Below are 49,158 nucleotides of genomic sequence, written 5' to 3'. Positions count from 1 at the left end.
TTTCTTCGGGATTGAGTCATAACGGAAATTTTTTGGGTATTACAGGAAATTACAAATTATGACTGCAAAAAACGAAGGAAAAATGGAGGAACGGGGCCAGGGCAAAAAAAAGATGTACCGGAAGACACGGTACAACCTTCATATTTCAATTACGACGATATTACTTCTGGTAAGTAAAACCAGCACCGATAAACTCCCTGTTCAGACGGGCAATGTTAGTCAGTGAGATTTCTTTTGGACATTCAGCTTCACATGCACCTGTGTTTGTACAGCTACCGAAACCTTCTTTATCCATCTGTGCAAGCATGTTCAGTACACGGCTCTTCTTCTCTGGCTGACCCTGTGGCAGCAATGCCAGCTGAGACACCTTAGCTGCTACGAACAGCATCGCAGAAGAGTTTTTACAAGCCGCTACACAAGCCCCACAACCGATACATGCAGCCGCAGCAAATGCAGCATCTGCATCATCCTTAGGAACAGGAATGTTGTTCGCATCCTGTGCGTTACCAGTATTTACAGACACGAAACCACCTGCTTCAATGATACGGTCAAAAGCAGCACGGTGTACGGTCAGATCTTTTATCACAGGGAAAGCACCTGCTCTCCATGGCTCTACAGTGATGGTATCACCATCTTTGAAAGCGCGCATGTGCAGCTGACAGGTGGTAGTACCCTGCCATGGACCGTGTGCACGGCCATTGATATGCATGGAACACATACCGCAGATACCTTCACGACAATCGTGATCGAAAGCGATAGGCTCTTTTCCTTCGTTGATGAGACGTTCGTTCAGCACATCGAACATTTCCAGGAATGACATTTCAGAAGAAATATCACTTACCTGGTAAGTTTCAAAATTACCCTTCGCGTCTGTATTTTTCTGCCTCCACACTTTAAGTGTGAGATTCATGTTATAATGTTCCATATCTGGTTGGACTATTATTGTTGTAAATAATCTGGCCGTAGCCAGACAAGACCTTATTTATAGTTACGCTGAGTAGGTTTACAAACCTCGAATACCAGCTCCTCTTTGTGCAGCTCGTATTGGTTAGGACCTTTGTATTCCCATGCAGATACGTAAGAGAAATTGGCGTCATCACGTTTTGCTTCACCGCCATCTTCCTGAGATTCTTCGCGGAAGTGACCGCCACAGGATTCTCTGCGATTCAGTGCATCGCGGCACATCAGTTCACCCAGCTCCAGGAAGTCAGCCACACGGCCAGCTTTTTCCAGTTCAGGGTTGAACTCATTTTGCTCACCAGGGATCCGAACGTCGCTCCAGAACTCTTTCTGCAAAGCAATGATTTCTTCGATTGCTTCAGTCAGGCCCTTTTCGTTGCGCGCCATACCACATTTATCCCACATGATCTTACCCAGTTTCTTGTGGAAGTAGTCAACGGATTTTGTACCCTTGATACCCATCAGTTTGTTGAGGGTATCCTGCACATGCTTCTCAGCTTCTTCAAAAGCAGGATGCGTAGTAGGGATCGCTTTGGTGCGGATATCATCAGCCAGGTAGTTACCCAGTGTATAAGGAATTACAAAGTAACCATCAGCCAGCCCCTGCATCAGTGCAGAAGCACCCAGGCGGTTTGCACCGTGGTCAGAGAAGTTAGCTTCACCCAGTGCATATAGACCAGTTACAGTCGTCATCAGTTCATAGTCAACCCACAGACCACCCATGGTATAGTGTACTGCAGGGTAGATACGCATTGGCACCTCATAAGGATTCTCACCGGTGATCTTGGCGTACATATCGAACAGGTTACCATACTTCTCAGCTACTACTTCTTTACCCAGTTTGGTAATCAGGTCAGGTGCTGCATTGTGCATCTGCCTTTTGTTGGCTTCAATCTTACCATAACGCTCAATAGCAGAAGCATAATCGAGGTATACGGCCTGTTTGGAGCTACCTACACCATAACCGGCATCACATCTTTCTTTGGCAGCGCGGGAAGCCACGTCACGAGGCACCAGGTTACCAAATGCAGGATATCTTCTTTCCAGGTAATAATCCCTTTCGTCTTCAGGAATATCACCAGGTTTACGGTTGTCGTTTTGTTTTTTAGGCACCCAGATACGACCATCGTTACGCAGTGATTCAGACATCAGCGTCAGTTTGGACTGATGATCACCGGAAACAGGGATACAGGTCGGGTGAATCTGTGTGTAGCAAGGGTTACCGAAGAAAGCACCTTTCTTTGTTGCCTTCCATGCAGCGGTTACGTTAGAACCCATTGCGTTGGTAGACAGGTAGAACACGTTACCATAACCACCGGTACACAGCAGTACAGCGTGGCCAAAGTGACGCTCCAGCTTACCGGTAACAAGGTCACGGGCAATGATACCGCGTGCTTTGCCATCGATCGTAACGATCTCCAGCATTTCGTGGCGGGCATACATGGTTACGTTGCCCAAAGCCACCTGGCGCTGCAGTGCAGAATAAGCACCTAACAGCAGCTGCTGGCCGGTTTGACCTGCTGCGTAGAAAGTACGCTGTACCTGGGTACCACCGAATGAACGGTTGCTCAGCATACCACCATACTCACGTGCAAAGGGAACACCCTGTGCCACGCACTGGTCTATAATATTGCCACTCACCTCTGCCAGACGATGCACATTCGCTTCGCGGGCACGGTAGTCGCCACCTTTTACAGTATCGTAAAACAAACGGTAAACAGAGTCACCGTCGTTCTGGTAATTTTTTGCAGCGTTGATACCACCCTGTGCAGCAATACTATGTGCACGGCGGGCGCTATCCTGGAAACAAAAAGCTTTTACTTTATATCCTAACTCGCCCAATGACGCAGCAGCTGATGCCCCTGCGAGACCGGTACCCACAATGATCACTTCCATGTTGCGCTTGTTAGCCGGGTTTACCAGCTTACAATGCCCCTTATACTCTTCCCATTTTTGTTCTAATGGTCCGGCAGGAATTTTTGAGTTCAACATATATCCTTACTTTACTTAATGTTTTAAATAGATAATCACGGGAATAAGAGCAAAACCAATAGGAATCAGGATTCCCCATACCCATACACCTAAAAAGTTGATCAGGCCATTGTACTTTACATGGTTCAGACCAAAAGTCTGGAAAGCACTCTTAAAGCCATGGATCAGGTGGAAAGACAAACCTATCATACCCACTACATACAGCACTACCAGCCAGAGCTGAGTGGTAAACGCTGAGTACACAGTGCTGTACAGGTCAGTTACTTCCTTACCACCAAAGTTTCCTTTAGGCAAATCACCATAGTGCATTGCCCACCAGAAATCTTTCAGGTGAATCAGCAGGAATACAAGCAGAATACTTCCCATGATCGCCATCTGACGGCTGAACCAGGAAGAAGTCTGATTACCAGGGTTTACTGCATACTTAACCGGACGGGCTTTTTTGTTGCTGAAAGTAAGTTGTAATGCAACCCAGAAGTGGATAATGACCGCGACTTTTAAACCCCATGCCACAAGCTGGATCAGTTCGTTGTGGGCCATGAAATCCGCATAAGTGTTAAAGGCTTCCCCGTTATCATTGAGCAGCAGCTGGAGATTACCTACAAGGTGCACAATAACAAAACTGCAAAGGAACAGGCCGGTAGCACCCACTAATAATTTTTTACCGATAGAGGTATTAAAAAACTGTGACCACTTCATAAGTAAAATTAGCTTCCTTAAAAGATGATATGATAAATATTCGAATATATCGCGCAAAGTTAAACCGGGAAAAATAAAAACCAAATGATATTTCTCATATTTCGCGTGGACGAAAACCTCATTGGTGCTCATATCCAATGAGGTAGGTACATACATTCCTTCACCCGGCAGAAGGCCACGTGGAATTTTTGAATTACCCGATACGACTGCTATTCCAACCTGCGCATCATCAGGTTATCGATTTCGTTGTAAATGTGCTGGGGCTGATAAGGCCGCCATTTCTCGACATCCAGCAGGTGAACATAGTTGTCCAGGTGCGCCTTCTCGAACTCCTGACGGGTTTGTTCCGGCATGTTCAGGGCTACAATCCACCCACCGTCATCCTTAATATCATCCCACCACTCCTCATAATAACAATCGTCTGAGGAGTGAAAGTTCATTACGTTTTCAGTTATCAGCAGAAATTTTCTGATCCCTGTAGCGATCATTACATCAATAATATCCCTCTTCAGGGTCATAATATCGTTTTCAATAGCATCATTCCACTCACCCAATAGCTCTATGATGACGTAATTGAATTGATAATCAGCATACAGGACTTTCATATACAGGTTCCTGGAACCAAATTCATCCCACTGGGGGTGAACATAATAATTATATACTGTGTTCGAAAAGGTGAATTCACTGTATTCCCTTCCGTAGAAAGGCGAGCTTTCATCCTCCTCAGCAGCATATAAATGGCGCCAGTTGTAAAATGGTTCTATATCGTGCATGGTTATTTTCTGAAATGAGTGTTTTCACAAATTTCGCGAAAAAACTGCAATTTATCGATTGTACTCCTCCATCGCTTTTTTCACACTCCCCGCCTTCAGTAACAATTCTTTCGCCTGTTCATAATCGGTGAGGTTCAACTGCCCCATCAGCATTCTCACGCCCCTGTCTACCAGCTTATCGTTCGTGAGCTGCATATTCACCATTTTATTATCCTCCACGCGTCCCAGCTGTATCATCACCGCTGTCGAAATCATATTCAACACCAGCTTCTGCGCTGTTCCACTCTTCATGCGTGTACTACCCGTCACAAATTCCGGACCTACCACCACCTCAATGGGGTAATCTGCCGCCGCTGATAAGGGTGCACCGGCATTACAACAAATACTCCCTGTCACAATCCCTTCTGCCCGGCATTGATTCAATGCCCCTATTACATAAGGCGTGGTTCCACTCGCCGCTATCCCCACTACCACATCCTTTGCTGTAATATCATATGCTTTGAGGTCCTTCCATCCCTGCTCCCTGTCGTCCTCTGCAAACTCCACTGCCTTGCGTATTGCCGCATCTCCCCCCGCAATCAACCCGATCACCAATCCAAATGGCACTCCAAAAGTAGGTGGACACTCACTTGCATCCACAATCCCCAATCTTCCGCTGGTACCGGCACCTAAATAAAATAACCGGCCTCCTGCCAGCATTTTATCGGCAATTACCGCCACCAGTTTCTCTATCTGGGGAAGTGCTTTTTCTACAGCCTGGGGTACAGTTTTATCCTCTTGGTTTATATTACTCAGGATCTCCTGCACACTCATCTTCTCCAGATGTCTATAGTGTGAAGGTTGTTCAGTGGTTCTCTGAAAAGACATTTTTCGATTGATAAATTTTAAATTTGATGATACTCCAGCAACCCTTCCATCGGGCTCCGTAATATCCTTCCCAGCTGCAGCTCATACAGCTCGCACAATTCCTGCAGAATATCCCTGAAGTTCCAGGCTATGCTACCAGTGAAGTGCAGCGGATGTGTCCAGCTCTCGCTGTATTTATAGATGTGATTGAAAAAAAACTCGTTTAGCCCATCCTCAAGGATGTTCTCAATAATATAATGCCCCCTGTTCTCTCCCAGAAAACGTGCAAAACCAGCCAGATAACGGTTAGGCAACGGCTTACGATACACATTTTCCAGTATCTCGTCGTTCGTGGTATTGTACATGTAGTCAAAGCGGCTCTTCAGGTCCTCATCAAATGAATTGTAGAGGCACATCTGCAGCAACTTTTTACCCAGCACGGCGCCACTGCCTTCATCGCCCAGTACATAGCCCAGTCCCGGATTATTCTTTACAATGCTTGTGCCATCGTAAAAACAGGAATTGGATCCTGTACCCAAAATACTGGCAATACCCGGGTTCCGGCCACACAATGCCCTCGCAGCACCCATCAGATCATGATTCACGGTAATAGCTGCAGCCGGCCATACTGATTGCAGGGCACTCCGTACTATCTGTACACTCTTTGGCTGTAAACAACCGGTTCCATAATAAAAGATTTCTGCAATCTCAACATCAGCCGGCAGCTGTGGCAACAGCTCCCTTTCCAGGATTTCCTTGATTTGCTGGGCGTTTAAGAAATAAGGGCTGATGCCCTGTGTAGCAAAATGTCCGGTTTCATTGCCCCCTGTTAAACACCAATCCGCCTTGGTGGACCCGCTATCTGCGATTAGCTTTATTTTCATGACACGCCCGTTAAGGTTTGAGGTTTAGGTGATGATTATTTGTTATTATACTATTTTTGCCCCACAAGTTAAACAAAACAGGATTATACTGCTGTAAAAATTACCTAAAAATGGCCACAGCGCAGCGGACATTGCCGCAATCTTAATAACGAAGTTATGTCGAACAGGAAATTGAATGTTTTTTTACCGCTACTTTTAGCCGTTGTACTGGCGTTGGGAATGTATCTGGGCCATAAAATGCCGGGGTCTAACACCGGGGCGCAAACGCTCCTCTTTAGCCAGGTAGACAGGGGACCTTTACAGGAAGTCATGGACCTTCTCAAAGTAAAATATGTAGATACCCTTCAACTGGGCGATCTGCAGCAGGAAGCTATCGAGGGCCTCCTCACCCACCTCGACCCCCACTCCATCTACATTCCCCCTTCCAGCCTGGAAGAAGTGAATGAAGATCTGGACGGTAACTTCCAGGGTATTGGTGTGGAGTTCAACATTACTGCTGATACCGTCAATGTTATCTCCGTCATCGCCGGCGGCCCTTCAGAAACTGCTGGCGTACAGACCGGCGATAAGATCATAAAAGTGAACGACAGCCTGGTAGCCGGTAATAATATTACCAGCGACAAAATCCGCCAGCTGCTGCGTGGTCCCAAAGGTTCCAAAGTAATGGTCACCATGCTGCGTAACCACGAACTGCATCCTATCCAGATTACCCGGGGCCTCATTCCATTGTACAGCGTGGATGCCAGCTATATGGTCACTCCTGAGATCGGGTATATTAAGATCAGTAAGTTCAGCGGCAATACCTTCGATGAGTTCATGGCCGCTATGCGCAAACTGGAAAAGCAACACCTCAAGAAGCTGGTAATCGACCTCCGTCAGAACCCGGGTGGTTACCTGGATGCGGCTACCCGCATTGCAGACGAACTGCTGGATGATAATAAACTGATCCTCTATACCAAAGGTAAGAGCTATCCCCGTACAGACTATAAATGTGAGAAACCAGGTTTGTTTGAGCACGGTGCCCTGGCCATCCTCACAGACGAAGGTTCTGCCAGTGCCAGCGAAATACTGGCAGGTGCCGTGCAGGACTGGGATCGCGGTACCATCATTGGCCGTCGTACCTTTGGGAAAGGACTGGTGCAGGAACAATTCGACCTGAGCAACGGTGGCGCACTGCGCCTCACGGTAGCACGCTACTACACACCTTCAGGCAGAAGTATCCAGAAGTCTTACGCCAATGGCCGCGAAGCATACGATGAAGATATCCTGAACCGCTTCAATCATGGTGAGTTTGTAAACCAGGATAGTATCAAAGTACTGGATACTGTGAAATATAAGACAGCAAATGGAAGAGTGGTATATGGCGGTGGCGGTATCACACCTGATATCTTCATACCATTTGATACCAGCCGTTTCTCACCGGTGATATCCAGTATGTATTCCCGTAGTGCCTTCAGTAATTTTGTATACCATTATTACATCGATCACAAAGATGAGTTCAAACAATATAAAGATGCATCACAGTTTGTGAACCAATACCAGGTACCGGCCAGCCTTATGAGTGCTTTCAGGAGCTATGCAGAACGGGATAGTATAAAAGGGGTGAGTGGATTGAAACCGCATGATGAAATTGAAATACAAAACAGGTTGAAAGCAATATTGGCGAGACAGATATGGAGTTATGAAGGATACTGGGAAGCGCTGAATGAGCATGACGAGATGATGAAGAAAGCAATAGATGTGCTGAATAAAGAGAAAAACGACTAATCATAGAAAACGCTGGTGCCAACAACACCAGCGTTTTTTTATATAAGAATATCCTGAAAACAAAAAAGCCTTCCTGCATGCAGGAAGGCAAAATTCTTGTAAAACGTTAGTCTTACTTAGCAGCAGCAGTATCAGCAACTGGAGCAGCAGCTGAATCAGCAACTGGAGCAGCAGCTGAATCTGCAGCTGGAGCTGGAGTAGCAGCAACTGAATCAACAGCTGGAGCAGTAGCGGTAGAATCAGTAGCAGTAGAAGAACCACCGTTACAAGCTACGAAGAACAGACCAGCAGCAGCTGCTAAAAAGAATAATTTTTTCATGCTTTGATAATTTTAAAGATGGGCAAAGGTATATAGTTATTTTTAATTATAAAACACTTTCTCCCTTAATTTATTAAAAAATGCTTGTTTATTTCTTGCGGAAGAACAATTTTATCGGTACCCCCTGGAAATCAAAGTGTGTACGGAGCTGATTTTCAAGGTAGTTACGGTACGGTTGCTTCACATCGTCCGGCAGGTTGCAGAAAAATGCAAAAGCAGGTGTATAGGTAGGTAACTGGGTCACATATTTAATTTTAATAGGTATACCCCTTACTACCGGTGGATGGAATGACTCTATCGCCTTCAGCATCACCTCATTCAGCTTGGATGTCTGTACTTTACGCTGACGGTTTTCATATACACGCAACGCTTCTTCGATGGCTTTGAAAATACGCTGCTTCTCTGCTACCGAAGTAAAGATGATAGGCACATCGTTGAATGGCGCCAGTCTTTCTTTCAGCTGCTTTTCGTAATCACGTGCAGTATTGGTCTTTTTATCTTCAATCAGGTCCCATTTATTCACCAGGATCACCAGCGCTTTCCCCTTACGGGCAGCCAGGCTAAAGATGCTCAGGTCCTGGGCGGTGATACCTTTGGTCGCATCCAGCAGCAACAGGCACACATCTGCTTCATCCATCGCCTTGATGGCCCGGATCACGGAATAGAATTCCAGGTCTTCCTGTACTTTCGTCTTACGACGCAAACCCGCTGTATCGATCAGTATGAAGTCTTTCTGGAACATCTTGTAGTGCGTGTGAATGGTATCCCTGGTAGTACCCGGGATATCAGAAACGATATTACGCTCCTCACCAATCAGTGCATTCAGCAGGGAAGATTTACCCACATTCGGCTGACCGATAATGGCAATCTTAGGCAGTTCTGCCGCTTCGGCACCTGCAGGTGTTTCTTCTTCGGCAGGCATCAGTTCTACTACTGCATCGAGTAGCTCACCGCTACCACTACCGCTCATAGAAGAGATGAAGAATACCCTTTCAAAACCCAGGCTGTAAAACTCGGTCGCTTCCAGCATGCGGTTGTTGTTATCAACTTTGTTGACAACAAGAAAAACCGGTTTGGAAGAGCGGCGCAACAGTTCCGCCATATTATCATCGAGATCGGTAATGCCGGTGGCAGCGTCGCACATGAAGAGGAGCACGTTTGCTTCTTCCATGGCAATGATCACCTGCTTACGGATTTCACGCTCAAATACATCATCACTACCGTGTACAAAACCACCGGTATCAATTACGTTAAAAGATTTGCCATTCCAGTCGGCCACACCATACTGCCTGTCCCTGGTTACGCCACTCACGTCATCCACAATGGCTTTGCGCTGTTCCAGCAAACGGTTGAACAGGGTAGACTTACCCACGTTAGGACGACCGACAATTGCTACTGTAAATCCAGCCATAATATTTAAAAATTACTATACTTAATGCCAGAGAATATTCCCTGATCAAACACTTAATAACCGTATTCCTTCAGGTAAAGATCATTATCCCTCCACTTCCCTCTCACTTTTACAAACAACTCGAGAAACACTTTCTGCCCGATAAACTTTTCTATCTCTTCACGAGCCATGGTACCCAGTTTGCGGATGCCACTGCCCTTATCGCCCAGGATAATTCCCTTTTGCGTATCTCTTGTCACAATGATCTCTGCCGATATTTTCACCAGCGTTGTTTTTTCCTGGTACTGCGTCACTACTACTGCTGTGTGATAAGGAATTTCTTCCTCATAGAGATGGAAGATTTTCTCCCTGATTATTTCAGCTACAAAGAAGCGGGTTGATTTATCCGTTAAAGTATCTTCAGGATAAAAAGGATCACTTTCAGGAAGCAGGCTCACAATCTGTTTTAGCAGGGTATCCACACCCTTGTTCTGCAAGGCAGAGATGGTGATCACCGGTGCTTTGCCCCATGCTTCACATTCCTTCACCACTGCTTCCAGTTTTTCCTTTTCCATCACGTCTATCTTGTTGATCACAAGCAGACATTTTGCTTTCAGTTTCAGGGAATCGAAGAGCGCGAGGTTTTCACTCACATTATCCCGGGCATCCATCATCAGCATAGCGACGTCTGCATCTTCCAGGGCAGACTTCACTGCACCCATCATTTTTTCGTGTAACCGGTAGCGGGGGTCTATAATACCCGGGGTATCGGAGAATACGATCTGGTACTCATCGGTAGTGACGATACCGGTAATGCGGTGTCTGGTCGTTTGTACCTTCGGCGATACAATGGCAAGTTTTTCGCCAATGAGTGCATTCATCAGGGTGCTTTTCCCTGCATTTGCCTTACCAAAGATATTTACAAACCCTGCTTTATGCATGTATGAAAGATTCTATTCTAATTTCCTAAACTTCCTGAAATAAAAAAAGCCGAATGGCTCGGCTCTTTCTGAATGCTATAAAAAAATCCCGACCTGGTCGGGACTTCGTTCGTAGCGAGGAGGGGATTCGAACCTCTGACCTTCGGGTTATGAGCCCGACGAGCTACCTCTGCTCTACCTCGCAATGAGAGTGCAAAGATAGACAAAGATTCATCGCTGCCAAATCTTTTTTAAAAGAAATGGCGCGCCCTCTCAAACACAACAATAGAACGAAACAATAAAATACAATACCAGCATGGATTTCAAAGCAGCACTTTTGACCGAAAAAATTTAAATATTTTTTCACAATCACTTTTATGAATCAAAAAACTCACTCCTGCCTGCGGCAAAAGTGAGTCTTTAAGATTCATGAAAATGAAAATATCAATGAACTGCCGACATCACTCCAGGGATAAAGAACAGACCTTATAGACGAAAAATATCCCTTTTTAAAAAGGAAATTCATTAAAATGGCAAATCATTTCTTACCTCATCATCTAACTCCTCATCGTCCGCTACTTCAGGTTTCTCCTCCTCTACGCCTGCACTTCCCGTTCCCAATACCCCCCTGGCCCCCGGCAACAACGCCAGTTCCGCCACTCTCATATTCACCCCCGCCAGCGCCTCGCCCTGCTTACCCGCATACCCTTTGAACACAGGCCGGCCTTCCACGTACACCAGCGTCCCCTTTTTTAAATAAGGCGCCAGGTTATCCCGCTCCCAGACAGAACAATTAATCCATGTAGTACGCTCCTGTACCACGCCCATTAAGTTTTTATACTGTTCGTTTTGTGCTACACTAAATGACAGCACAGATTTCCCGTTGATGACTTTTTTCAAAGCATCATGCCCCAGATGGCCAATGACCGAAAGTCTGATCATGCAATTACAAATTGATGGTTAACATTAAAAAATAAAACGTGTGAAATCTTTCCAGGGGGGATAATATATATGCAATTCTAATTTAACAATTTTCTTCCATTTAAAAAATTTTTCTCGTTTTTATCCCGTCACGCTATACCTTTGTGTCGGAATCCGGTATGTACCACCGTACATTTTTTAACAACCACCAACCGGCTTCACCTCGGGGTGCCTTACTATCAGGCTGAGATCAGACCCGTTGAACCTGATCAGGTAATGCTGATTAGGAAAGGTAAGTGAACCAGTTTTTCCTTACCCACATACGGAAAACTGCACGCACATGCGTAGCAGATAACTTAATGCTACCCTCATACCGTAGCTTTTTAAAATGTTTGAGTCCATGAGACAATTTTTGCTGCTATGCCTGTTTTTCAGCGCAGTTTCAGTACATGCACAAACCGTGCTCACCGGTGTTGTCACTGACAGGAAAACCGGCCGGCCCCTCGAAGGCGTGTCTGTCACCATTCTTTCTGCCGACAATACCGGCGCCCATTCCAATGCAAACGGGGTATACCGTATTTTACTCCCCTCGCAGGGCACCTTCACTATCAAAGCCACTTACCTGGGCTTCCAGCCCCTCACCACTTCTGTGCATACAAACGGCGCCCGCACCAACGCCGACCTGCAACTGGAAGAAACCGGTCTTTTCGTACAGCCTGTTGAAATCACCAGCCTCCGCGTTGGCCAGCATGCTCCCTTTACACAGTCTACCATTACTGCCGAAGAGATCAAAAAGCAGAACCTGGGACAAGATCTCCCGATTCTGCTCAACCAGCTGCCAGGTGTAGTAACCAACTCCGACGCCGGCACTGGCATCGGCTATACCAGCATGCGTGTAAGAGGTACAGACATTACCCGTATCAACGTTACTACCAACGGTATTCCTGTCAATGATGCGGAATCACAGGGCACTTACTTTGTAGATATTCCGGACCTCGCCTCCAGTGTAAGCAGCATCCAGCTGCAACGCGGTGTAGGTACCTCCACCAATGGCGCCGGCGCTTTCGGAGCCTCTCTCAACATCAGCACCAACGATTACAGGGAAAAGGCTTACGGCGAAATATACAACAGCTTCGGCTCCTTCAATTCCTGGAAGAATACCGTCAAAGCCGGTACCGGCCTCATTAACGATCACTTCACCGTAGATGCCCGCCTGTCAAGAGTAACCTCCGATGGCTACATTGACCGCGCCAGCTCTAACCTTAAGTCTTTCTATACTTCTGCCGCATATATCTCTAAAAATACCGCTATCCGCCTCAATGTTTTCTCCGGCACCGAAAAGACGTACCAGGCATGGAACGGCGTACCACAAGACTCCCTGGCTACTCACCGTACCTACAACTCTGCCGGTCAGCGCTCCGATGGCTCTTATTACAAAAACGAAACGGACAACTACCAGATGGACAACTACCAGTTGTTCCTCAATCAGGCCCTCAGCGATAAACTGAACTTCACCGTGGCCGCTCACTATACCAAAGGTAAAGGCTATTACGAGCAGTACAGAGAAGCCCAGGCTTACAGCTCCTACGGCCTCGCCAACCCTGTTATCAATGGTGCAGAAGTGACCAGCACAGACCTCATTCGTCAACTCTGGCTGGACAATGATTTCTATGGCAGCATCTTCTCTGTCAACTACCAGGGCAGTAAATTCAGCTGGAGTGTAGGCGGTGGCTGGAACCGTTACGAAGGCAATCATAACGGGCAAATCATCTGGGCACAATACGCCATCGGCAACGATTATAAATACTATGACCTGGATGCCATGAAGCGGGATGCCAACATCTACTGGAAAGGCGAATACAAAGTGACCAGTGCCCTCCGCGTATTTGCAGATCTGCAATACCGCGATGTGAAATACAATATCGATGGCTTTGAAGATAATCCTGCACTCATTCAGCATAACAAATACCACTTCTTCAATCCAAAAGCAGGTATCACTTATTCACTCAATGAACAGCAGGATGTATACGCTTCCTTCGCTATTGGTAATAAAGAACCTAACCGCGACGACTTTGAAGCAGCCAAACTGCAAACCCCCAAAGCTGAAACCCTGCGGGATATAGAAGCAGGTTATACCCTGCGTAAACATGACCTGGTATTGCAGGCGAACGTTTATTATATGAACTACAAAAACCAGCTGGTACAAACCGGCAAACTGAATGACGTAGGCGCTTATACCCGCACTAACATACCTAAAAGCTACCGTACCGGTATTGAATTACAGGCTACACAGCGACTGGGCAGATATTTCAGTGTTGGTTTAAATGCTGCCCTCAGTCAGAATAAAGTGAAAGACTTTGTAAGCTATATCGACAACTACGATACAGGCGGTCAGGATACCCTTGTATCCGGCAGCAGCAACATTGCGTTCTCCCCCGCATTTGTAGGTGGGTATACCCTGACTGCAAAACCTGTCAAAAACCTTGAAATCGCTTTGATAGGTAAGTATGTAAGCCGTCAGTACCTGGATAATACAGGGGCGAAAGAACGGAGCCTGGATGGCTATTATACCAACGATCTGCGTATCAATTATATCGTACCGCAGCACCTCTTCAAGGAACTGGGCTTACAGTTCATGCTGAATAATATCTGGAACGCTATGTATAGCCCTAATGGTTATACTTATATGTACAGGCAGGGCGGACAGTTATACTCTTCTAACGGGTACTACCCAATGGCCGGCACGAACTTCTTTGCCGGGGTTAATATCGGGTTCTGACAATAAAACCCCGGATAAAAAGGGCTTGTATCAAACATAAGATACAGGCCCTTTTTTTATATCTTCGCCCCGAGCCCAAAATTTCAATTTTATATGTCAATTAAAAAACTGATCAAAACAAGATGGTCTATCGAAAGTGACAGGATCACCATTTACCCCTATGGATGGTACTTTGTCTTAAGCGTAATCCTGGCCCTTATCTTTATTGGATTTTTTATCGCTATTGCTGTATTGGAACCCCACAGCTTTGGTACAGCCACCCCTTTCCTGATCCCATTGCTCCTTTTCTCATTGGTGTTGTTTTTCGCAAGTGGGTATACCCACGTTGTTTTTGACAATAACAATTTTAAGATGACGAAACGCTGGCTGGGATTTGTGCCTGTGGTGACCAAATCATTCGATCAGCTACATGGTGTGAATGTGATGCGGCAGGCCACCGGAGGTTTTAACTTCAGAATTTATCCAAGGGATGATAAATTTGGTAAAGGAGTGGCGATTTCCAGTTATTATAGCAAGGAAACGCATCCGAATTGCGTGGCATTTACCAATGAGGTGATTCCCCTGATCCACAGGTACCTGGATATGAATAGTCCACTGCCAGAGCAGAAGGAGATCATTACAGCATACCAGTACTTTACTGAGAGCAATGGTATCTACACTTATAAACAACGCAATATCACTTTTGTTATCTTCTTCATCGCCTGCCTGGCACTCGGTATTCATGAATGTACACCGTATGCTTTTAGCCTGTATAAAGGGGATGCTGTTCGTATTGCGATGATAGCCGGACCGTTCCTTTTTGCAGCGATCTTTTTGAATGGGATGTTCATGAAGATCATATTTGACACAAAGAACAGGATGGTTGAAAAATCCAGCCCGGCCAGATTTGGAAATCTGAAAATGCCATTCGAGTATTTCCAGAACTTTCATATGATCCGAAAAACCACGAATGGCGCGTATTCAGGTACAGAGGTACATATGATATTCCATGAGCCCGGGGCGAAGAATACGAAGAGTATCATGATCCGTCAGGTGCAGAATACAAAGAAGATTGACAGACTGGTAGAGGAGATAAAAAGTATTATGAGATAAATAAAAAGGGGGTGGAAATTTCCACCCCCTGATATAAAATCGGTTAGTAAGTCTACTTAGTCAATGCCGCAATCGCTGCATCCACTTTTACAAAGTTAAAACCTTTCAACACATCTTCCATCATTTTATTTATTTCTGCCGTACCCGGGTTCCCTATACTTCCCTCATGGGTATGCTGCACTGCTTTTTCAGGTGCAAAATTTCCCTTCTCTATATCCAACCCTACCTGCTTGTAAGCCTCCCTGAAAGGCACACCTTCCAGCACCAGCTTATTCACTACCTCCACACTAAACAGGTACTGGTACTTCGCATCATCCAGGATATTCTCCTTTATGCGAATGTTAGACAGCATCAAACCCGTCATCCGGATACAATCTTTCAATACCCCAAATGCAGGGAATAAATTCTCTTTCAGCAACTGTAAATCACGGTGATAGCCAACCGGTAAATTGGTGATCATCATCGCAATCTCATTTGGCAACGCCTGTAATTTATTGCAATGAGAACGGATCAGTTCCCACACATCCGGGTTCTTTTTGTGCGGCATGATACTACTACCAGTAGTCAGCTCATCAGGGAAACTGATAAAGCCAAAGTTCTGGTTCATAAACAGCGTCGCATCCATCGCCATCTTAGCCAGCGAAGCTGCAATACCTGCCAGTGCAAAGGATACGATCTTTTCCGTCTTACCACGTCCCATTTGTGCATACACCACATTGTAGTTCAGATCGTCAAAACCTAACAACTGTGTAGTGAGTGTACGGTTCAGCGGAAAGGAAGAACCATATCCCGCAGCAGAACCCAATGGGTTTTTGTTCACCACTTTGTAAGCCCCCTGCAGCATGGTCAGGTCATCTACCAGGCTTTCTGCATACGCCCCAAACCAGAGGCCAAATGAAGAAGGCATCGCTATCTGCAGGTGTGTATACCCCGGCATCAGGCGATCCTTGTATTCCTCACTCTTTTGCTGCAACAGGTCGAACAGGCCTTTTACTTCCTGTACCAATGCCTGCAACTCAGCCCGCAGAAACAATTTCAGGTCTACTAAAACCTGGTCATTCCTGGACCGTCCGCTATGGATCTTTTTACCTACCTCACCCAATCTGCGGGTTAGCAGCAATTCTACCTGGGAGTGGATATCTTCTACCCCATCTTCCAGTACAAAGTTGCCTTCCTGTATCTCTTTATAGATCTGTTTTAATTCTTTTTGCAGCACAGCCAATTCTTCTGCCGTAAGCAGGCCAATCGTCTGCAGCATTGTCGTATGCGCCAGTGACCCGAGCACATCGAAAGGCGCGAGAAAAGCATCCATTTCACGATCTTTACCTACCGTGAATTTATCTACTTCAGCAAGGGCTGCTTTGTCTTTTTGCCAGATTTTCATTTCAAATTAGTTTTTAATAATCTCTTCCAACAATGATATATAACTGTCTATCCCCTGCCGCACTTCATCCACATAAATGAATTCATCCGCGGTATGCGACCTGGCAGAATCACCAGGCCCCATCTTGATCGATGTAGCCGGAATTAATGCCTGATCAGAAGTGGTAGGTGAACCATAACAGGTCTTTCCCAACCGCACACCAGCCTGTACAAACGGATGATCCAGCGGAATACCTGAAGGCCGCATCCGGATAGAACGTGGTTTGACTTCACATTTTACACTGGACTGTATAATTTCCAATACTTCTTCCAGCGTATACTGTTCTGTGACCCTTACATCTACTACAAACGATACATCTGCCGGCACCACATTATGTGCTTTGTTCGATGTATTGATCACCGTCACACTCATCTTCACAGGACCCAGTGTTTCAGACACTTTTGGATACTGGTAGGTACGGAACCATTCAATATCCGGGAGTGCCTTGTAAAGGGCATTTTCACCCTCATTTCTCGCCGCATGCCCCGCTTTGCCATACACCGTGCAATCCAGTACCATCAGGCCCTTTTCGGCAATGGCAAGCTGTGTTTGTGTAGGTTCACCAACAATGGCAAATTCAATGGCCGGCAACTGGTCGAGAATACTCTCAATACCATTGTGACCGCTGATTTCCTCCTCGGCTGTAGCGGTGAGAATGATGTTGTATTTTAAATCCCTGCGCTCGTAGAAATGCAGGAACGTAGCAATCAGGCTCACCAGGCAACCGCCTGCATCATTACTACCCAATCCATACAGTTTGCCATCCTCAATATCAGGTGAGAATGGGTTGCGTGTATATTGCGGGTTCGGCTTTACAGTATCGTGATGAGAATTGAATACGATCACCGGTTTAGCAGGATCGAAGTATTTATTTTGCGCCCAGATGTTGTTCAGATGCTGGTTGAAAGGAATATTCCTCGCTGTCAGAAATTCGCCAATCAGCTTAGCAGTATCCTGCTCTTCCCTGCTTAGGGAAGGCGTTGCAATCAATGATTTTAACAGTTCAACAGCGTCTTCATACAGTTGTTGGTTCCACATAGGTTAGCGTATTAAGGTGCCGGCTACTGTGTCAGAGGTATTGCTCAGCACATCGTCTGCATGGCCTATCAGCACTTCATTTACCCCGCTCTCAATCGCAGCAAATGCGTTGTTCAGTTTAGGCAGGATGCCGTCTGTCAGCACGCCGTCTGCCAGTAGCTCGTTATAGATCTGACGGTCGATCAGGTTAATGACTGCATTATCGTCCTGCGCGTCGTGAAGTACTCCTTTCTTTTCGAAACAATAAATCAGTCTTACGTTATATACTTTCGATAGGGCAATGGCCAGCGCACTGGCGATGGTATCTGCATTGGTATTGAGAATCTGACCCTTGCCGTCGTGGGTCAGGGAGGCGAATACCGGTGTCAGGCCAGCTTCCAGCAATGCTTTCAGCGGTGCAGCCTGTACCTGGTCGTTATTGATGTCTCCTACAAATCCGTAGTCGATCTCTTTCACAGGTCTTTTTACAGCAGGGATAATATTAGCGTCTGCACCTGTCATACCGATGGCATTGCAACCGTTGGCCTGCAATTTTGCTACCAGTTGTTTGTTGACCAAACCACCATATACCATGGTCACTACGTCAATAGTATCCGCATCTGTAATACGGCGGCCATCTACATATTTCGACTCGATACCCAGCTTGTCACCTATTCTTGTGGCTATCTTTCCACCACCGTGTATCAGAATTTTCTTGCCCTGAATTTTAGAGAACTTTTGCAGAAAAGTATCCAGCAAAGCAGGGTTGTCGATAACGTTACCGCCGACTTTAATGACAAAGAGATCGATCATATTTTATGTAAAAATTGGGAGGCATCCCTTGCGGGGATGCCTTCGTATTATTTATTCTTCAAAATCTCGCTTAACACAGCCTGCGCAGCCCATACCCGGTTGCCGGCTTCTGGTATGACGATCGAATTCGGACCATCCAGTACCTCATCTGCAATCACCACATTTCGTCTTACCGGCAAACAGTGCATGATCTTCGCATTGTTGGTACCAATCAGCTTTTTGTTGTCTACCATCCAGCTGGGATCTGAACAGGTGATCTTACCATAGTCTTTGTAAGAAGACCAGTTCTTCACATATACAAAGTCAGCACCTTCCAGCGCCTTATCCTGGTTGTATTCGATCTGCGCACTGCCACTGAATTTAGGATCCAGTTCATACCCTTCAGGATGTGTGATTACAAAATCAACTTCACCCCATGCATTCATCCATTGTGCAAATGAATTGGGTACTGCCTGTGGCAACGCTTTCACATGTGGTGCCCACGTCATCACTACCTTTGGCTTACGTGGCTGCTGCCAGCGCTCTGCAATGGTAATTACATCGGTAAGACTCTGCAGCGGGTGCAGGGTAGCACTCTCCAGGCTCACGACAGGTACACCTGCGTATTTGATAAACTGGTTAATATACTTCTCTGTATAATCCGCTTCCTTGTCTTTCAGACCAGGGAAAGTACGGATCGCCATAATGTCAAAGTATTGGCCCATCACTGCTGCCGCCTCTTTCACGTGTTCTGAGGTGCTGCCATTCATAATCGCACCATCATTCATTTCCAGTTGCCAGCCTTCCTTATCGATGTTGAACACAACCGCTTCCATCCCAAGGTTCTTAGCCGCTACCTGCGTACTTAATCGTGTTCGCAGACTTGGGTTTAAGAAGATCATACCCAGGGTCTTGTTCTCCCCCAGTTGCTTATCTTTAAAAGGCTGTTTTTTGTAGTCCAAAGCTGTCTCCACTAAACGTGGGACACTTGGCACATCATCTACTGAAATAAATTGTTTCATTTTTTCTGTATGGCGCTGTAATGATGATAGTATAAAAGTTAGTTCAGTTCTTTGCTGAAAGCAGTCAGGAACTCGCTGGCTTGTTCCATGGTCAGTGCCAGTGAAGGCAGCAACCTGATCACATTCGGCTTCGCTTCGCCTGTAAAGATCTTATGCTTAAATAACAGATCTTTTTTCACATGGTTCAGTGACTCAGGCAGCTCAATACCAATCATAAGCCCTCTGCCTCTTACCTCGGTGATCTGAGGGAACTTTTTCAGCTCGCTGATCAGATAGTTACCTACTTTCTCTGCATTGGCAATCAGTTGCTCATTCTCCATTGTTTCCAGTACGGCCAGTGCTGCTGCACAAGCCAGGTGGTTACCACCAAAGGTAGTACCCAGCATACCGTAAGCTGGTTTGATATGAGGAGCGATGATGATACCACCGATGGGGAAACCATTCCCCATTCCTTTTGCCATGGTGTAAATGTCTGCATTTACACCTGCATGATCGTGGGAGAAGAATTTACCGCTTCTGCCGTAACCACACTGTACACTGTCTGCAATAAATACAGCATTATACTGATCGCACAGGCTTCTGATCTTTTGCAGGAAAGAAGCGCTGGCTACTTTAATACCACCTACGCCCTGGATACCTTCGATAATCACAGAAGAGATTTCGTTGGCTTTGAAAGCTGCTTCCAGCGCGGCTTCATCTTCCCATGGCATGAAGATCACATTGTCTGTCTGGTTTACAGGGGCTACAATCTTAGGATTGTCAGTCACTGCTACAGCCAGGCTGGTTCTGCCGTGGAAACTGTTTTTGAAAGCTATTACTTTCTTTTTACCATTGTAGAAAGACGCCAGTTTCAGTGCATTCTCATTTGCTTCGGCACCAGAGTTCACGAGGAACAGCTGGTAGTCTGGCTTACCGCTCAGTTTACCCAGCTTCTCCGCCAGTTGCTGCTGAATAGGGATCTTTACAGAGTTGGAATAGAAACCTACTTTATTCAGTTGTTCAGTAACCCGCTTTACATAATGCGGATGCGTATGACCGATAGAGATCACGGCGTGACCACCATACATGTCAAGGTACTTGTTGCCCTGATCGTCCCAAACGTTGGAACCTAAGGCGCGTTCAATGGTAATATTATTGATGGGATATACGTCGAATAAATTCATTTTTCAGAAGGATCTTAAGATTTAAAATACGATTGATTTCAGCTTCAGTCCTGCAGTTTCATCCAGTCCATACATGATGTTCATATTCTGAATGGCCTGTCCGGAGGCGCCTTTCACCAGGTTGTCTTCGATAGAGTGGATCACGAGTTTATTGCCCACTTTCTCCAGCTGGATCAGGACCTTATTGGTGTTTACCACCTGTTTCAGGTCAATCTGTTTATCACTCACGTGTGTGAACGGTGCATCTGCATAATAGTCTTTGTACAGCTGCTGTGCTTCTTCGAGTGTCAGATCGCTGTTCAGGTACGAAGTGATCCAGATTCCTCTTGGGAAGTCACCTCTTACAGGCACAAAATTGATCTCACCTCCAAAAGAAGGTTGCAACAGCTGTAAGCTTCGTCGTATTTCCTTCAGGTGCTGATGGGTCAGCACTTTGTACGTACTTACGTTGTTGGCTCTCCATGTAAAATGGGAAGTTGCCTGCAGGCTTTGTCCGGCACCGGTAGAACCAGTGATACCGGTGGTATGTACTTCCTGCAGTTTACCCGCCTTTGCCAGTGGCAGCAGGCCGAGTTGTATAGCAGTGGCAAAGCAGCCCGGGTTGGCAATGTTCTTTGCGCCGGCAATTTTTTCTTTGTTCAGCTCCACGAGGCCGTATACGAATTCACGGCCCTTCACAGTTTCACCGAGTCTGAAATCCTGGCTCAGGTCAATGATATTGATGTGTGCAGGGGTGTCATTTTCTTCTAAAAACTTCTTTGCTTCGCCATGTCCCAGGCAGAGGAAAATAACATCTACATCATGGCTGAGTGCCCCGGTAAAGGTGAGCTCAGTTTCACCCAGCAGGTCAGCATGCACGGCATATAAAGGATTGCCGGCATTACTGCGACTGTGTACGAATGATATATTTACGTTAGGATGATTCAGTAAAAGACGGATCATTTCACCGCCACCATAGCCTGCGCCGCCTACGATCCCTGCATTTATTTTTTTCTCAGTTGCCATTGTTAATTATTTGCCGCCTTTGGCGCTCTCAGTTACCTGATGCCAGATCATAGTCTGGTTACCGAAGATCTTGCTGAAGCCTCTTACATCTTCGCCGCTCCAGCCATTATTCATCTCGCCGTACTTACCGAACTTGCTGCTCATCAGATCGTAAACAGATTCGATACCGGTTACCTGGTAGCGGTAAGGCTGTAATGTTACAAATACATCGCCGGTCACGTTTTCCTGGCTATGCTGTAAGAACGCTTCTATGTCGCGCATTACAGGGTCCATGATCTGACCTTCATGCAACCAGTTGCCGTAGAATGAAGCCAGCTGGTCTTTCCAGCTCAGCTGCCATTTTGTGAGCACGTGCTTTTCCAGTGCATGGTGTGCTTTGAGAATGATCACAGGCGCAGCAGCTTCGAAGCCTACGCGGCCTTTGATACCGATGATGGTATCACCTACATGTATATCGCGGCCAATGGCAAATGGGCCTGCTATGGTTTGCAAGTATTGGATAGCTTCGGAAGGGTGTGCAAAAGTCTTGTCGTTTACACCGGTCAGTTCACCTTTCACGAATTTCAGTTTCACCTGCTCAGTACCTTGTTTGGTGAGCTGTGTAGGCCATGCTTCTTCAGGCAGGAAGCCGTTGGAAGTCAGGGTCTCTTTACCACCTACAGATGTACCCCACATCCCTTTGTTGATGGAGTATGCAGCCTTTTCAAAGTTCATTTCCACACCTTTGGATTTCAGGTAAGAAATTTCTTCTTCACGGCTCAGTTTCATATCACGGATCGGGGTGATGATTTCAACACCTGGGATCATGATATGGAAGATCATATCAAAACGCACCTGGTCGTTACCGGCACCGGTACTACCATGTGCTACAGCATCGGCACCTACTTCTTTTACATATTCGCCGATAGCGAGTGCCTGGCTCATACGCTCAGCACTTACGCTCAGGGGGTAAGTGTTGTTCTTCAGTACATTCCCGAAGATGAGGTATTTGATCACACTATCATAATAAGAGCGTACTGCATTTACCGTCTTATGGCTCTTCACACCTAAATTGTAAGCGCGCTTTTCAATTTCCACCAGTTCTTCGTCAGAAAAACCGCCGGTATTCACGATTACAGAATGCACTTCATATCCTTTTTCTTCTGTCAGATATTTAACGCAATAGGAAGTATCGAGTCCTCCGCTAAATCCCAGTACTACTTTTTTCATTTACTTATAGTGATAATGATTGTTGATAATAATATTGTCTATCTATAAAAAGTTAAACAGGAAGAATCTTTTTTTGCTCGCTGCTGCAGCGCCGCCACCGCTTCCGCCTTCTTTTTCTTTACCGCTCTTGAGCAGTACGTATCTTTTGAAACGCAGCCAGCGTTCGAACAGTTTGAAGTTGTTAGAGAACTTCCGCTTCCGCTGTGGCTGCTGTATAGTACCGTTTGCAGCGACCATCACCTGTGGCTGTGTCACTACATTATAATGTTGCGTTGCAGCTGCACGCTTTGCGGCTTCCTCTTTTTCTGCGGCTTCTTTTGCTTTCTCTACCGGATCGTAGAGCATAGCAGTACACAGGCAGTTCTTACGGTTCTTACTGGTCAGCACATCAAAGTTAACACAACTCCGGCATCCTTTCCAGAACTCTTCATCATCAGTCAGTTCTGAATAGGTCACAGGCTCATAGCCCAGCTCGGAATTGATCTTCATCACAGCGAGTCCGGTTGTGAGACCAAAGATCTTGGCATCAGGATACTTTTCGCGGGAGAGTTCGAATACTCTATGTTTAATGGCTTTTGCCACACCATGGCCACGGAATGCAGGGTTTACTATCAAACCGGAGTTGGCAACAAACTTCTCATGTCCCCAGGCTTCTATATAGCAAAAGCCTACCCATTCACCCTTGTCAGTCACTGCAATCACAGCTTTGCCTTCTTCCATTTTATGCTGTACATATTCTGGAGAACGCTTTGCTATTCCTGTCCCTCTGGCCTTGGCGGAAGCTTCCATCTCGTCGGTAATGGTCTTACCATAATGCTGATCGTCAACGGTGGCTACCCGTACGATGATATTCGGATTTTCCAATCTTGTCAATTGAAAACGTTACAATAAATAAATTGAATCTACTACCCATTCTGTATGGGGGAAAATACCTTAATGAATTTGTGAGGAGGCATTAAGGCTGCGATAGCGGGCTGGCTAGGCGGCGCTATCAAATACGAGGTCGTCGGGAAAGGTATCTAAAGACATTGAACCCAATGGAGTATTCACCTTCCATCAGGGAAGGGTGATAAGCAGAAAGGTTATGGGCCGCAAAGTTTTCCAACTTCAGTTCAGCATTAAATTGTTAAAAACTGTCTTTAATTAATCAACCGCAAAGTTATAATATTATTTATTCAATGTGGTCAAAAAATTTTCCGACTTACTGTTAAATTTCCAGCGGAATATTAACAAAAGCCGCGCCAAACAGAGATTTATAGGCAATATTTTTTCTCCATCTATATTTTAACTGATATACAATATGTTATAAAAAGGGAACCCTGAATAGGGCTCCCCGTTTCTTTGGTTGTGTTAAACTTGTAGGTATAGGTATAAATCAGCTTTTGGGGGCTTTGAATAGTTGTACCTCACTCAGTACAGGACAGGCTTTGGCATCGGTAATGGTGATGCGCAGGCCCTTTGTCTTCGTGTCTGGCAACAATAGAATGCGTTTATGACCAATTGTCGTTTCGTTTGCGATCTCTTTATACCGGCCATGGTCCAGCACTTCTACCCTGAAAGCCTTTACACGCTGGCCAAGGGCGATGTATTCCTGCAATAGTAACCTGTTGAAAGTCACTGCTTTTTCGAAGTTCAGGGTGATCACCGGTGTCTTTACAGAATCCGGGCTCGCCCAGTAAGTACTCGCGTTGCCATCCGCCAGACTGGCGGGTTTTAGCTGCGATCTGGAATGGGAGGCAGTTACTTTGGCATTTAGTGCCAGGTTCTTTTTAAATACCTGCTCACGCATACGACGGAACTCCATCAGGCGAAGGCTGTCTTTTGCAGGGATCAGCCCTCTTCTGTCAGACGGAACATTCAGGAGCAGGTTACTGTTGCGACCCACACTGCTGTAGTAGATCTCCATCAGTTTGTCTACGCTTTTCACACTATTGTCGGTAGATGGACTGTAGAACCATCCCGGGCGAATAGATACATCGCTCTCTGCGGGCACCCAGGCGGCACCATCTTCCTCTCCTTTATTTAAAATAGCGGGGGCGGGTGCTTTGGCGCCGGGTTCAAAACCTTTTGTATTGATGGTGCTCCAGTTGGTAGTGCCGGCACTGCCATTTTCATTGCCTACCCAGCGGCAGCCGGGGCCAATGTCACTGAAGATCACCGTGCCGGGTTGGTTATGATATACAGTCTGGTAGAAGAATTCCCAGTCATATTCCTGCTTTTTGCCATTCGGACCTTCGCCGTTTGCACCATCGAACCATTGTTCGAATATAGGGCCATAGCCGGCGTAAATTTCATTCAGCATATTGGCAAAGAGCTGGTTGTAATAAGGTGTGCCATAGTCAGGACTGTTCCTATCCCAGGGGGAAAGGTAGACGCCGAATTTGAGGCCATATTCTTTGCAGGCATCAGCAATTTCTCTGAGTACATCGCCTTTGCCATTTTTCCAGGCGCTCTCCCGTACCGTATGGTTACTGTATTTGCTGGGGAAGAGGCAGAAACCGTCATGGTGTTTTGCGACAATGATGATCGCTTTCATACCGGCTTCTTTTGCAGTGCGTGCCCATTGGCGGGCATCGAGCTGCGTGGGATTGAAGACCTTCGGATCTTCGGTGCCATCGCCCCATTCTTTATCTGTGAAGGTGTTTGGGCCGAAGACGATAAACATATAGTTTTCGAGGTCCTGCCACTCCAACTGTGCCTTCGTTGGCAAGGCGCCGTAAGGAGCAATATCCTGCGCATTCGTTGCAGCCAGACAGGTTAACAGCCCGGCTGTAATCAATAATCTTTTCATCGGTTTATATCATGGTCTCCGCATGTAATACCATTGGGAGGAGGATTACTGCTATTAGTAGAGAAAATAAAGGGAGTTTAAGTTAAAATAGTAGAACTAGCCCTCTTGAAAAAAATTGCAATTGCAATTCATTTACACTACATTTAACGACCAGCTACACAATACAATACACCATTCAATCATGTTATCGGCAAGAGCAAAACCAAAATGAAACATGAAAAAGCAGCATTTACACCGGAGAACATTTCTCAAAAACACCATGGCCGTCGGAGTCGGCCTCACTTTGCTGGATACTCCTTCCAGATTATTTGCTAACGTAAAAAAAGAAAAAGTAAGAATGGGCCTCATTGGCGTTGGTGCCAGGGGACAAGGCCACCTCGAGTTATGTTTAAACCGTGCTGACGTAGAAGTAGTCGCTATTTGTGATCCTGACACTAACTGGGCAATACCCGGCGCCAGAAAACTCATTGACAAAATCTATGGCAGCAAAAAGAAAGTAGCAGAGTACACAAACGGACCTGAAGATTTCCACAATCTGCTCAAGCGAGACGACATCGATGCTGTGATCATTGCCACTCCCTGGGAATGGCATACACCACAGGCGGTAGCCGCTATGAAGGCAGGGAAAACACCTGCGGTGGAAGTATGTGGCGCGACGGATGTTGGAGAATGCTGGCAACTTGTAAATGTCAGTGAAGAAACAGGGGTGCCTGTATTTGCCATGGAAAATGTAAGCTATCGCCGGGATATTATGGCGGTGCTCAACATGGTGAGACAGGGGCTTTTTGGAGAACTGATTCACTTACAAGGGGGATATCAGCATGACCTGCGCAAGGTAAAGTTCAACGATGGCAAACAGATTTATGGCGGTGGTGTAGAATTCGGCGAGAAAGGTCTTTCTGAAGCGCACTGGCGTACCAATCACAGTGTACATCGTAATGGCGACCTCTATCCTACCCATGGCCTCTGGCCGGTGGCGAACATGATCAATGTCAATCGTGGTAATCGCCTCGTCTCTTTAACATCTGTGGCAACCAAGTCACGCGGCTTACATAAATATATTGTTGACAATAGTAGTGAAAGCCATCCAAATGCTAAGGTAAAATTCAACCTTGGGGATATCGTTACTACGCTGATTCGTACCAGTAATGGGGAGACGATTATGCTTTCGCATGATACCAATTCACCACGGCCTTATTCGCTGAACTTCCGGGTGCAGGGCACGAATGGTTTGTGGATGGATGATAAGGCGAGTGTGTATGTGGAGGGAAAGAGTCCTTATGATGAGTGGGAGAAAGCCGGAGATCCGGCAGATGCAGGCAGCTATATGGGTAAGTATGATCACCCGTTGTGGAAGCGATATACTAAAAGTTCAGCAGGTGCAGGGCATGGTGGAATGGATTGGTATGTGATCAATAGTTTTGTAGAGAGTATAAAGAGAGAGGCGCCTTATGCACAGGATGTGTATGATCTGGCTACGATGTATGCGATTACGCCATTGAGCGAAGCGTCGGTAGCAGAGGGCGGGAGTGTACAGTATATACCTGATTTCACGAGAGGGCAATGGATCAATAGGAAACCGATCTTTGCACTGGATGATCAATATTAAAAAGAGAGGGTGTGACACCCTCTCTTTTTATGGTTTTGCTACTCTTGTATATTCCAGCTTATTTATTCCCCTGGCAGGATTCAATCCATTCCTCGCTACCTGTGTCTTTATCAGCCAACGTACTGTACCATCTTCATTCATCACAGCATTAATGCCATAGCCATTTCCGGAAAAACTGTAATTATTAGTATAATCATAGCTATAGGTACCACTTTTTATCACGGCTACATCCGGGTTCAAAAACTGATGCCAGTAAACATTTATATACTGATCCAGAATATAAGACTCATACTGCCATGCCAGTTTAAACATATAAGCAGGATCTATTGCAGCAGCGGCTACTACAGCATTGCCTGATGGAATGGCTAAAGTCTTAATATCAAAAACCTGCTCCCGCGAAGTGGCAGAATAAAGTCCAGTATAGACCGAATCCAACGTGCTTCCATTGCTATTCCAGTAATAAGTTTCTTCTGCATTAATATCTCCATCCTGGTAGTCAGCATAAAAGGCCTTAATTAAATAGGAATACGAATGCTTTACATGATTATTCCCATCATAGCTGAATTTATAGGAAATAATTTCATCCGGATTATACCTTATCATGCTATCTAGCCTGTTTTTACTATCATAGTAAAAATAAACATCAAAGTTAGTCCATCTATTCCCATAGTTATTTGATACACTTACTTTCGACATCCTGCCATTACTATTATAAGTGTACAAACTAACTACTGAATCAACGTCTGTCTCCTTGCTGACAATCTTTTCGATTCTCAGATCACTGTTATAATAAAAAGTGTCACGATAGTCATAATTCTGATTAGTATCAGCGGTAGTGGAAGAAGAATAATACGCACTCGTAATCAGATTAACCGAATCGGGGATCTGCACCGTGTCTGCTGCTGGAATCGTATCAGTTTTATTTACTGTAACAACGGTATCCTTTTTAGAGCAGCTCACAGTTGCCATTAGTAAGAACAATGCAATTAATACTTTACGCATAGGTTATGGGTTTGTGGGTACACAAAAAGCCGTTTCTTGAAAGACGGCCCGCAAATATATAGCATTTATCTTATCCCCTACGCTAGTACTCCAATCATTCCTACAGCGAGTCTAGTTGGCACCCTATCTGATGCAGTAAAATGACCTGTCAAATCCAATATCCCTTTGGCACTACCTCCACCTAACGCAATTGTCAGGGTGGTTCGTCAACCCAAAGACCTTTTCAACACTGATATAGGTAATATTTCTCCCTTAACCCAATCCTATTATACCCGTAGCCGATAAGTGGTATTGTATCCTACACATTGGTGGTCAATGTTATCATACCTAAGCGACTGGAACCATACAGATTGGTTTGTCCATCTTTGTTTGACAAATAGCAAACATATTCCTCTATTTAAATTTTATTACCAAAGTATCCGGCCTGCTATTATAATAACCTGTATCACTTAGAACCAGTTTTAATAAACTGTCATTTATTAGAGTTGCATCAATGAAGTTATTATATTCAGTAAAATTTTTGACAACATCGATTTCTCCATTACCATACATCTTTCTTACTTGAATCACATCCTCTGCAGTAGCTCCGGGAGCTATATAATTAACTCCAATAACAAATCGCTTTCCTTTTACGGAAATTCTTGCCAAACTAATATTCTCTACATCAAACATTTCAAAGCTATATATCTTCCATATACCCCACAATGCTATAATGACTAAAAATATGACTATAATTTTCTTCATTTTATAAAACTTTTACGGGTTGTGGACCTTATAATTCCTGACTTTGAGGCTATGAGCTTATACTGTATACAAAAAAACCGCCCCATAATGGAGCGGTCCTACAAAAACACAATAAATATCTCATTTACGCTTTCTTCAACCCCACCTTATGCCCACTCAAACCATAATACAAAATATACAAATAACAAGGCAGCATCACCACATAAGCAATATGCCTATCCGATCCCTTTGCAATCGCACCATAAATCAACGGCAAAATCGCACCACCACAAATCGCCATCACCATAAACGCCGCACCTATCTTAGTATACTTACCCGCCTTATTCATTGCCAGCGGCCATATACCAGGCCACATCAGTGCATGTGATAAACTAAGCAGAATAATGCAGATAATAGAAACCCAACCATGAGTTGCCAGCGCACCCACAGAGAGGACCAACGCCATTGACGCACAAATGATCAACGCAGTTTTTTGAGAAATCACTTTTGGAATCAGCACAATACCAGACAGGTAACCCACCGTCAGCGCAATAAGGCTGTAAATACCCAGGTTAGTCGCTACCATCTTTTCCAAACCACTGTATTCACCATACAATGCCAATGAATCAATCGCCAATACCTCCACACCCACATAAGCAAAAATACATACCACACCCAGCAACAAATGCGGCGGAATACCTTTCCTCACACCTGCTTCCTCAGCAACAGCTGTATCTTCTTCATCCGTATTGATCTCCGGCAGTTCCGACTTTCTCACCATAAAAGCAAGTGCCAGCAATACCACCGTCATCACCAGGTAAGGTACTACCACACGCTGTGCCAGCGCCTGCAGCTCTGCTTCTCTCGCAGCACCTGTCAGGGTATTGATCTTGGCAGACAATTCTGTGGCATCACTGAATAACAACTGTACCAATACGAAAATACCAATCATACCCGCTACCTTGTTGCAAATACCCATGATGCTGATACGCTGCGCCGCTTTTTCAATCGGTCCCAGGATGGTCACATACGGGTTAGAAGCCGCCTGCAGCAGTGTCAACCCAGTACCTTGTCCGAATAATCCCAACAGGAACAACGGAAAGCTACGGGTATAAGCAGCAGGAATAAAAATCAGGGAACCTACTGCCATGATGAGCAGCCCCAGGGACATCCCTTTTGTAAAACCAATCTTCTTCAGGATAGCAGATGACGGAATCGCCATCACCAGGTAAGAAATGTAGAAAGCAAAGGTGACGAAAAACACCTCGAAGTCTGATATCTCACAGGCCTGCTTCAAAAAAGGGATCAGCACGCTGTTCAACCAGGTCACAAATCCAAAAATGAAAAATAAAGTGCCTATGATTCCCATTGCTTTACCATAACTGGTCTGCTGCTGTGGTTGCATAGGTAAAGGCTCTTTAATAGATGTAGCGGAGTTCCCCATACTGCTGTTTTATATATTATTTAAACACTTTGATTGATATTTGCGAACATACTTAACAATTTCCGCATTTCATAATGAACAACGATAGTTTGGCCGTTGTTAATAGACGAATGCTAAATTTCCACGCTAAATGGATTAAAAAGTATGTTAATTCACCCCTTCCTTCGCTTTTTGCTAACTATCCAAGGAATTAGATAGATATTTTATACCATATTAGCTAAAACGTTTTTGCATCAGAAAAATAGGGATATTTTTCTTAAATATTTAGGAATTGTCAAAAAATAATTTATACATTTATCGCTGCAAAAATTACAGTAATTTAACACGTTAACACGTTTATGGGTCAACAAACAAAGCAAAGTACACATCCCTCTTTCTTTGTACTGATACTTGTATTTTTCTTCTGGGGTTTCGTTGCTGCCTCGAACAGCATATTTATCCCCTTCTGTAAAGCACATTTCCACTTGAATCAGCTGGAATCGCAGCTGATTGACTTCTCATTCTACGGTGCTTACTTTATCGGCTCCCTGGTGCTGTACTTCCTGTCGGCACTCAGAGGCGTTGATATTCTCAACAAGATCGGTTATCAGAAAGGTATCATCTACGGCCTCCTCATTTCTGTCGTAGGTGCTGTGGCGCTCATTGCCGCAGTGAACATCGGTAGCGGCATGGCAAACACTACCTATGCCTTTTATCTCATTCTGGGCGCATTCTTCATCGTCGCCCTCGGATTCTCCTTACAGCAGACCGCTGCCAACCCTTTTGCCATCCTCCTCGGGGATCCTGCAAAAGGTGCTCACCGTCTGAACCTGGCTGGTGGTATCAACTCTCTTGGTACTACCATCGGTCCACTCATCGTGAGTATCCTGCTTTTCGGTACTGCCAAAGGTTCGGCAAGCGCAGACACAGACATCAGTAAGATCAACACCCTTTACATCCTGCTGATCGTCCTGTTCCTCGTTGCTGCAGCCATCTTCTGGTTCTCTAAAATGCCAAAAGAAACTTCGGACGAGCCATTTGAGCAATCACCAAAGGCAAGTAAAACACTGGCCGCCATCACCGCATTATTCGTGCTCATTATGGTGGGCCTGGGCCGGGAAAATAAACTGCCTTTCTTCGTAATCGGTATCGTGGGTATCCTCGCTGTACTGTTCTTTGCGAAAATCGCTTCGCAAAAGGGTGCAGATCTCACCCTGCAGAAAGGCGGCGACGGCTGGGGTGCCATGAAATACCCGCAGCTGGTACTGGGCATGATCGCCATCTTCGTATATGTGGGCGTGGAAGTAACCATTGCCAGCAATATGGGTGGCCTGCTCGAAACAAAAGGCTTCCTCACTGAAAACGGTCTCACCACTGCCGAAATTGATCCTTATGTATCCCTCTTCTGGGGTAGTATGATGATCGGTCGCTGGACAGGTGCCATCTCCGTATTCAATGTGTCAGAAAAAATGCGTAAAATCCTGTGCGTAATCGTACCATTTTTCGCTTATGGCCTTGTATTGGGCGCTAACTACCTGAAAGGTACAGACGTGAGCGTATTGTACCCGTATGCAGGCATTCTGGTGATCCAGATCATAGGTTTCTTTGCTGGTCAGGACAAACCTGCCCAGACTCTTATGATCTTCGCCATACTCGGTATCGCAGCCAACGTAATTGGCCTGATGACGACCGGTTATATTTCTCTCTTCAGTTTCATCAGCGGCGGTTTATTCTGCTCCGTAATGTGGCCTTGTATCTTCGCACTTTCCATCGCTGGTCTGGGCAAGTACACTGCACAGGGATCTTCTTTCCTCATCCTGATGATCCTGGGCGGTTCCCTTATCCCTCCTGTACAGGGTGGTCTGGGAGACGATCCAAACATTGGTACGCATTATTCTTATATAATCCCAGTAATATGCTTTGCATATCTGGCATTCTTCGCATTCAGAGTTAAAACTATTTTAAAATCACAGGGAATCGATTATGAGTCAGCAATTAGCGGTGGGCATTGATATTGGAGGAACCAATACAAAGTTTGGCATAGTAGATCGCAGAGGTAATATTCTGTGTGATGGTCGTATGCTAACGAACCAACACGAAGACGTAGATGCATTCCTGGACGAACTACACGGACACCTTTCCGTACTGATCGAACAGGTAGGCGGGATCCAGAACATCAGGGGAATTGGTGTAGGAGCTCCTAACGGAAACTTTTATACCGGAAATATTGAGTACGCTCCAAACCTTCGCTGGAAGGGAGTAGTTCCATTGTCGAAATTGCTGGAAGCTAAATTCGGTGTACCTGCTGTTTTAACAAATGATGCAAATGCAGCTGCCCTGGGTGAATTTATGTACGGTGCGGCCAGAAGCATGAAAGACTTTATCGTTATTACCCTGGGTACAGGTGTAGGTAGCGGTATCGTTGCAAATGGTCAGCTGATCTATGGTCACGACGGTTTTGCCGGCGAACTGGGTCACTGTATCGTAATTCCGGGTGGTCGTTTCCACCCCGGCACCAAGGCACATGGCTCACTGGAAGCCTATGCTTCTGCTACAGGTGTGACCAATACTGCACTGGAATTCCTGGAAACACGCCCGGATACCAAAAGTCTGCTGCGTGATTTCAAAAAAGAAGAAGTAAATTCAAAGGTAATTTATGAAGCTGCCATGAAGGGCGATCCCCTGGCTATGGAAGTATATGAGTTCACCGGTAAGATCCTGGGTGAGGCATTGGCGAACTTCGTGATGTTCTCCAGCCCTGAAGCCATCGTACTGTTCGGTGGTCTTACCAAAGCCGGAGATCTGATCATGAAACCAGTTCGTGAGCATATGGAAAAGAACCTGCTGCCTATCTTCCAGAATAAGGTGAAGCTGGTATTCTCCGAACTGAAAGAAAGCGATGCTGCTATATTAGGTGCGAGCGCACTGGCATGGGAGATGAAAGATTAATACCAACATAAAGCACTTGTAATTTAAACATCATGCAAGATCGCAGACATTTTTTAAAAGCAGCGGCCCTCGGTGCCGCTGCTTTGTCTTTAGACGGAGTGAAGACTGCACACGCAGCCCCGTTTGTAAAAAAAGACAAAAGCACTAAGCCCATCGTATTATCTACCTGGGATTTTGGCCGTGCTGCCAACCTGGCCGCATGGGAAATTCTGAAGAAAGGTGGTCGCGCACTGGATGCAGTGGAAGCCGGTGTAAAAGTGCCGGAAGCTGATCCTAACAACCACACCGTAGGTTATAGCGGTTACCCTGACCGTGATGGCCGTGTGACACTGGATGCCTGTATCATGGATGAAAAAGGCAATTGTGGCTCCGTAGCTTCCCTGGAGCACATTGTACATGCTATCTCCGTAGCACGTGCTGTAATGGAAAAAACACCGCATGTAATGCTGGTGGGTGATGGTGCCCTGCAATTTGCACTGTCACAGGGTTTTAAAAAGGAAAACCTGCTCACTCCCGAGTCTGAAAAAGCATGGAGAGAGTGGCTGAAAAAATCCGAGTATAAACCCATTATGAACATCGAAAATTCCTCTTACGGCGAGGGTAATCATCCAACTACCTTCAATCCCCGCATGCTGCCTGGTAACCAGTACAACCACGATACCATCGGGTTGGTAGCCATCGATGCAAACGGAGATTTGTCTGGTGCATGTACTACCAGTGGTATGGCGTACAAACTACATGGCCGTGTGGGCGATTCCCCTATTATCGGCGCAGGTTTGTATGTAGACAATGAAATTGGTGCTGCTACTGCAACAGGTGTGGGTGAAGAAGTGATCCGCGTGGTAGGTAGTCACCTGGTAGTAGAGCTGATGCGTCAGGGTTATTCCCCCGAAAAGGCGTGTAAAGAAGCCGTAGAGCGCATTGTGAAGAAAGGCCCTGAGAGGTCCAAAGGGTTGCAGATCGGTTTCCTCGCAGTGAATAAAAAGGGAGAACACGGCGCGTATTGCATGCAGAAAGGTTTCAGCTATGCAGTACTTTCTGAGAAAGAAAATAACGTGCTGATTGACGGCAAAAGCTACTATAAATAAGAACATACCCGAATTGCATTTTATTATAATTGATAGGAAAAGAGGGCCTGCGGCCGGCTTTGAAAATCGAAAATGAGCATGATTACACTTGAAATATGTGCGGCTTCAGTAGCATCCTGTATCGCGGCGCAACAAGGTGGTGCAAAACGGATAGAACTGTGCGATAACCTGCTGGAAGGCGGTACTACGCCCAGCTATGCCACCATTGCACTGGCACGCGAAAAGGTGACTATCGACCTGTATCCCATTATCCGGCCCCGTGGTGGCGATTTCCTGTACGATGAACTGGAATATGCTACCATGCAGAAAGACATCCAGCTCTGTAAAGAACTGGGTTGTAATGGCGTGGTAATAGGGTTGCTCACCGCCGATGGCAAGGTAGACGTACCCCGTACCAAAGCACTGGTAGAACTGGCATGGCCCATGGGCGTCACTTTCCACAGGGCATTTGATATGACGGACGATCCCCTGCAGGCAATGGAAGATGTGATCAGTACCGGGTGTGAGCGTATCCTTACTTCCGGACAAAGGAATACTGCCATTGAAGGTGTGGACCTGCTAAAGACATTAGTCGAAAAAGCAGCAGGACGCATTGCCATCATGGTGGGCTCAGGGGTGAGGGCGAATAATATTGCTGCCCTGATTAAAGCAACCGGTGCTACAGAGTTTCATACAACTGCCAAAGGCTATAATGAGAGTAAAATGGTGTACAGAAATCCAAATGTGAGTATGGGCGGTATACCGGGTGTACCGGAGTACGGCATCTCTCAGACACAGGTGGAGGAAGTGAAAAAAATATTAGAATTAGCGAAATAACAAAAAAGGCTTTTGCAGTTGCAAAAGCCTTTTTTGTTTTGAATAACCCGATGATTATACCAGTATCATCTAATAATAACTGTTTTAGAGCTGGTGTATTTTCCTTTTACTACCCGCAAAACATAAGGACCTGGCTTTACTCCCTGCACCTGCAGGGTTTGTACCGGCTGGTCGTTCTTATAATTCCAATATTTTACTACAGCTCCCGTATAGAAATCATACAGTACATACTTTACTTCTGTGGTAGCACTGAGTTTCTTTACTTCTTCTTTTTCTTCAGAAGTTGTTACGACGAATGCGCTGGTAGTCGGGTTTGGCGTAGCAGAAACACGGAATGCACCCGGCTCACCACTGCCATCTCCACTACACTCCTTGTATTCCAGTTCAGTTTCAAACCAATCCTGCGATCCACAGGTAGTATTTTTAATATGTACCCCTGCAAGGTAGAATCCTGTGGCCCTATAGCCAAAAACATCCGGGGTGCCCGGATAATAATTAGAGATGGTTTGCAGCGTAGTGCCTGTCAGTGTTCTAAGTCGCGCTTCGTACTGGATAATACCAGAACTATTGGAAGGAGATACATCCATTATATTGCCTGTCATATTTGAGCAGAATTGACCATCATAACCATTTGAAGAGGTAAAATTCAGCCAGTCAATATAAGGTTTGCCCACAAATACACCCGCTGTTCTCAGGGTGCTTCTACCACATGGGGTGACAGCCACCACGCCAACGAATCCATCCACAACCTCAGTACCCACACTAATTGTTACACTTGTTCCGCTGGCAGCAGGTAAGGTTACAGGTGAGGATTGTCCGTTAATTTTGATAGAGGGATCTCCTGTGCTCCAGATGTATTGCGTAGCATCGTTATAAGGTGCAATGGCAAAAGTAGCAGAGGTATTAGCACACATTTCACTTTTGCTGGTGGTAAATGTAACCGGAGTCATAGCATTGTTCTCAGATCTTGTAATCGTGTAATCAACGGTTGAGGGACTCAGGCTGGTACAGGTTGGGTTGCTCACTGACAACCGGAGATTGGCATTTCCGGAAGGTGGGCAGGTAAATGTACCATAGTATATCCAGGAACCATTCGTTTGCTGTTCCTTGTGTCCGTTTGTCAGCGTCCATCCCGGTGTGTTATTAATAACGGTCCAGGTGCCATCTCCTGCCTGGGCAGCGCTGACAGGGTATGTGAAGGTGTAACTGGTAGCACCACAAGGGATAGACACGCCATAAGTACTGGTAAACCTGGTAGAGGCCAATGGAATTTCTTTCCTGATCTGCCCCGTAGTACCACTTGATGCCGTGCAGGCATAATAGGCGGTGACAGTAAATGGTACACTGCTGTTCACTTCCGGTACTTTAAATGAAACAGAATTGGCAGTAGTAACTACATTCGTTGGGTCAGCCGGACCAGTTATTCCAAAAGTAACACTACAATTGGTCGCGCCGCTGGCTGGGGTAAAAGTCACAGTCACTGTAGATCCGGCACAGGTACTTGCTGGCCCGGACAGGGTCTGCGCAATCAATTTTGTAAATGGGCTAAATATAATTAAGGCAAGTACGAAAATAAGTCTAATTTTCTTCATAGTTTAGGTTGATGGGATACTCAATTTGGGTTCCGGATATAAGTTCGGGTTATTCGCAGCACAATAATATACAATATTTCAATCATTGAGTAGTTTCTTCGCAGGGAAAATCAGTGCTTAGTCACCCCAAAAATAACTATTAAGTATACCTCCCTCATCAGTTCAATTCCGCCCCATTAATATCTTTTTCTCATTTTTCAATACAAATGCTACAAGCGTACCCGGTACATTTATGATTTTGGTCGTTTCTTCTTAAACAAACACAAAAATTCTATTACAGTAGCCAGATTTTTTTTAATTTTCGGTCTCGTTTTTAAACCGCATCTAATCCAAATTAACAATCATGACGCTAAATCATCAGGAAATTGAACTGATTGACAGTTTCGAACAAATAGCTGTGGATATATATCCTACCGCTAAAGACGGTTCCAAAGCAGTGGCACAGGAAATAGCAGCATTGATCAAAGCAAGACAGGCCGCTAACCAAAAGGTAGTATTAGGCCTGGCTACCGGCTCTACTCCAAAGTATCTTTATGCTGAACTTGTCCGCCTTCACAAAGAGGAGGGCCTGAGTTTCAAAAACGTGATCACTTTCAATCTGGATGAGTACTATCCAATTGAACCAGATGCTCTGCAGAGCTACAACAGGTTCATGAAGGAGCAGCTGTTCAACCACATTGACATTCAGGAAGGCAACTACCACATTCCAGATGGTACCGTTCCAAAGGAAAAAGTGAAAGAATTTGCAGCTGAATATGAAGCAAAAATTGAAGCTGCCGGTGGTATTGACCTGCAAATTCTCGGTATTGGTACCAATGGCCATATCGGGTTCAACGAGCCAGGATCTACCCTCAACTCTCACACCCGCCTCGTAACGCTGGACAACTCAACCAGAATGGCTAACGCATTCGAGTTTTCCAATATGAGCCTGGTACCCCGTCTCGCTATCACAATGGGTTTAAACACCATCTTCAAAGCGAAACGTGTAGTACTGCTGGCATGGGGTTCCCATAAATCAAAAATCGTTCAGCGCTCAGTAGAAGGTCACAGCACTGACCAGGTGCCAGCTTCCCTGCTGCAACAGCACCCTGACTGCAAATTCGTAATCGATGAGCAGGCAGCAGAAGATCTGACCCGTAACAAAGAGCCATGGCTGACTGGCGACTGCGAATGGACGCCAAAACTGCGTCGTAAAGCAGTAACCAACCTGGCCCTGAAGCTGAATAAGCCAATCCTGATGCTGACTGACAGGGATTACAATGAAAATGGCTTAAATGACCTGATCGTACAATACGGTTCTGCATACGAATTGAATATCGAAGAGTTCAACGGTCTTCGTGACACCATCACCGGATGGCCAGGTGGTAAGCCAGGTGCACAGTTGCCTAGCCACCCTGAACGCTCCGAGCCACTAAAAAAACGTGTGCTGATCTTCTCTCCACACCCTGATGATGACATCATCTCTATGGGTGGTACCTTCATCCGCCTGCACGAACAGGGTCATGATGTACACGTAGGTTACCAGACTTCCGGCAACATCGCCGTTACTGACGAGTTCGTACTGCGCTATATCGACTTTGCTGTAGGTTTTGAAGATATGTTCGGCATCGACCGTAGCAAGAGCTCACAGGTACTGGCAGATGCGAAAGCATTCCTTGGCAGCAAGAAGCCTTCCCAGAAGGATACCCCTGAAATCCGTGCGATCAAGGGCCTGATCCGTCGTGGTGAAGCAAAAGCTACCTGCCGCTATGTAGGTATTCCTGAAGAAAATATCCACTATAATAACCTGCCTTTCTACGAAACAGGCCTGATTGAGAAAGCACCTGCCAGCCAGGCTGATATCGATATCACCAAAGACCTGATCCGTCAGATTAAACCACACCAGATCTACTGTGCCGGTGACCTCGCGGATCCACATGGTACCCACAAAGTATGCCTGGAAATCATCTTCGCTGCGCTGGATCAGCTGAAACACGAAGAGTGGATGAAGGATTGTTGGGTATGGTTGTATAAAGGCGCATGGCAGGAATGGAAGATCAATGAGATCGAAATGGCAGTGCCAATGAGCCCTGACCAGGTAAGACAGAAACGCCTGGGTATCTTTATCCACCAGAGCCAGAAGGACGTAGTGCCATTCCAGGGTACTGATAGTCGTGAGTTCTGGGAAAGAGCAGAAGATCGTAATGCAGATACAGCGAACCTGTACGATCAGTTAGGTTTGCAGAAGTATGCAGCGATGGAAGCTTTTGTAAGGTATCATTTTATGTAAGTATTTGCTTGCTATACGAAAAGGGTGATTGGGCAACCAGTCACCCTTTTTTATTTTGTAAAGGTTTGTATTCTCCTCTCCTCCCAGTTTAATTTTGCGCATTTAAATATCAGAATGAAAATATTCTTTACATTTATAAACTAAATCTTGAATTCCCGAATACTTATTTTCCACGATTGTCATCCAAAAAAATTGTTACTACTATGAGACTGCTCCTCGCCAGCAGATCCGCCGCTTACCTGGCCCTATTCCGTGCTATCGTATCAAACAGGTTACCCAGCCAACGGCGCTACCTCTTCTATGACCCATACGCCAGATATTTTCTGCCACCAGGCCTCCGTACGGTTGCTAACCTTTCCGCCATCCCCGGCATCAACTTCATTATCGGCAAAATACTGGATAACCGTTTCGCTGGCGCCTTCACCTCCTGCCTGGCCCGAACGCGGCTCATCGATGTCATGATGCAGGAAACCATTCACGACTTCGGTATCAATCAGCTCATCCTCTTTGGTGCAGGCTACGACTGCCGCATTCACCGCCTCGATTTCAAAACCAAAGTTCAATTCGTTGAAATTGACCACCCTGACATACAGGACGCTAAAAGAGAAGTACTCGAACACCTGAAAATCAAACCCACTGAACTTATCGACTACATTTCCGTAGATTTCCTCCATCAACAGCTGGAAACCACCGTACCACACTACCTGCTCAAAGATCATTACAAGACATTGATCGTCTGGGAAGGGGTGACCAATTCACTCACCATTCCCATTGCCGATAAGCTCTTCCAATATTTCAGTAAATTTACCAGCGGCACCAGGATCATTTTCATCTATGTCGATGAAAAAGTCCTTACCCATACCCAATCTTTCTTAGGCACAGCTATTTCTCCCAAAGAACTGCACCAGGAATACTGGAACTTTGGAATGGCCCCCTCCAAAATGAAACAATTCCTTGCAGGCTATAATATGGAACTGCTGTATGACGTTGATGTTGATACCTACAGGCAGGCCTGCTTTGGCAAAAGCGCCGGCAAAATAAACAGATTGGAATATTACCGGGTAGTAATGGCCATTGTAAAATAATGTTATGCATATACACATCTTCATGCACGTGCCCTTTGAAGGGCCGGGATGCATCATTGACTGGACGAATGCCAGCACCCACGAAGTTACCTACACACACTGGTACAACCACCCCATTCCACCGGATGTAACAGGTTTTGATTTTCTCATTGTAATGGGCGGGCCGATGGGGGTGCATGATGAAAGCGAATATCCCTGGCTGGCGGTAGAAAAAGCCATTATCAGGCAAGCGATTCAGGACAATAAGCCGGTACTTGGTATCTGCCTGGGGGCACAACTCATAGCACATGTATTGGGTGCAAATGTGTATGCTAATGATCAGCGGGAAATAGGCTGGTACCCGGTTCAATTCAGCCCGTCTTCACCTGTCAAAGCCCTGCCACAGGAAGCAATGGTCTTTCACTGGCATGGAGATACCTTTGATTTGCCGGCAGGTGCTGCCGGGTTTGCGGCTTCGGCAGCCACACCGAATCAGGCGTTTGTATATAAGGATAAAGTGATTGCATTGCAATTTCATTTTGAAGTGACGCAGGAGAGTCTGGAAAGTATGCTGCATCATGGAGAAGAGGAACTGGTAGCAGCGCCGTATGTGCAGGATAAGGTACTGATACAGGATCTGGCAGAATTTATTCCGGAGAATAATGAGCTGATGTATGAAGTGCTGGATTATCTGACTGCCCGCCCCCGTTAATTCCGTATTTTTGCAATCATGGAAAAGTACGATATCCTGATTGTTGGCGCCGGACCCATTGGACTGGCATGTGGACTAGCAGCACAAAAAGCCGGATTAACCTACCTCATCGTGGAAAAAGGCTGCCTAACCAACTCACTCTATAACTACCCGCTCTATATGACCTTCTTCTCGACCTCTGAGAGACTGGAAATAGGAGGCATTCCGTGGGTATCCATCAGTGCCAAACCAATGCGCCCTGAGGCCCTGGAATATTACCGCCGGGTAACAGTGTCAAACAAACTGCATGTACGCCTGTTCGAGCAGGTGGAAAGTATTACTCCTGGTTATAGTAAAGTCGCTTCTTCGGCTGATGTGGAAAGTATCACTTCCGGTTATACTATCAAAACCAGTAAAGCCACTTATACCGCTGATAATGTCATCATCGCCACCGGCTTTTATGACATCCCGAATATGCTGAATATTCCCGGCGAAGACCTCCCGAAAGTCACACACTATTATAAAGACCCGCACTTCTATGCTACGCAGAAAGTACTAGTTGTAGGAGCTAATAACTCCTCTGTAGATGCCGCGCTGGAAACCTATCGCAAAGGTGCAGATGTAACCATGGTGATCAGGGAAGGTGAGATAGGTAAACGCGTGAAATACTGGGTAAAACCAGATATAGAAAACCGTATTGCAGAAGGGTCCATCAAGGTATATTTTCATTCTAACCTGAAAGCTATCAGGGAAAGGGAAGTCGATATCCTCACTCCTGATGGTATGGTGACGATTGAGAATGATTATGTACTCGCACTGACCGGGTACCAGCCGAATTTCAGTTTCCTGGAAAAAGCAGGTATACAGTTGTCAAATGATGAGAAACGGCATCCGAAATATAACCCGGAAACAATGGAAACGAATATGCCGGGGATGTACCTGGCGGGTGTGGTGTGTGGGGGAATGGATACGGCTGTGTGGTTTATTGAGAATTCAAGAGATCATGCGGATAAGATTATTGGAGATATTTTACGAAAGAAATAACGTCCCGCTTCGCGAGACGTTATTTTTTTCGGGGCGGAGTTGCGGCTGACGCCGCGGTTTACGGCGCGGATTTCCAGCTTACGGCGCGGAGTTGCGGCTCACACCCCGATCCTTAAATTATATTTACTTCTCTTTCGAGTAATACACCGAATTTCTCTTCTACACTATCCAATACCTTCTGCGATAAATCATAAATCTCCCCTCCTTTCGCTCCCCCATAATTCACCAACACCAGCGCCTGCTTTGCATGCACCCCGGCATCCCCTTCTCTATACCCCTTCCATCCACACTGCTCTATCAGCCACCCCGCTGCCAGCTTAAACTGCCCGCCATCCACCGGGTAGGCCACCACATTTGGATACGCCTCTTTAATCCGCTCATAATCACCGGCAGGCACAGTCGGATTCTTAAAGAAACTCCCCGCATTCCCAATCTTTGCCGGATCCGGCAACTTCGAAGACCTGATATTAATCACCGCCTGACTAATCGCCTGTATACTCAAATCCTGCACCCCCATTTCTTTCAATTCCACCTCTATCGCCCCATAACTGGTATTAAACTGAGGACGCTTACTTAACCTGTACGTCACCGACAGGATCGCAAACTGCCCCTTGTATTTATGCTTAAACACACTTTCCCGGTACCCAAACTGGCACTCTTCTTTCGTAAATGTCACCACCTCCCCTTCTTCCAGGTGCAAAGCCTCCAGCGAATGAAAGGTATCCTTAATCTCCACCCCATACGCCCCGATATTCTGCATTGGACTCGCCCCCACATTGCCCGGTATCAAAGACAGGTTCTCTAACCCCGCCCGGTTATGCTTAATATTCTCCATAACAAACCCATGCCAGTTCTCCCCGGCACCAGCTTTCACATATACATACCCGTCATCCTCCCCTACTACGGCTATCCCCTTCATCTCATTCTTTAATATCACCCCATCAAAATCCTTTGTAAAGAGCACATTACTCCCGCCCCCCAATATCATATGGGGCAAGGCTTTCAACTGCGGGGCACTCAGCAGCTCCCGCAACTCATCAGCAGAAGAAAAAGCAGCAAAGTACCTGGACTGAGCAGCTATGCCAAACGTATTATAAGGCCGGAGCAAAACATTTTCAGAAATCAGCATATGGTCGTAAATTTATAAACACACATTACTGACAAAGATAACAAAAGCATGTCTCAAACAGCCGTTGTAATAGGAGGTACCGGGTTGACCGGTAGGAACCTGGTCACCCTGCTCCTGCACGATGATCGCTTTAATAAAGTAAAGGTGTTGCTGCGCACGCCCAGCCTGAAACAGCGCCCCGGCCTGGAACCCATCATTGTTGACTTCAACGACGAAGAAGGGCTGGCGCAGGCACTCACCGGCGATGCCCTCTTTTGCTGTATTGGCACCACCATCCGCCAGGCAGGCAGCAGGGAAAAATTCAGGGAGGTAGATTTTAACATCCCCGTACGCTGTGCAACTATTGCCCGCAGGCAGGGGATCAAACAATTCCTGCTTATGTCCAGTATAGGCGCCTCCGCTATCTCCCGCAATTTCTACCTGCGAACTAAGGGGGAAACGGAAAATGCCGTGATGGCACTGGCTTTCCCCGGCTACCACATCTTTCGTCCTTCTGTTCTGGTAGGACTCAGGAAGGATTTCAGGCTGGGAGAATGGTTTGGTTACATCATCACGGGGTTATTCTATTTTTTCTTACTGGGAAAATGGAAGAAATACCGGCCTATCAAAGCCAGCAATGTAGCGCATGGTATGATCTATGCCGCGGTGAATAAGCCGGATGGCGCGCATATTTATGAGTCAGATAAAATCAGGGAAATGGCGGAATGGGAGAAAGAACGGCTTGTAAGGTTGAATGGGCAATAATAACTAATAGGTACTACAGAACTGATTGATAACACGCTCCTGAAATGATTTAATGGGCAATAACTCAATAAACACTACACGTAATCCACATCAGGCACTATAAACACACTCCTGAACTGCTTCTCCGCCAATAACTTTATAAAATGCTCCCTGAGCAACTGTTTCGTTTGTGCAATCACTTTAGTATCCCTGGGCAACTTAATCATCATCTCCTGCAAATAATAATTCCTCACCCTGCCCACCAACGGCGCTGCAGGCCCTACCAAATGCGGCCCGATATGTGGCCTGAGCCAGTTCGCCAGCACCTGCGCAGCCTGCTCCACCACCTTCTGATCTTTATGTTTCAATGTCAGCTTCAGCAACCGGAAAAACGGCGGATACCCAAAGTTCTGCCGCTCTGCAATCTCTGCTGCATACATCGCCTTATAATCATGTATCGTTACAAAATGTAAAATCGGGTGCTGCGTCCGGTAAGCCTGTATTAACACCTTCCCCTTTCCATGCTTACGCCCCGCCCGTCCGCTCACCTGCTCCATCAGCTGAAACGCCCTTTCATTCACCCTGAAATCAGGATAATTCAACAGGTTATCCGCACTCAGAATCCCCACCAAATCCACATTCTCAAAATCCAGCCCCTTCACCACCATCTGCGTACCCACAAGAATATCAATCTCCTGGTCTTCCAGCAACCGGATCATCTTATTATGACTATCCTTGTTCCGCACCGCATCCACATCCATACGGGCAATGCGCGCTTTCGGAAACAATTCCTGCAAATCATTTTCTATCTTCTCCGTTCCAAAACTCTTTGGTATCAGCGACTGACTTCCACAAGCAGCACAGGTATGTACATAGGGATAACGGGTGCCACAATAGTGACAATGCAACTGATCCTGGTACCTGTGATAAGTAAGCGATACATCACAGTTCTTACAAGTCGGAATCCAGCCACAGGTAGTACACATCAGGAAAGGTGCATACCCCCTCCTGTTCTGGAACAGGATCACCTGTTTACCTTTTGCCACAGTGGCATGAATCGCTTCTGTGAGTTGTGGAGAAAAGTTCTCCTGCATCCGTTTTTCGGCCTGCACTTTCTTCACATCCACAATCTCAATCTCCGGCATTTCCAATCCGCCAAAGCGTTCGCTCAGTTCCACCAGTCCATACTTTCCCTGTGTGGCATTAAAGTACGATTCCAGCGAGGGTGTGGCAGAGCCCAGTAAAACCTTGGCCTTAAACAAACCGGCATAATAAATAGCCGCATCCCTGGCATGATAGCGTGGCGCCGGATCCTGTTGCTTATAAGAGGCATCATGCTCTTCATCGAGTATGATCAATCCCAGCTCACGAAAAGGCAGCAACAGGCTGGAACGCGCGCCCAGCAGTATGCGCAGCTCTCCGCTCTTTACCTTATGCCATATTTCCACCCGCTCATTGTTATTAAAACGGGAGTGATAAATACCAATTTTATTCCCAAAATGTTTTTGCAGGCGGCGTACAATCTGCGCTGTCAACGCAATTTCCGGCAGCAGGTACAGCACCTGTTTGCCACTGGCAATATATTCCTCAATCAGCTTGATGTACAACTGGGTCTTACCGCTGGAAGTCACGCCATGCAATAAAGTAACCGGTTTCTGTTCAAAGCACGTTCTTACGTCCTGCAAGGCTTTATCCTGTGCAGGGCTGAGGGTGAAGTCAATCTGTACATCTACCTTGCCCCCACCGGGCACACGGTCTACTATTCTCTTTTCAATCCACACGATCTCCTTATCTACAAGACCTTTCAGTTGCGCAGCAGATGCGCCGGATTTTTTGAGCAATTCACTTTGCAGCACACTCCCCTGCGTTTTCACCAGGTGCAGGTAGGCCAGCAGCAATTCCATTTGTTTGGGTGCCTTGCCCAGTGTATTGAAAAGGTTGGCCAGTTCTTCCTCAGCCTCGTAGCGGGCATGGAGCTGTACATAGCTTTCCTTCTTTTCTTTGTATACTTCTTTCAGCTCTTCATAGACCAGCAGTACCTGCTTTTCGATCAGTTTTTTGATCACAGAGTATACTTCAGACTTGTCGAGAATGAGCTGTACTTCTTCAATGCGGAGTTCCTTACGGATGTGCAGTGCTTCTGCAATCATGTATTCATCATCATCCAGGGCGGTGAAATCATCGCCATAGGCATCGTTGAGCAGTAATACCGTTTCGCTGGAGAGTTTGAGGTGTGCAGGCAGGGCGGCATTGAGCACTTCCCCTTCACTACACATATAGTAAGCCGCCAGCCATTCCCAAAAGGAAAGCTGGGTAGGATATACCACCGGATCTTTGTCCAGCAGGTCCAGTAGTGGTTTGGTTTTGTAGTCGGGTGGCGCGAGTTCGTGCAGCGCCTTTACAATACCGGCATACTTCTTTTGCCGGCCCAGCTGTACAGCCACGCGGCTGCCCACTTTTACGCTGTCCAGCATATGATCGGGCACTGAATAAGTGTAATTCTTAGGCAGTGCCAAGGGAAGTATGACCTCGGCAAATATCATCGGTAACTTAACAATTCTTTTTCCATGATATCAAACACCTGTTGTTTCAGTGCCGGCAGATCGTCCATGGTCATGCCATCTACTTTTACAGGTGGCAGGTAAACGATGCGGCAACGGCCAGGGTTTAGTTTCAGAACTTTGGAGCCAGGCAAACGGTCCTTACAATCCAGGTACAATACAGGTTGCAGGGGGGTCTGTGTTTCGATGGCTATGCGAAAAGCCCCGTTGTGAAAAGGAGTAAGGGGTTTGGAAGTATCGTTGGTGGTGCCTTCAGGAAAGATGAGGATAGATACTCCCTCCCTGATGGTGGCAATGAGTTCGCGCACGCTCCGGGAGCGGGCTTTGGCTTCAGAACGGTCTACAGGTACAACAGCATGTTTGTAAATAAACCCGAAAAGGGGAATTTTCTGCATTTCGATTTTGCCCAGCGGGCGGAAAGGGAGACGCATCACACCTACGGCCAGGGCGGCATCCAGGTAGGTGCTGTGGTTTACGACATAGATGAAAGGAGTTTTGTCTTTGCGATCGTATTTATAAATTCTTTTAACCAGGATTCCTACTGCAGGAAACCAGGTATGTGACCAGAACCACAGGAAATAGTAGATGATATTTCCGCCTTTGATTCTACCAAAAAAGGAGGCAAGGAAGATAAATGGAAGTATGAGTAACATGACCCCTACAAAGATGATCGCGGCATACAAAATATACACCCACCGGATTGGTTTTAGCAAAAGCTTCATGATAAATGCCTGTCTGTTTTTAGTCACATGCGAGCCTGAAAATTACAGTTAATTGCGTTAAGATGGAGAATTATTATTTTATAATAGTATTTGCGGATGGCAGTCAGACTGCTTCCGTTACGCATATAACCAAATGATAATCAATGGCAATCACATTGCCATTCTGTATCGAGATCTATACAGGTCACTACGCGGGTTTCTCCGCTGCAGGGAGCGAATACGATGCGCAGGTGCTGACCGTCGTCCGAGTATCCTTCCAGTGCATAGGTAGGACAAGGCAGATCGCGTGGATTTGACTTTTCGGTGTTGATTTGCCCGGTTTCCAGGATCTCCGCTACTTCAGCTTCGGTGATGTGCCGGCAATCCATTCGGCACCGGGCATGTTTAGTGTAGGTAAGGCGTGCATGCCTGTCAAGATTTGACGGGTCATTGACCGGGTTGGGTAATGTTCGCTCCACGGTTCCTGTGCCTTTTACCTGCGGGCGGTGCAAAGGACCTTTCCACCATTGTTGCTGCCATGCCAAAAGTAGCAGTAGCGCTAACAACAACATTGGAATATACTTACCTTTTGATCTCATAGTGTCTCACAGATTGCTGAAAGATTGCATCTTGGAAAGGCAAGCTATACATTTTTGACAATATAACCCTAAAAATTCCCCTTCTCCAACTCTCATAAAAAGGAATTACCTTTGCGGGTTCGGTAGCAGGCCATTCCGGCTCCTACCCTTAGCGGACAAAGTAATTGAAACGATGACAACAGCGAAAACAGTAGCTTTCCATACACTCGGCTGTAAGCTGAACTTCTCCGAGACCTCTTCCCTGAGCAGGTTGCTGGAGCAGGATGGCTTTGTGAAAACAGATTTTGAGGGGCAGGCAGATGTGTATGTGATCAATACCTGCTCTGTGACAGACAATGCCGACAAGGAATGCCGTCACCTGGTACGCCGCATCCAGCGCCGGGCGCCGGAAAGCAGGGTGGTGATCACCGGGTGTTATGCGCAGCTCAAGCCCAAAGAAATTGCTGAGATCGAAGGAGTAGACCTCGTACTGGGAGCTGCTGAAAAGTTCAACCTGGTTGAGCACCTGAAGAACCTGACCAAAGGAGACAGCGCAAAGATCTATAGCTGTGACATTGAGCAGGTGAATACTTTCCATGCTTCTTATTCCATGAACGACCGTACCCGCACCTTTCTGAAGGTACAGGATGGTTGTGACTATACCTGTTCATTCTGTACCATTCCTATGGCACGGGGTAAGAGCCGTAGTGATTCTATTACCAACGTAATGGAACAGGTACGGCAGATTGCGGAGAGTGATGTGCGCGAAATCGTGCTGACCGGTATTAACCTGGGGGATTTTGGGAAGGGACTGCAGGGTGGTAAGAAGAGAGAAGAGACTTTTTATGAACTGATACAGGAGCTGGACAAGGTAGAGGGCATCGACCGTTATCGTATTTCTTCTATTGAGCCGAACCTGCTGAACAACGAGATCATTGAGTTCGTGGCGAACAGTCAGCGGTTTATGCCACACTTCCATATTCCATTGCAGAGCGGCAGCAATGATGTACTGGGTGCTATGCGTCGCCGTTATCGCAGGGAGCTGTATGCAGAAAAGGTAGCGCTGATCAAACAGTTCATGCCGCATTGTAGTATAGGGGTTGACGTGATAGTGGGTTTTCCCGGTGAAACGGATGCACATTTCCAGGAGACGTATGACTTTTTGCATGGCCTGGATGTATCTTATTTTCATGTGTTCACCTATTCGGAAAGAGCGAATACGGCAGCGCTGGAAATCCAGCCAGTAGTGCCTGTGCACGTGCGGAACGAGCGGAATAAGATACTGCGTAACCTGAGTCATAAGAAGGCACAATACTTTGCGGAGCAGCATGTGGGTGAGACAAGAAAAGTGTTGTTTGAAAAATACCATAAGGATGGTATGATGGAAGGATATAGTGATAATTATATCACAATGACAGGGCCGGTAAGACAA

The 49,158-nt window shown here is 46.1% G+C and carries 41 protein-coding genes, 1 tRNA gene and 1 riboswitch; of the genes, 14 read left to right on the top strand and 28 right to left on the bottom strand.

Annotated features, from left to right (window positions below):
* Positions 1-160: 160 nt before the first annotated feature.
* From ABDW16_RS23090 to ABDW16_RS23065, 6 genes are all read right to left on the bottom strand, one after another.
* Positions 161-910 (bottom strand): succinate dehydrogenase/fumarate reductase iron-sulfur subunit, encoded by a 750-nt coding sequence (locus tag ABDW16_RS23090; RefSeq protein WP_343673052.1) that lies wholly within the window; start codon positions 908-910, stop codon positions 161-163.
* Between the two features lie 68 nt (positions 911-978).
* The gene (locus ABDW16_RS23085) at positions 979-2,952 is read right to left on the bottom strand and encodes a fumarate reductase/succinate dehydrogenase flavoprotein subunit (protein ID WP_343673051.1); all 1,974 of its coding nucleotides are present in this window, start codon (positions 2,950-2,952) and stop codon (positions 979-981) included.
* Positions 2,953-2,967: 15 nt separating this feature from the next.
* Positions 2,968-3,651, bottom strand: coding sequence for a succinate dehydrogenase cytochrome b subunit (locus ABDW16_RS23080; protein ID WP_343673049.1), 684 nt, complete (start codon positions 3,649-3,651; stop codon positions 2,968-2,970).
* Between the two features lie 209 nt (positions 3,652-3,860).
* Positions 3,861-4,424 (bottom strand): hypothetical protein, encoded by a 564-nt coding sequence (locus ABDW16_RS23075; RefSeq protein ID WP_343673048.1) that lies wholly within the window; start codon positions 4,422-4,424, stop codon positions 3,861-3,863.
* 51 nt (positions 4,425-4,475) lie between these two features.
* Positions 4,476-5,291, bottom strand: a complete 816-nt coding sequence (murQ, locus tag ABDW16_RS23070; RefSeq protein ID WP_343673047.1) for an N-acetylmuramic acid 6-phosphate etherase — start codon at positions 5,289-5,291, stop codon at positions 4,476-4,478.
* A 17-nt stretch (positions 5,292-5,308) separates the two neighbouring features.
* Complete coding sequence (locus ABDW16_RS23065; RefSeq protein WP_343673045.1) at positions 5,309-6,154, bottom strand: N-acetylglucosamine kinase; 846 nt, start codon at positions 6,152-6,154, stop codon at positions 5,309-5,311.
* A 156-nt stretch (positions 6,155-6,310) separates the two neighbouring features.
* On the opposite strand from ABDW16_RS23065, the gene ABDW16_RS23060 reads away from it, so the two are divergent.
* Entirely contained in the window at positions 6,311-7,921 is a 1,611-nt protein-coding gene (locus tag ABDW16_RS23060; RefSeq protein WP_343673044.1) for a S41 family peptidase, read from the top strand.
* Between the two features lie 112 nt (positions 7,922-8,033).
* Here ABDW16_RS23060 and ABDW16_RS23055 read toward each other — a convergent pair whose 3' ends face one another.
* The 5 genes from ABDW16_RS23055 to ssb all read right to left on the bottom strand — a co-directional run bounded on the left by ABDW16_RS23055 (position 8,034) and on the right by ssb (position 11,492).
* On the bottom strand, positions 8,034-8,240 hold the full coding sequence (locus ABDW16_RS23055) for a hypothetical protein (RefSeq protein ID WP_343673042.1): 207 nt from the start codon (positions 8,238-8,240) through the stop codon (positions 8,034-8,036).
* Between the two features lie 88 nt (positions 8,241-8,328).
* Positions 8,329-9,651, bottom strand: a complete 1,323-nt coding sequence (gene der / locus ABDW16_RS23050; protein WP_343673041.1) for a ribosome biogenesis GTPase Der — start codon at positions 9,649-9,651, stop codon at positions 8,329-8,331.
* Between the two features lie 53 nt (positions 9,652-9,704).
* Positions 9,705-10,571: a GTPase Era gene (gene era, locus ABDW16_RS23045; protein ID WP_343673040.1), complete on the bottom strand. Its 867-nt coding sequence runs from the start codon at positions 10,569-10,571 to the stop codon at positions 9,705-9,707.
* A 112-nt stretch (positions 10,572-10,683) separates the two neighbouring features.
* A tRNA-Met gene (locus ABDW16_RS23040) sits at positions 10,684-10,755 on the bottom strand.
* 320 nt (positions 10,756-11,075) lie between these two features.
* Positions 11,076-11,492, bottom strand: a complete 417-nt coding sequence (ssb, locus tag ABDW16_RS23035; RefSeq protein WP_343673039.1) for a single-stranded DNA-binding protein — start codon at positions 11,490-11,492, stop codon at positions 11,076-11,078.
* Between the two features lie 193 nt (positions 11,493-11,685).
* Positions 11,686-11,778: riboswitch (TPP riboswitch) on the top strand.
* A gap of 93 nt (positions 11,779-11,871) precedes the next feature.
* Here ssb and ABDW16_RS23030 point away from each other — a divergent pair.
* Complete coding sequence (locus ABDW16_RS23030) at positions 11,872-14,250, top strand: TonB-dependent receptor (protein WP_343673038.1); 2,379 nt, start codon at positions 11,872-11,874, stop codon at positions 14,248-14,250.
* A 93-nt stretch (positions 14,251-14,343) separates the two neighbouring features.
* Positions 14,344-15,342, top strand: coding sequence for a hypothetical protein (locus tag ABDW16_RS23025; protein ID WP_343673037.1), 999 nt, complete (start codon positions 14,344-14,346; stop codon positions 15,340-15,342).
* A 52-nt stretch (positions 15,343-15,394) separates the two neighbouring features.
* Here ABDW16_RS23025 and argH read toward each other — a convergent pair whose 3' ends face one another.
* From argH to ABDW16_RS22980, 9 genes are all read right to left on the bottom strand, one after another.
* The gene (argH, locus tag ABDW16_RS23020) at positions 15,395-16,726 is read right to left on the bottom strand and encodes an argininosuccinate lyase (protein ID WP_343673036.1); all 1,332 of its coding nucleotides are present in this window, start codon (positions 16,724-16,726) and stop codon (positions 15,395-15,397) included.
* Positions 16,727-16,732: 6 nt separating this feature from the next.
* Entirely contained in the window at positions 16,733-17,803 is a 1,071-nt protein-coding gene (locus ABDW16_RS23015) for a M20 family metallo-hydrolase (RefSeq protein WP_343673035.1), read from the bottom strand.
* A 3-nt stretch (positions 17,804-17,806) separates the two neighbouring features.
* The gene (gene argB, locus ABDW16_RS23010) at positions 17,807-18,595 is read right to left on the bottom strand and encodes an acetylglutamate kinase (RefSeq protein ID WP_343673034.1); all 789 of its coding nucleotides are present in this window, start codon (positions 18,593-18,595) and stop codon (positions 17,807-17,809) included.
* Between the two features lie 47 nt (positions 18,596-18,642).
* Positions 18,643-19,596 (bottom strand): N-acetylornithine carbamoyltransferase, encoded by a 954-nt coding sequence (locus ABDW16_RS23005; protein WP_343673033.1) that lies wholly within the window; start codon positions 19,594-19,596, stop codon positions 18,643-18,645.
* 38 nt (positions 19,597-19,634) lie between these two features.
* Positions 19,635-20,759, bottom strand: a complete 1,125-nt coding sequence (locus ABDW16_RS23000; RefSeq protein WP_343673032.1) for an aminotransferase class III-fold pyridoxal phosphate-dependent enzyme — start codon at positions 20,757-20,759, stop codon at positions 19,635-19,637.
* 21 nt (positions 20,760-20,780) lie between these two features.
* On the bottom strand, positions 20,781-21,764 hold the full coding sequence (gene argC, locus ABDW16_RS22995) for an N-acetyl-gamma-glutamyl-phosphate reductase (RefSeq protein WP_343673031.1): 984 nt from the start codon (positions 21,762-21,764) through the stop codon (positions 20,781-20,783).
* A gap of 6 nt (positions 21,765-21,770) precedes the next feature.
* Positions 21,771-22,973, bottom strand: a complete 1,203-nt coding sequence (locus ABDW16_RS22990; protein WP_343673030.1) for an argininosuccinate synthase domain-containing protein — start codon at positions 22,971-22,973, stop codon at positions 21,771-21,773.
* Between the two features lie 42 nt (positions 22,974-23,015).
* Positions 23,016-23,846, bottom strand: a complete 831-nt coding sequence (locus ABDW16_RS22985; RefSeq protein WP_343673029.1) for a GNAT family N-acetyltransferase — start codon at positions 23,844-23,846, stop codon at positions 23,016-23,018.
* 502 nt (positions 23,847-24,348) lie between these two features.
* On the bottom strand, positions 24,349-25,764 hold the full coding sequence (locus tag ABDW16_RS22980; RefSeq protein WP_343673028.1) for an alpha-L-fucosidase: 1,416 nt from the start codon (positions 25,762-25,764) through the stop codon (positions 24,349-24,351).
* A gap of 214 nt (positions 25,765-25,978) precedes the next feature.
* Here ABDW16_RS22980 and ABDW16_RS22975 point away from each other — a divergent pair, with 214 nt between their 5' ends.
* Positions 25,979-27,373: a Gfo/Idh/MocA family oxidoreductase gene (locus ABDW16_RS22975; RefSeq protein WP_343673026.1), complete on the top strand. Its 1,395-nt coding sequence runs from the start codon at positions 25,979-25,981 to the stop codon at positions 27,371-27,373.
* Between the two features lie 27 nt (positions 27,374-27,400).
* Here ABDW16_RS22975 and ABDW16_RS22970 read toward each other — a convergent pair whose 3' ends face one another.
* From ABDW16_RS22970 to ABDW16_RS22960, 3 genes are all read right to left on the bottom strand, one after another.
* Complete coding sequence (locus ABDW16_RS22970; RefSeq protein WP_343673024.1) at positions 27,401-28,375, bottom strand: hypothetical protein; 975 nt, start codon at positions 28,373-28,375, stop codon at positions 27,401-27,403.
* A 393-nt stretch (positions 28,376-28,768) separates the two neighbouring features.
* Positions 28,769-29,119, bottom strand: coding sequence for a hypothetical protein (locus tag ABDW16_RS22965; RefSeq protein WP_343673022.1), 351 nt, complete (start codon positions 29,117-29,119; stop codon positions 28,769-28,771).
* A gap of 124 nt (positions 29,120-29,243) precedes the next feature.
* On the bottom strand, positions 29,244-30,542 hold the full coding sequence (locus ABDW16_RS22960) for a sugar MFS transporter (protein ID WP_343673020.1): 1,299 nt from the start codon (positions 30,540-30,542) through the stop codon (positions 29,244-29,246).
* Positions 30,543-30,880: 338 nt separating this feature from the next.
* Here ABDW16_RS22960 and ABDW16_RS22955 point away from each other — a divergent pair, with 338 nt between their 5' ends.
* The 4 genes from ABDW16_RS22955 (at position 30,881) to ABDW16_RS22940 (ending at position 35,374) form a co-directional block, all read left to right on the top strand.
* A complete protein-coding gene (locus tag ABDW16_RS22955; protein ID WP_343673019.1) occupies positions 30,881-32,533 on the top strand; it encodes an MFS transporter in 1,653 nt (550 codons plus the stop codon).
* Complete coding sequence (locus tag ABDW16_RS22950; protein ID WP_343673018.1) at positions 32,505-33,470, top strand: ROK family protein; 966 nt, start codon at positions 32,505-32,507, stop codon at positions 33,468-33,470. The genes ABDW16_RS22955 and ABDW16_RS22950 overlap by 29 nt, the downstream gene beginning before the upstream one ends.
* A 32-nt stretch (positions 33,471-33,502) precedes the next feature.
* Entirely contained in the window at positions 33,503-34,558 is a 1,056-nt protein-coding gene (locus ABDW16_RS22945; RefSeq protein WP_343673015.1) for a N(4)-(beta-N-acetylglucosaminyl)-L-asparaginase, read from the top strand.
* A gap of 78 nt (positions 34,559-34,636) precedes the next feature.
* Complete coding sequence (locus ABDW16_RS22940; RefSeq protein WP_343673013.1) at positions 34,637-35,374, top strand: copper homeostasis protein CutC; 738 nt, start codon at positions 34,637-34,639, stop codon at positions 35,372-35,374.
* A 65-nt stretch (positions 35,375-35,439) separates the two neighbouring features.
* Here the strand turns inward: ABDW16_RS22940 and ABDW16_RS22935 are convergent, their stop codons facing one another.
* A complete protein-coding gene (locus tag ABDW16_RS22935) occupies positions 35,440-36,966 on the bottom strand; it encodes a hypothetical protein (RefSeq protein WP_343673012.1) in 1,527 nt (508 codons plus the stop codon).
* A gap of 343 nt (positions 36,967-37,309) precedes the next feature.
* On the opposite strand from ABDW16_RS22935, the gene nagB reads away from it, so the two are divergent.
* The 4 genes from nagB to ABDW16_RS22915 all read left to right on the top strand — a co-directional run bounded on the left by nagB (position 37,310) and on the right by ABDW16_RS22915 (position 42,034).
* Positions 37,310-39,235, top strand: a complete 1,926-nt coding sequence (gene nagB / locus ABDW16_RS22930) for a glucosamine-6-phosphate deaminase (protein ID WP_343673011.1) — start codon at positions 37,310-37,312, stop codon at positions 39,233-39,235.
* A gap of 203 nt (positions 39,236-39,438) precedes the next feature.
* Complete coding sequence (locus tag ABDW16_RS22925) at positions 39,439-40,320, top strand: SAM-dependent methyltransferase (RefSeq protein ID WP_343673009.1); 882 nt, start codon at positions 39,439-39,441, stop codon at positions 40,318-40,320.
* A gap of 4 nt (positions 40,321-40,324) precedes the next feature.
* Positions 40,325-41,011, top strand: a complete 687-nt coding sequence (locus ABDW16_RS22920; protein WP_343673008.1) for a gamma-glutamyl-gamma-aminobutyrate hydrolase family protein — start codon at positions 40,325-40,327, stop codon at positions 41,009-41,011.
* An 18-nt stretch (positions 41,012-41,029) separates the two neighbouring features.
* Positions 41,030-42,034 carry a YpdA family putative bacillithiol disulfide reductase gene (locus ABDW16_RS22915; protein WP_343673007.1) on the top strand — a complete coding sequence of 335 codons (1,005 nt, stop codon included), beginning with the start codon at positions 41,030-41,032 and terminating at the stop codon, positions 42,032-42,034.
* Between the two features lie 112 nt (positions 42,035-42,146).
* Here ABDW16_RS22915 and murB read toward each other — a convergent pair whose 3' ends face one another.
* Positions 42,147-43,163 carry a UDP-N-acetylmuramate dehydrogenase gene (gene murB, locus ABDW16_RS22910; protein WP_343673006.1) on the bottom strand — a complete coding sequence of 339 codons (1,017 nt, stop codon included), beginning with the start codon at positions 43,161-43,163 and terminating at the stop codon, positions 42,147-42,149.
* Between the two features lie 48 nt (positions 43,164-43,211).
* Between murB and ABDW16_RS22905 the strand changes: the two genes are divergently transcribed.
* Positions 43,212-43,907, top strand: a complete 696-nt coding sequence (locus tag ABDW16_RS22905; RefSeq protein ID WP_343673005.1) for an NAD(P)H-binding protein — start codon at positions 43,212-43,214, stop codon at positions 43,905-43,907.
* A 74-nt stretch (positions 43,908-43,981) separates the two neighbouring features.
* Here the strand turns inward: ABDW16_RS22905 and priA are convergent, their stop codons facing one another.
* From priA to ABDW16_RS22890, 3 genes are all read right to left on the bottom strand, one after another.
* The gene (priA, locus tag ABDW16_RS22900; RefSeq protein ID WP_343673004.1) at positions 43,982-46,429 is read right to left on the bottom strand and encodes a primosomal protein N'; all 2,448 of its coding nucleotides are present in this window, start codon (positions 46,427-46,429) and stop codon (positions 43,982-43,984) included.
* Positions 46,426-47,169: a 1-acyl-sn-glycerol-3-phosphate acyltransferase gene (locus ABDW16_RS22895; RefSeq protein WP_343673003.1), complete on the bottom strand. Its 744-nt coding sequence runs from the start codon at positions 47,167-47,169 to the stop codon at positions 46,426-46,428. Before ABDW16_RS22895 ends, priA begins: the two co-directional genes overlap by 4 nt.
* A 140-nt stretch (positions 47,170-47,309) precedes the next feature.
* Positions 47,310-47,747 (bottom strand): DUF4258 domain-containing protein, encoded by a 438-nt coding sequence (locus tag ABDW16_RS22890; protein WP_343673002.1) that lies wholly within the window; start codon positions 47,745-47,747, stop codon positions 47,310-47,312.
* A gap of 172 nt (positions 47,748-47,919) precedes the next feature.
* Here ABDW16_RS22890 and mtaB point away from each other — a divergent pair.
* On the top strand, positions 47,920-49,158 hold a 1,239-nt coding region (gene mtaB, locus ABDW16_RS22885), incomplete at its 3' end, for a tRNA (N(6)-L-threonylcarbamoyladenosine(37)-C(2))-methylthiotransferase MtaB (RefSeq protein WP_343673001.1).

The sequence above is a fragment of the Chitinophaga sp. genome, from assembly GCF_039596135.1.
Lineage (GTDB): Bacteria > Bacteroidota > Bacteroidia > Chitinophagales > Chitinophagaceae > Chitinophaga.
Note: the sequence above shows the minus strand (reverse complement) of the source record. Positions and strands in the feature narration are given on the sequence as shown.

Bases quoted from the DNA above. Each gene is read 5' to 3' on its own strand.
- ABDW16_RS23090 (WP_343673052.1), bottom strand. From the start codon at position 910: ATGAATCTCACACTTAAAGTGTGGAGGCAGAAAAATACAGACGCGAAG.
- ABDW16_RS23085 (WP_343673051.1), bottom strand. From the start codon at position 2,952: ATGTTGAACTCAAAAATTCCTGCCGGACCATTAGAACAAAAATGGGAA.
- ABDW16_RS23080 (WP_343673049.1), bottom strand. From the start codon at position 3,651: ATGAAGTGGTCACAGTTTTTTAATACCTCTATCGGTAAAAAATTATTA.
- ABDW16_RS23075 (WP_343673048.1), bottom strand. From the start codon at position 4,424: ATGCACGATATAGAACCATTTTACAACTGGCGCCATTTATATGCTGCT.
- murQ (WP_343673047.1), bottom strand. From the start codon at position 5,291: ATGTCTTTTCAGAGAACCACTGAACAACCTTCACACTATAGACATCTG.
- ABDW16_RS23065 (WP_343673045.1), bottom strand. From the start codon at position 6,154: ATGAAAATAAAGCTAATCGCAGATAGCGGGTCCACCAAGGCGGATTGG.
- ABDW16_RS23060 (WP_343673044.1), top strand. From the start codon at position 6,311: ATGTCGAACAGGAAATTGAATGTTTTTTTACCGCTACTTTTAGCCGTT.
- ABDW16_RS23055 (WP_343673042.1), bottom strand. From the start codon at position 8,240: ATGAAAAAATTATTCTTTTTAGCAGCTGCTGCTGGTCTGTTCTTCGTA.
- der (WP_343673041.1), bottom strand. From the start codon at position 9,651: ATGGCTGGATTTACAGTAGCAATTGTCGGTCGTCCTAACGTGGGTAAG.
- era (WP_343673040.1), bottom strand. From the start codon at position 10,571: ATGCATAAAGCAGGGTTTGTAAATATCTTTGGTAAGGCAAATGCAGGG.
- ssb (WP_343673039.1), bottom strand. From the start codon at position 11,492: ATGATCAGACTTTCGGTCATTGGCCATCTGGGGCATGATGCTTTGAAA.
- ABDW16_RS23030 (WP_343673038.1), top strand. From the start codon at position 11,872: ATGAGACAATTTTTGCTGCTATGCCTGTTTTTCAGCGCAGTTTCAGTA.
- ABDW16_RS23025 (WP_343673037.1), top strand. From the start codon at position 14,344: ATGTCAATTAAAAAACTGATCAAAACAAGATGGTCTATCGAAAGTGAC.
- argH (WP_343673036.1), bottom strand. From the start codon at position 16,726: ATGAAAATCTGGCAAAAAGACAAAGCAGCCCTTGCTGAAGTAGATAAA.
- ABDW16_RS23015 (WP_343673035.1), bottom strand. From the start codon at position 17,803: ATGTGGAACCAACAACTGTATGAAGACGCTGTTGAACTGTTAAAATCA.
- argB (WP_343673034.1), bottom strand. From the start codon at position 18,595: ATGATCGATCTCTTTGTCATTAAAGTCGGCGGTAACGTTATCGACAAC.
- ABDW16_RS23005 (WP_343673033.1), bottom strand. From the start codon at position 19,596: ATGAAACAATTTATTTCAGTAGATGATGTGCCAAGTGTCCCACGTTTA.
- ABDW16_RS23000 (WP_343673032.1), bottom strand. From the start codon at position 20,759: ATGAATTTATTCGACGTATATCCCATCAATAATATTACCATTGAACGC.
- argC (WP_343673031.1), bottom strand. From the start codon at position 21,764: ATGGCAACTGAGAAAAAAATAAATGCAGGGATCGTAGGCGGCGCAGGC.
- ABDW16_RS22990 (WP_343673030.1), bottom strand. From the start codon at position 22,973: ATGAAAAAAGTAGTACTGGGATTTAGCGGAGGACTCGATACTTCCTAT.
- ABDW16_RS22980 (WP_343673028.1), bottom strand. From the start codon at position 25,764: ATGAAAAGATTATTGATTACAGCCGGGCTGTTAACCTGTCTGGCTGCA.
- ABDW16_RS22975 (WP_343673026.1), top strand. From the start codon at position 25,979: ATGAAAAAGCAGCATTTACACCGGAGAACATTTCTCAAAAACACCATG.
- ABDW16_RS22970 (WP_343673024.1), bottom strand. From the start codon at position 28,375: ATGCGTAAAGTATTAATTGCATTGTTCTTACTAATGGCAACTGTGAGC.
- ABDW16_RS22965 (WP_343673022.1), bottom strand. From the start codon at position 29,119: ATGAAGAAAATTATAGTCATATTTTTAGTCATTATAGCATTGTGGGGT.
- ABDW16_RS22960 (WP_343673020.1), bottom strand. From the start codon at position 30,542: ATGGGGAACTCCGCTACATCTATTAAAGAGCCTTTACCTATGCAACCA.
- ABDW16_RS22955 (WP_343673019.1), top strand. From the start codon at position 30,881: ATGGGTCAACAAACAAAGCAAAGTACACATCCCTCTTTCTTTGTACTG.
- ABDW16_RS22950 (WP_343673018.1), top strand. From the start codon at position 32,505: ATGAGTCAGCAATTAGCGGTGGGCATTGATATTGGAGGAACCAATACA.
- ABDW16_RS22945 (WP_343673015.1), top strand. From the start codon at position 33,503: ATGCAAGATCGCAGACATTTTTTAAAAGCAGCGGCCCTCGGTGCCGCT.
- ABDW16_RS22940 (WP_343673013.1), top strand. From the start codon at position 34,637: ATGATTACACTTGAAATATGTGCGGCTTCAGTAGCATCCTGTATCGCG.
- ABDW16_RS22935 (WP_343673012.1), bottom strand. From the start codon at position 36,966: ATGAAGAAAATTAGACTTATTTTCGTACTTGCCTTAATTATATTTAGC.
- nagB (WP_343673011.1), top strand. From the start codon at position 37,310: ATGACGCTAAATCATCAGGAAATTGAACTGATTGACAGTTTCGAACAA.
- ABDW16_RS22925 (WP_343673009.1), top strand. From the start codon at position 39,439: ATGAGACTGCTCCTCGCCAGCAGATCCGCCGCTTACCTGGCCCTATTC.
- ABDW16_RS22920 (WP_343673008.1), top strand. From the start codon at position 40,325: ATGCATATACACATCTTCATGCACGTGCCCTTTGAAGGGCCGGGATGC.
- ABDW16_RS22915 (WP_343673007.1), top strand. From the start codon at position 41,030: ATGGAAAAGTACGATATCCTGATTGTTGGCGCCGGACCCATTGGACTG.
- murB (WP_343673006.1), bottom strand. From the start codon at position 43,163: ATGCTGATTTCTGAAAATGTTTTGCTCCGGCCTTATAATACGTTTGGC.
- ABDW16_RS22905 (WP_343673005.1), top strand. From the start codon at position 43,212: ATGTCTCAAACAGCCGTTGTAATAGGAGGTACCGGGTTGACCGGTAGG.
- priA (WP_343673004.1), bottom strand. From the start codon at position 46,429: ATGATATTTGCCGAGGTCATACTTCCCTTGGCACTGCCTAAGAATTAC.
- ABDW16_RS22895 (WP_343673003.1), bottom strand. From the start codon at position 47,169: ATGAAGCTTTTGCTAAAACCAATCCGGTGGGTGTATATTTTGTATGCC.
- ABDW16_RS22890 (WP_343673002.1), bottom strand. From the start codon at position 47,747: ATGAGATCAAAAGGTAAGTATATTCCAATGTTGTTGTTAGCGCTACTG.